51 protein-coding genes and 1 other annotated feature (1 of these 52 running past the window's edge) are annotated in these 57,671 nt (G+C 30.4%); of the genes, 11 read left to right on the forward strand and 40 right to left on the reverse strand.

The window, feature by feature from the left end:
• Positions 1-233: 233 nt before the first annotated feature.
• The 13 genes from I6U48_RS15185 to I6U48_RS15245 all read right to left on the reverse strand — a co-directional run bounded on the left by I6U48_RS15185 (position 234) and on the right by I6U48_RS15245 (position 17,581).
• A complete protein-coding gene (locus I6U48_RS15185; protein ID WP_218321319.1) occupies positions 234-404 on the reverse strand; it encodes a hypothetical protein in 171 nt (56 codons plus the stop codon).
• Positions 405-946: 542 nt separating this feature from the next.
• The gene (locus I6U48_RS15190; protein WP_218321320.1) at positions 947-1,234 is read right to left on the reverse strand and encodes a putative quinol monooxygenase; all 288 of its coding nucleotides are present in this window, start codon (positions 1,232-1,234) and stop codon (positions 947-949) included.
• 104 nt (positions 1,235-1,338) lie between these two features.
• Positions 1,339-1,773 (reverse strand): helix-turn-helix domain-containing protein, encoded by a 435-nt coding sequence (locus I6U48_RS15195; protein ID WP_218321321.1) that lies wholly within the window; start codon positions 1,771-1,773, stop codon positions 1,339-1,341.
• Between the two features lie 81 nt (positions 1,774-1,854).
• Positions 1,855-2,748 (reverse strand): DUF2156 domain-containing protein, encoded by an 894-nt coding sequence (locus I6U48_RS15200; RefSeq protein WP_218321322.1) that lies wholly within the window; start codon positions 2,746-2,748, stop codon positions 1,855-1,857.
• 197 nt (positions 2,749-2,945) lie between these two features.
• A complete protein-coding gene (bcaP, locus tag I6U48_RS15205) occupies positions 2,946-4,346 on the reverse strand; it encodes a branched-chain amino acid transporter BcaP (protein ID WP_218321323.1) in 1,401 nt (466 codons plus the stop codon).
• A 509-nt stretch (positions 4,347-4,855) separates the two neighbouring features.
• Positions 4,856-8,014, reverse strand: a complete 3,159-nt coding sequence (locus I6U48_RS15210) for an insulinase family protein (RefSeq protein ID WP_246615374.1) — start codon at positions 8,012-8,014, stop codon at positions 4,856-4,858.
• A gap of 300 nt (positions 8,015-8,314) precedes the next feature.
• A complete protein-coding gene (clpP, locus tag I6U48_RS15215) occupies positions 8,315-8,899 on the reverse strand; it encodes an ATP-dependent Clp endopeptidase proteolytic subunit ClpP (RefSeq protein WP_218321324.1) in 585 nt (194 codons plus the stop codon).
• A 26-nt stretch (positions 8,900-8,925) separates the two neighbouring features.
• A complete protein-coding gene (locus I6U48_RS15220; protein ID WP_218321325.1) occupies positions 8,926-9,309 on the reverse strand; it encodes a helix-turn-helix transcriptional regulator in 384 nt (127 codons plus the stop codon).
• Between the two features lie 144 nt (positions 9,310-9,453).
• Positions 9,454-10,638: a M20 family metallopeptidase gene (locus I6U48_RS15225; protein ID WP_246615375.1), complete on the reverse strand. Its 1,185-nt coding sequence runs from the start codon at positions 10,636-10,638 to the stop codon at positions 9,454-9,456.
• 181 nt (positions 10,639-10,819) lie between these two features.
• The gene (locus tag I6U48_RS15230; RefSeq protein ID WP_218321326.1) at positions 10,820-12,592 is read right to left on the reverse strand and encodes a methyl-accepting chemotaxis protein; all 1,773 of its coding nucleotides are present in this window, start codon (positions 12,590-12,592) and stop codon (positions 10,820-10,822) included.
• Positions 12,593-12,828: 236 nt separating this feature from the next.
• Entirely contained in the window at positions 12,829-14,559 is a 1,731-nt protein-coding gene (locus I6U48_RS15235; RefSeq protein WP_218321327.1) for a DUF4153 domain-containing protein, read from the reverse strand.
• A 320-nt stretch (positions 14,560-14,879) separates the two neighbouring features.
• Entirely contained in the window at positions 14,880-16,166 is a 1,287-nt protein-coding gene (serS, locus tag I6U48_RS15240) for a serine--tRNA ligase (RefSeq protein ID WP_218321328.1), read from the reverse strand.
• Positions 16,167-16,246: 80 nt separating this feature from the next.
• Positions 16,247-16,455 (reverse strand) — a binding site (T-box leader).
• Positions 16,456-16,810: 355 nt separating this feature from the next.
• Positions 16,811-17,581: a DUF2087 domain-containing protein gene (locus I6U48_RS15245; RefSeq protein WP_218321329.1), complete on the reverse strand. Its 771-nt coding sequence runs from the start codon at positions 17,579-17,581 to the stop codon at positions 16,811-16,813.
• Between the two features lie 248 nt (positions 17,582-17,829).
• Between I6U48_RS15245 and I6U48_RS15250 the strand changes: the two genes are divergently transcribed.
• The 4 genes from I6U48_RS15250 (at position 17,830) to I6U48_RS15265 (ending at position 19,576) form a co-directional block, all read left to right on the forward strand.
• Entirely contained in the window at positions 17,830-18,183 is a 354-nt protein-coding gene (locus I6U48_RS15250; protein WP_218321330.1) for a DUF2500 domain-containing protein, read from the forward strand.
• A 355-nt stretch (positions 18,184-18,538) separates the two neighbouring features.
• Positions 18,539-18,901 (forward strand): DUF2089 domain-containing protein, encoded by a 363-nt coding sequence (locus I6U48_RS15255; protein WP_218321331.1) that lies wholly within the window; start codon positions 18,539-18,541, stop codon positions 18,899-18,901.
• A gap of 21 nt (positions 18,902-18,922) precedes the next feature.
• A complete protein-coding gene (locus I6U48_RS15260; RefSeq protein WP_218321332.1) occupies positions 18,923-19,312 on the forward strand; it encodes an SHOCT-like domain-containing protein in 390 nt (129 codons plus the stop codon).
• 12 nt (positions 19,313-19,324) lie between these two features.
• Positions 19,325-19,576 carry a hypothetical protein gene (locus tag I6U48_RS15265; protein ID WP_218321333.1) on the forward strand — a complete coding sequence of 84 codons (252 nt, stop codon included), beginning with the start codon at positions 19,325-19,327 and terminating at the stop codon, positions 19,574-19,576.
• A gap of 397 nt (positions 19,577-19,973) precedes the next feature.
• Here the strand turns inward: I6U48_RS15265 and I6U48_RS15270 are convergent, their stop codons facing one another.
• From I6U48_RS15270 to I6U48_RS15285, 4 genes are all read right to left on the reverse strand, one after another.
• Complete coding sequence (locus I6U48_RS15270) at positions 19,974-20,645, reverse strand: DUF421 domain-containing protein (RefSeq protein WP_218321334.1); 672 nt, start codon at positions 20,643-20,645, stop codon at positions 19,974-19,976.
• A gap of 50 nt (positions 20,646-20,695) precedes the next feature.
• Positions 20,696-21,067 carry a DUF4363 family protein gene (locus I6U48_RS15275; protein ID WP_218321335.1) on the reverse strand — a complete coding sequence of 124 codons (372 nt, stop codon included), beginning with the start codon at positions 21,065-21,067 and terminating at the stop codon, positions 20,696-20,698.
• Positions 21,068-21,316: 249 nt separating this feature from the next.
• Positions 21,317-22,729, reverse strand: a complete 1,413-nt coding sequence (locus I6U48_RS15280; protein ID WP_218321336.1) for an HD domain-containing protein — start codon at positions 22,727-22,729, stop codon at positions 21,317-21,319.
• A gap of 13 nt (positions 22,730-22,742) precedes the next feature.
• Positions 22,743-25,970, reverse strand: coding sequence for a response regulator (locus I6U48_RS15285; RefSeq protein ID WP_246615376.1), 3,228 nt, complete (start codon positions 25,968-25,970; stop codon positions 22,743-22,745).
• Positions 25,971-26,333: 363 nt separating this feature from the next.
• Here I6U48_RS15285 and I6U48_RS15290 point away from each other — a divergent pair, with 363 nt between their 5' ends.
• Positions 26,334-27,401 (forward strand): uroporphyrinogen decarboxylase family protein, encoded by a 1,068-nt coding sequence (locus tag I6U48_RS15290; protein WP_218321337.1) that lies wholly within the window; start codon positions 26,334-26,336, stop codon positions 27,399-27,401.
• 84 nt (positions 27,402-27,485) lie between these two features.
• Here the strand turns inward: I6U48_RS15290 and I6U48_RS15295 are convergent, their stop codons facing one another.
• From I6U48_RS15295 to I6U48_RS15305, 3 genes are all read right to left on the reverse strand, one after another.
• Positions 27,486-27,701, reverse strand: a complete 216-nt coding sequence (locus I6U48_RS15295) for a heavy-metal-associated domain-containing protein (RefSeq protein ID WP_218321338.1) — start codon at positions 27,699-27,701, stop codon at positions 27,486-27,488.
• A 92-nt stretch (positions 27,702-27,793) separates the two neighbouring features.
• Positions 27,794-30,244 carry a heavy metal translocating P-type ATPase gene (locus I6U48_RS15300; protein WP_218321339.1) on the reverse strand — a complete coding sequence of 817 codons (2,451 nt, stop codon included), beginning with the start codon at positions 30,242-30,244 and terminating at the stop codon, positions 27,794-27,796.
• 340 nt (positions 30,245-30,584) lie between these two features.
• On the reverse strand, positions 30,585-31,073 hold the full coding sequence (locus I6U48_RS15305; RefSeq protein ID WP_218321340.1) for a prolyl-tRNA synthetase associated domain-containing protein: 489 nt from the start codon (positions 31,071-31,073) through the stop codon (positions 30,585-30,587).
• Positions 31,074-31,307: 234 nt separating this feature from the next.
• Between I6U48_RS15305 and I6U48_RS15310 the strand changes: the two genes are divergently transcribed.
• Complete coding sequence (locus I6U48_RS15310) at positions 31,308-32,006, forward strand: hypothetical protein (RefSeq protein ID WP_218321341.1); 699 nt, start codon at positions 31,308-31,310, stop codon at positions 32,004-32,006.
• 662 nt (positions 32,007-32,668) lie between these two features.
• Here the strand turns inward: I6U48_RS15310 and I6U48_RS15315 are convergent.
• From I6U48_RS15315 to I6U48_RS15375, 13 genes are all read right to left on the reverse strand, one after another.
• Entirely contained in the window at positions 32,669-33,109 is a 441-nt protein-coding gene (locus tag I6U48_RS15315; protein ID WP_218321342.1) for a DUF2889 domain-containing protein, read from the reverse strand.
• A gap of 61 nt (positions 33,110-33,170) precedes the next feature.
• The gene (locus tag I6U48_RS15320; RefSeq protein WP_218321343.1) at positions 33,171-33,701 is read right to left on the reverse strand and encodes a PadR family transcriptional regulator; all 531 of its coding nucleotides are present in this window, start codon (positions 33,699-33,701) and stop codon (positions 33,171-33,173) included.
• 304 nt (positions 33,702-34,005) lie between these two features.
• Positions 34,006-35,655, reverse strand: a complete 1,650-nt coding sequence (locus I6U48_RS15325) for a C1 family peptidase (protein ID WP_218321344.1) — start codon at positions 35,653-35,655, stop codon at positions 34,006-34,008.
• Positions 35,656-35,828: 173 nt separating this feature from the next.
• The gene (locus I6U48_RS15330; RefSeq protein ID WP_312891034.1) at positions 35,829-37,382 is read right to left on the reverse strand and encodes a methyl-accepting chemotaxis protein; all 1,554 of its coding nucleotides are present in this window, start codon (positions 37,380-37,382) and stop codon (positions 35,829-35,831) included.
• Positions 37,383-37,634: 252 nt separating this feature from the next.
• Positions 37,635-37,856: a YdbC family protein gene (locus tag I6U48_RS15335; protein WP_218321345.1), complete on the reverse strand. Its 222-nt coding sequence runs from the start codon at positions 37,854-37,856 to the stop codon at positions 37,635-37,637.
• Between the two features lie 75 nt (positions 37,857-37,931).
• Complete coding sequence (locus I6U48_RS15340) at positions 37,932-38,648, reverse strand: alanyl-tRNA editing protein (protein ID WP_218321346.1); 717 nt, start codon at positions 38,646-38,648, stop codon at positions 37,932-37,934.
• Between the two features lie 33 nt (positions 38,649-38,681).
• Positions 38,682-39,515 (reverse strand): TrmB family transcriptional regulator, encoded by an 834-nt coding sequence (locus I6U48_RS15345; protein ID WP_218321347.1) that lies wholly within the window; start codon positions 39,513-39,515, stop codon positions 38,682-38,684.
• A gap of 329 nt (positions 39,516-39,844) precedes the next feature.
• Positions 39,845-41,320: a protein adenylyltransferase SelO gene (locus tag I6U48_RS15350; protein WP_218321348.1), complete on the reverse strand. Its 1,476-nt coding sequence runs from the start codon at positions 41,318-41,320 to the stop codon at positions 39,845-39,847.
• A 348-nt stretch (positions 41,321-41,668) separates the two neighbouring features.
• Positions 41,669-42,502 carry a pentapeptide repeat-containing protein gene (locus I6U48_RS15355; protein ID WP_218321349.1) on the reverse strand — a complete coding sequence of 278 codons (834 nt, stop codon included), beginning with the start codon at positions 42,500-42,502 and terminating at the stop codon, positions 41,669-41,671.
• Positions 42,503-42,639: 137 nt separating this feature from the next.
• Positions 42,640-43,272, reverse strand: a complete 633-nt coding sequence (locus I6U48_RS15360; protein ID WP_218321350.1) for a DUF6198 family protein — start codon at positions 43,270-43,272, stop codon at positions 42,640-42,642.
• 187 nt (positions 43,273-43,459) lie between these two features.
• Positions 43,460-44,746: a L,D-transpeptidase family protein gene (locus I6U48_RS15365; protein WP_246615378.1), complete on the reverse strand. Its 1,287-nt coding sequence runs from the start codon at positions 44,744-44,746 to the stop codon at positions 43,460-43,462.
• Positions 44,747-45,007: 261 nt separating this feature from the next.
• Positions 45,008-45,940, reverse strand: a complete 933-nt coding sequence (locus I6U48_RS15370) for a hypothetical protein (RefSeq protein ID WP_218321351.1) — start codon at positions 45,938-45,940, stop codon at positions 45,008-45,010.
• A gap of 371 nt (positions 45,941-46,311) precedes the next feature.
• A complete protein-coding gene (locus tag I6U48_RS15375; protein WP_218321352.1) occupies positions 46,312-46,767 on the reverse strand; it encodes a CBS domain-containing protein in 456 nt (151 codons plus the stop codon).
• A 227-nt stretch (positions 46,768-46,994) separates the two neighbouring features.
• Here I6U48_RS15375 and I6U48_RS15380 point away from each other — a divergent pair, with 227 nt between their 5' ends.
• Positions 46,995-47,429 carry a MarR family winged helix-turn-helix transcriptional regulator gene (locus I6U48_RS15380; RefSeq protein WP_218321353.1) on the forward strand — a complete coding sequence of 145 codons (435 nt, stop codon included), beginning with the start codon at positions 46,995-46,997 and terminating at the stop codon, positions 47,427-47,429.
• A 133-nt stretch (positions 47,430-47,562) separates the two neighbouring features.
• Positions 47,563-47,889, forward strand: coding sequence for a hypothetical protein (locus tag I6U48_RS15385; RefSeq protein ID WP_246615379.1), 327 nt, complete (start codon positions 47,563-47,565; stop codon positions 47,887-47,889).
• A gap of 368 nt (positions 47,890-48,257) precedes the next feature.
• Here I6U48_RS15385 and I6U48_RS15390 read toward each other — a convergent pair whose 3' ends face one another.
• A complete protein-coding gene (locus tag I6U48_RS15390; protein ID WP_218321389.1) occupies positions 48,258-48,527 on the reverse strand; it encodes a GNAT family N-acetyltransferase in 270 nt (89 codons plus the stop codon).
• A gap of 196 nt (positions 48,528-48,723) precedes the next feature.
• Between I6U48_RS15390 and I6U48_RS15395 the strand changes: the two genes are divergently transcribed.
• Positions 48,724-48,999: a hypothetical protein gene (locus I6U48_RS15395; RefSeq protein WP_218321355.1), complete on the forward strand. Its 276-nt coding sequence runs from the start codon at positions 48,724-48,726 to the stop codon at positions 48,997-48,999.
• 269 nt (positions 49,000-49,268) lie between these two features.
• On the opposite strand, the gene I6U48_RS15400 is transcribed toward I6U48_RS15395, so the two are convergent.
• The 3 genes from I6U48_RS15400 to I6U48_RS15410 form a co-directional block, all read right to left on the reverse strand.
• The gene (locus I6U48_RS15400) at positions 49,269-49,673 is read right to left on the reverse strand and encodes a hypothetical protein (RefSeq protein ID WP_218321356.1); all 405 of its coding nucleotides are present in this window, start codon (positions 49,671-49,673) and stop codon (positions 49,269-49,271) included.
• A gap of 411 nt (positions 49,674-50,084) precedes the next feature.
• Positions 50,085-50,900, reverse strand: a complete 816-nt coding sequence (locus I6U48_RS15405; RefSeq protein ID WP_218321357.1) for a methyl-accepting chemotaxis protein — start codon at positions 50,898-50,900, stop codon at positions 50,085-50,087.
• 100 nt (positions 50,901-51,000) lie between these two features.
• The gene (locus I6U48_RS15410; protein WP_218321358.1) at positions 51,001-51,903 is read right to left on the reverse strand and encodes a DMT family transporter; all 903 of its coding nucleotides are present in this window, start codon (positions 51,901-51,903) and stop codon (positions 51,001-51,003) included.
• A 180-nt stretch (positions 51,904-52,083) separates the two neighbouring features.
• Between I6U48_RS15410 and I6U48_RS15415 the strand changes: the two genes are divergently transcribed.
• Both I6U48_RS15415 and I6U48_RS15420 read left to right on the forward strand, forming a co-directional pair.
• Entirely contained in the window at positions 52,084-52,914 is an 831-nt protein-coding gene (locus tag I6U48_RS15415) for an AraC family transcriptional regulator (RefSeq protein WP_218321359.1), read from the forward strand.
• A 77-nt stretch (positions 52,915-52,991) separates the two neighbouring features.
• Positions 52,992-54,215 (forward strand): multidrug efflux MFS transporter, encoded by a 1,224-nt coding sequence (locus I6U48_RS15420; RefSeq protein ID WP_218321360.1) that lies wholly within the window; start codon positions 52,992-52,994, stop codon positions 54,213-54,215.
• 322 nt (positions 54,216-54,537) lie between these two features.
• On the opposite strand, the gene I6U48_RS15425 is transcribed toward I6U48_RS15420, so the two are convergent.
• From I6U48_RS15425 to adhE, 3 genes are all read right to left on the reverse strand, one after another.
• Positions 54,538-55,458 (reverse strand): SufB/SufD family protein, encoded by a 921-nt coding sequence (locus tag I6U48_RS15425; RefSeq protein ID WP_218321361.1) that lies wholly within the window; start codon positions 55,456-55,458, stop codon positions 54,538-54,540.
• Positions 55,459-56,190 carry an ABC transporter ATP-binding protein gene (locus I6U48_RS15430; RefSeq protein ID WP_218321362.1) on the reverse strand — a complete coding sequence of 244 codons (732 nt, stop codon included), beginning with the start codon at positions 56,188-56,190 and terminating at the stop codon, positions 55,459-55,461.
• A gap of 279 nt (positions 56,191-56,469) precedes the next feature.
• Positions 56,470-57,671, reverse strand: the final stretch of a protein-coding gene (gene adhE, locus I6U48_RS15435) for a bifunctional acetaldehyde-CoA/alcohol dehydrogenase (protein WP_218321363.1). The gene runs 1,399 nt beyond the window's last position; 1,202 of the gene's 2,601 nt are visible here — the last part of the coding sequence; its start codon lies off the right edge, out of view; its stop codon occupies positions 56,470-56,472.

Below are 57,671 nucleotides of genomic sequence, written 5' to 3' on the forward strand. Positions count from 1 at the left end.
TAATAAATTAATAATATTTTAATAAAGTTTCAAAACAAAGTCAATTCTTAAAATTTTGATTTTTAACTATATAGAATGATGTATATGTTTAAATTCGGCATTTGAGCATTTAAACTAAGTAATACTTTTATATAATGCAGATTTAGTCTAGTTTTCTACCAAATTAACTATTTGAAAAAATTTCTATACATAATTTTATAGAGAAGCAAAAAAAGAAAAGAGCCCAAAGGGCTCTATTTAAATAGAAATAACAATATACCCATTATAACAACCGCAAATATAGTAAGTGCTACAGTTTCTGCCTTATTTTCTGGTAAATCGTTTTCATTCGTCTCTAATTTTTCAAGTATTTGATCTGTCTTTTTCTCTTCATTGAATTGTTCGTGAGATGTTACGTTAGTCATTTACTACACCTCCCATAGTTAACTTCATAATTATATTTTTTTAATAATGAATGTATATATAGAAGCGTATGTTAAAAGATAGCTATTAATTTTAACTAGAAAATATTATTAATAGAATTTGTTATCTTAATATTATTATATTACTTTTTTTAAATATTGCCAATATTAAATTTACTTAATTTTCTGACTATAATGTATGTTTTAAATAATGATTTCTCATTTATTGAAATTATTATTTAAAATGAAAGTATTAATCTCATAAGCCATGCTATCCTAATTATTAGATTTAATTAATATTTCTCCTGCTTTTACATTTCCAAAGTATCTCCTCCTAATGTATTTCATATTTATTCATCTAAACATGTATGCAAATACCCTATAGACACCCACGACCAACATTTAACTTATACTCCGGCATATGTTAAATATCTGATATGGGTATCTATAAAAAGTCTGAGAAATCTTAACTTTTTAGGATAGCTTAAGTTACCTTTTTTAATTTTTACAAACAACTGAGTTCTCTATTACCTATTTTTATATTACTAAATCAACTTATTGTATATATTCATATCACTTTTCTCCGAAGTTAGTTCACGTATCATAGGAACTATCCTAATAAAATGCTCCGAATTCATATGCTTATTTAAACATTCTTTATCTTCCCACTCCTCGATCACTGCTAAAATGTTAATATTCTTCTCGTCTTGATATAGCTCGTATTTTATACACCCTGTTTCTTTTCTTGTTTCCCGAACTAATTCTTCATATAATTTTATAACTTTTTCAACTTCACCTTCATTTACATTTTTTTTTGCTACAACTTTTATCATTTCCCAAACTTCCTTTCTTCTAATTTAAAACTTTATATATCATTTTTTAAGTTTCATTAATCAATTTCATTCGTTCGCTAATGAACTTTTAGTTCAAAATAATTTTAAAGTATTTTTTCTATATTTAATAAACTCTTATTAATATTATCTTCAAATACATTACGTTCACTATCATTAAAATTTATTAATAATATTTCTATAAATTCAATTTCAATTTGCTCTAACTTTTCTTTTATAAATACAGCTTCTGGAGTTAAACTAATATATACACTTCTCTTATCTTTATAGCAACAACATTTTTTTATCAAACCCTGACTTTCATATTTTGCAATAATATCCGATAAAGATGATTTAGAAATCTCCCAAATATTTGCCACCTCATTAAACAGCAAAGCTGTGCCGTCTTTAGGAAGTATATAAAATAGAGAAATATGATTTCTTAATATCGGTAAGTTTTCTTCCTTTATTCTTTTAGCCATGTATCTATCAGATATGGAACATATTTTATTTATTTTTCCAATAATACATTTACGTTTCATCTTTCAACTCCTATTCCTTAGTAAATACCTTTATATTATTACTCGCAAAATTATATGTCAATTTGAAAATACAGATAAACTTTAATACCCAAGAATAAATTTTTTCTCCAGCTTAAATGGATAATAGGAAAGTTTTGCTTTTCTAAGTCCTTCTATTCCTAGATCCTGTTCTCTATTTATTATTTTAACGTCGCTGAAGCACATATCCACAAAAGTTTTATTAATAAAACTATATACCCCTCTGTAATTCATATCTCCTTTTTCAACATGTATAACTGCCAATTTATCATTAAGCTTCTCTCCTAAAGAAAAAGCCGCTACTTGATCTTCAACATATACCGCTATTCCCTTTAAATTAAATAAATCCATATTTTGAACTAGATCTTTTATAGCGGCAGTTTCATAATAAAGCATTTTATCATTATTGTTATTCTCACAATACCACTTTTCTGCTGCTCTTATTACATCACTAATAACTTTCTCTCCTATAATTTCCTTTACTTCATAACTATATTCTTTAACAAAAGAATTGTAATGATTTTTTTTGCCATGAAGTTTCTTTCCTGAAAGCTTTATTAATTTTTCTGCTTCATATAAATAGTCAAAGTTATCTCTGTCCTCTTTAATGTACATATTTTTATCTTCTATCTGTAAGGCTTTTATTTTTTCTATAAAATCTTCTTCTAAATCCTTAAATATATATTTCATACCATTTTTTATTTTATACTGTGATAAATATTCTAATATCCCCTGCAAATCTTCTTTATAGCCTAGTGGCTGCATAAAATGATAGTTTCCCTCAAAATCCTTTTTCTTTATAATTAATGCATCTTTATATATTGCATACTGAACATCACAGGCATCTTTCCAAATATATAACGTGGTAAATGAATATTCACAGCTTAAAAATTTATAAGGATTTATATACTTTTGAAACAGTTCTTTATCCTTTAATGTAAGCTTTTTAAAATCCATTGTATCTTATTTACCTCCTTTTAAATTAACGCTTTTTAGTAATAAACACAATTTTTATTCGTCCGGGTACGATTAATAATATTATTTATATCTATCTTTGTCAAGGCACATTTTCCTACATATAAAGAATCATAACAGAATAAAGAGAAAAAGCACCCAGTATGGTGCCTTTTCTCATTATTTTTTGTGTTATTTTACTATGCTACAGTTTTACCTTCGTTAATAGCGCTGTGTTTATAACTATATGCATAATATATTACAAATCCTATTAATAACCAAACTACAAATCTAATTTGAGTAATTACTGGAAGTTTAAATATTAATAGTGCACAGAAAGCGATCGAAAGTGCTGGAACTAAAGGTACAAGCGGACATTTAAAGGCTCTAGTTCTATTTGGATCTTTCTTTCTTAGTACTATAACAGCTGCTGAAACTATTATGAATGCTGTTAGTGTTCCTATATTAGTAAGCTCTGCAACAATTCCTATTGGAGTAAATCCAGCGATTACCATACTTACAACACCTACAAGTACTGTACTCTTTATAGGTGTCTTGAATGTTGGATGTACTTCACTAAATACTTTTGGAAGCAATCCATCTCTTGACATTGCAAAGAATACACGAGTTTGGCCATACAGCATAACAATCAACACTGAAGTAAGACCACAAACTGCACCAACTGAAACTAAAGCTGATCCCCAAGTTATTCCAACCTGCTCAAGTGCAAATGCAACTGGAGCTGCTGTTTCTTTAAATTTAAGATATGGAACCATTCCTGTTAAAACTGCAGATACTACAATATATAAGATAGTACAAACAATTAATGAACCTATAATTCCTCTTGGTAAATCTTTTTGAGGATTTTTTACTTCCTCTGCTGCAGTTGAAACCGCATCAAATCCTATATAAGCAAAGAATATTACTGAAGCTCCTGATAAAACACCACTCCAACCATAAGGCATAAATGGCGTCCAATTCGCCACATTAACATGACCTACACCTAATACTATAAACAATAAAACTACTGCAACTTTTATTCCAACAATTATATTATTTAATCTTGCACTCTGCTGTACCCCAATTACAAGTATGCCAGTTATAAGTGCAAGTATAAGAACTGCTGGCAAATTCACAATACCACCTGCATCAGGAGCATTTGCTAAACTCTTTGGTATAACAATTCCTATAGAGGAAAGAAGCTTAACTATATATCCTGACCAACCGATTGCCACAGTTGCAATGGCAAATAAATATTCAAGTATCAAATCCCAACCAATGATCCAAGCCCATATTTCCCCAAGCGCAGTATATCCATAGGTATACGCACTACCCGCTACAGGTACCATTGAAGCGAATTCAGCATAACATAGACCCGCAAAGGCACAAGCTATACCAGATATAATGAAAGATATTACAAGTGCAGGACCAGAATAATTTGCAGCTGCAATTCCTGTAAGTACAAATATTCCAGTACCAATTATTGCCCCAATTCCAAGCATAGTAAGCTCGAAAGCTCCTAATACTTTTTTCAATCCATTCTCACCTTTGGTCTCATTTATGAGATCATCAATAGGCTTTGTTCTAAATATATTTTTCATAAATTGAATTTCCCCCTTTTTTATTTACATGTCAATCGATTGAAAGTAAATGATGCTTAAAAATTTTTAAAATGAATTCATCTATTATGTTACCACCATATATCAAACAATTCAATACCAATTTTATATTTTTTTTAATTTATTTTTGATAATTTTTGTATTTACACCTTGTTATAATATCATTTTATCAATTATATGATTGTAAACGTATTTATATATGCAATTTTGTATCTTACTATAAAATTCAATCAACATATCCTTTTTATACTTTCTACTTACTGATATCTGGCCATTTAAATTCATTATTATATTACTTGTTAATAATTTTTATCATTTTAAATAAAATTCCATCTTTATATAACACAATATTCTAATCATATTATTAATTCTTTCAATTAATTTAATCTTTATAACATAAAAATATAAGCCAGTAATCAGCATAGTCTTGATGATTACTGGCTTATATTTTTTAATTACAAATTTCATAATATTAGAAACAATTAATTTATCTAGCCTTCTATCTTTCTGAATATATTTAATATCTTTTTTAACATCCAAATTTCGTTACAAGGAACATTATATTCCACATCTATATCTATACTTTTCCCCTTTTCCTCTTGGGAAGTCAATACGTTTTTTATACTTATAAAATTTTCCTTGCTTTCCCTTATTTTAGTTTCTCCTCCTACCACACAAAGATAGTTCTGCTTTAAAACGGCATCTATAACTGGCGCAAAATTTCTTATATCCTCCGCAGTAGTTGATATAAGCTCCTTTCTATTCTTTTCTAAATCCGATTGCTTAATTCCTGAGAGATATAAGTCGTCTGCCACTATACCCTCAGCAGCTGGCCCATAGTATTGACTTAGCTGGCTGTATTTATTTTCTTCTTGCCCTACTGCACCTATTATATAATTAGTCATTTGTTTTTCATCAGCACTAAAAGCCTTTAGATATTCGGGAGTTTTATTAAAGGTATCTATAGTTTTCTCAAGATTTGGATCTCTGTAAGACGAAAATACTACCTTTCCATTTTTCACTCCAATATATGCTCCATAAGCTCCATCTCTTTCTCTAATAATTGGAGACAAATATTCTGTATTTAATATATTTTCAAGAACTCTATACTTGCCATTTTCAGTATAACCTGACTTTTTAAGATCTCCCCCCTTATATACATATTGAACTGTTGAAGGAACAATTAAACCTTCATTTATTTTCGAACTACTGAAACTGTATTTATGTTTTTGAAAGTTCTCATTTTTCAAGCTGCCCAAAAAAACTTTTAAGTTATTAGAGAAATTTTTATAATTTTCTTCATTACCAGTAATACTTACGATCATATCTTTTTTATTGAATATAAGCTCTCTAACTTGTTGTAAGTTTTTTATAATCTCATCACTTTTGTTATCAAAATTTTTATCTAAATCGCATAATAATGAATAGAACTCATCATCTTTATATGCATTATATCTTCCCGATTCAGACATATAAGATAACAACTTTTCACTGCCTATTGCACTCCCATTATAGGCTAATTGATGCTCTTTCCTCATTTTTAAGTTGCTTATTATCTCTTTTAAACGTGTCTTATCATTTAAATTACTATTGAATATCGTTTCATTTAAAATATTAAATCCATTATTTAAATTTTCATTTAAAAGCATCAAGGTAACTGTCATCTTAGGATAATATAAATTATTATCCTCATGATTTACTGCACAATCAGGATAAAATGTAATTGATCCAGCATCAATTAAAGTTTTTTCTCTTAATTCATCCTTTGAGTAATTTTTTGTATTTACATTGCCAAATACAGCACTCAAAAGATAGATATAACCTAATTTATCTTGTGGAACAATGCTGCTATCAAAATATAAAGTTGTAAAATCTATGCCATTTGTATATATAGGATGTTCTAGTACTTTGACTCCATCTTCTATTTTTTCTATAGTTTTATATTCTTTAATCTTTGTGCTTATATCCTGTCTAGTAAGGGTTGGTAATGTATTCAACTCTTCCTTTGTAGGTGGTGTATTTTGCCAACTTTTTAAATCCTGAGTATTTTTAACTAACGCATCTAGTTGCTCTTTTGAAAGAGATGCTTTATATGCCTCTAGTTTAGATTTTAACTCTGTTTCTTTCTTCTTTCCGAGTCCTACTGATGGTTTTAATACTACTAAGGATGAATTTTTATTGTCAACTAAATATGTTTTTACCATCTTCTTAAAATATTCAGGCTTAACCTTTTCTCTAATACTTCCAATATCAGAGTCTAAACTTAAATATGCAATAGGATCTCCTCCATGCATCCAACTTCTCATAATAAGCATGTTATAGCTAAGAGCATAATCACCTTTTACCATACGTTTATTTAATTCATAAACTTTATAAATTGAATTTAATAATTTATCTTCAAAACCATTTTGTGCTGCATTGTTTAATGCTTCCTTTACAACTTGTTTAAACTTATCTTTTTGATTTTCGTCAACATTTTGAGCGACTATACTAAAAGTTGGTTGAATGCCAGAAAAATCAAATGTAACATTGACATTTTCCCCAAATCCATTATCCTTTAATGCTTTTTTTATAGGTGACGATGGTGTTCCACCAAGTAAGGTCTGAAGAAAAGTAAAAGCTTCTACTAGATCTTTATTCGCATTTTTATCAATTACATAATTCAAGCTTAAATATGCCTTATTCTTAGTAGATACTCCTTCAGGCAATGAATATTCTACTGTTTTCTCTACACTTTGTGTAAAAGGTTTTTGAGCCAATAACTCAGTGTTCACCTCTTTTTTATCAAAGTTATTTAGGTACTTTTCTCCTATGAACTTCAGTATTTTTTCTATATCCATTTTTCCATATAAATAAAAATAACTATTAGCAGGTTTATAATTTTCCTTATAAGTTTTTACAAGCTCCTCATAAGTTAAACCTGGAATTTCATCAGGAATACCACCAGATTCATACTTATATGAAGTATCTGGAAAAAGCGATTGATTTACAGCCCTATTTAGCACCCAGTCAGGTGAAGAATAGTTTCCTTTCATCTCATTATACACTACACCATTATATGTTAATTCATCCTTAGATGAATTCAATTCATATCTTATACCCTCTTGTTCAAAAATCCTTTTATCCTTTAGGACATTAGGATAAAAAACCGCATCTAAATATACACTCATTAAATTTTGAAAATCTTTATCATTTTTGCTAGCCACAGGATACATTGTCATGTCACTTGTGGTAATAGCATTTAAATATGTACTTAAGGATTGTTTAGACATTTCGTTTAAAACATCCTTGACAGGATAATTTTTCGATCCATAAAGTACGCAATGTTCTATTATATGGTTGACTCCTTTGTTATCCTTTGTAGGAGTTCTAAAATTGACGCACATCATTTTATTATCGTTGTTATTCTGTAAGTAAACAAGATGTGCTCCACTTTTTTCATGTTCATAAATACATGCATCTGATTTTAAATCTTCTACCCAATTTTTAGATACTAATCGAAATCCTCCTAAAGTACTATTAATACTACTCATTACCTTCATATTTAAACTATCCGCTCTCACACTGCTTGTTAAATCTATCATAAGCATCTGAGAAGAAATTACTGTTACTACTGACAATGCTATTATAGACTTTAATCTTTTATTCATGACAAATCAATCCCCCCTTGTAAAAAACCGGAATAATCATACTCATATGTTGTATTTATTTCTTGAATTTTAAAATACAATGTTGCTAAACTATACATTTTTTTTGAACTCAATCTTCTTGTTGAAGACTTAAATAAGACGAGAAGTATTTATGAATATATAGATAGTTTTACCGTAAAAGAAAATTCATATTCGATCCATTAAATTAGAATACCAAAAAAGAACAGAAACCAAATTGCCTATGATATTAAATCACACAACCTGGCTTCTACTCTTTTACAAAAATATATTTTTAAAGCTCTATTTCAAAAGAATTTTATCTATTATCCCATAAGACACAGCTTCTTCAGCAGACATGAAATAGTCTCTTTCCATATCTCTTTCTATTTTTTCAATAGGATTGCCTGTTTTTTCACTATATATTTTATTCAGCTTTTCCTTGGTTCTAAGGAGCCAATCCGCATGAATTTTTATATCTGTCGCTTGACCCTTAAAACCACCATATACTGATGGTTGATGTATGAGAATCTCACTGTTTGGAAGAGCAAATCTTTTTCCTTTAGCACCTGCTGCCAGTAAGAATGATCCCATACTTGCAGCCATACCAACACATATGGTAGATACGTCTGGCTTTACATGCTGCATTGTATCGTATATTGCCATCCCAGAAGTAATTGAACCACCAGGGCTATTTATATAAAAATTAATATCTAATTCTGGGTTTTCAGCTTCAAGAAACAATAATTGTGCTATAATTACACTTGCTGTAGCATCAGTTACTTGATCATTTAACATAATTATTCTATCTTTAAGCAATCTAGAATAAATGTCATAAGAACGTTCTCCTGAATTTGTTTGTTCAACAACTATAGGTACATAACTCATAAAATCACTCCTTTTAAATACAAACCTTAAGCAGCCATTGAAAGTTGGCTTGCAGATTTATTTATTGAATTCATTACACTTTCATTGAGTCTAGTTCTTCTAAACTCCTTTGGAGGTATTCCATAAAGTTTTTTAAAAGCCTTCGTAAAAGCTTCCTGAGAGCTAAACTGATATTTCAAAGCTATATCTATAATCTTATCTTCTGAACAAATTAACTGATTTGCAGCTTCTATGAGCCTTCTCTTTCTTATATATTCAGCTACAGGCTCACCAACAACAGCGTGAAAAACTCTGTGGAAATGATACTTTGACAAAAAAACCTTATCTGCAAGTTCCTTAAGCTCTATTTTTTTACTTAGATTATTTTCAATATATTCAATGGACTTCTTAATACAATAATCATAATTCATATCAGAATACCTACCTTATTTAACTTTTTTCTTTATTATATCTTAACTTTCCATGTAAATCCTGTCTTTTCTTGCTAATCTACAATTAAACAATTTAAAATAGCACAGCCAAACTATAATTTCAACTATAGTTTGGCTGTTATATTATTGTACCCTTATAAACTCTTCCTTTATTTGCTTTAAAAGCTTATTATCAATAATTACATCATATCCAGTTAAAGCCATGGCTGCTGCTCCTTGTATTAGTGCTTCACGCCCATTTTCCGTAACGGTATTATATGCAAATTCTTTAGTATGTCCTGCAACATTAGGACATCCAATGCCAATGTAAGGATGTATAGCTGGTACTACTTTGCTTACATTTCCCATATCTGCCGATCCATACTCAGCCTTTGCAGGTAATATGTCCTTTACTCCTATATATCTTAGATTTTCAGCAAATGCTTCTGATAAGATACCATTAGTATTCATATTATCATAAGAAATTTCATAGTTACTTATTTCAAGAGAAGCACCAGTCATAAGCTCTGCTCCTTTTGCGATGTTCTTAATCTTCTCTACTATTAGGTCCAGTTTTTTTCTAGTACTTGATCTAACATAGAATTGAGCTATTGCTTTGTCCGGAACAATATTCGCAGCTACTCCACCTTCTTTTATTATTCCATGTATTCTTGTATCTGATGGTACATGTTGTCTCAATGCATTTATACCATTGAAAGTAAGTATTACCGCATCTAATGCATTAATCCCTTCCTCTGGAGATGAAGCTGCATGACTAGCTTTTCCGGTAAAATCGAACTGTATTGCATCCATAGCAAGAGATGATCCACTTTCATAAGTGCTCCCTTCTGGGTGTACCATCATAGCTACATCAATACCATCAAACTCTCCTTTATCTACTAAGTCTACCTTTGCTCCGTCTGTTTCTTCTGCTGGTGTACCCAATACAGTAATTTGTCCGCCTAGACAGTTAAGCACTTTACTTAAAGCTACAGCCGCTCCAACTCCCATAGTTCCGATCATATTGTGTCCACAGCCATGTCCTATCTGAGGCAATGCATCATATTCACAAATAAAAGCTATATTAGGACCCTCTTTGCCGCTTTTATAACTTGCCTTAAAAGCTGTAGGCTTATTTACAATTCCAATTTCAACTTTAAAACTATTGTTTCTTAAAAAATCAGTCAATTTTTCTACAGCTTTAAACTCCCGGTTTCCAAGTTCTGGGTTTTTATAGATATACTCACTTATATTCCAAAGTTCTTCTTTCATCTTTTCTAACTCTTTTAAGATTGTTTCCTTCATCTTTACTTTTAGTAAGTAAGGCATTATTGTTACCTACTAAAATACTCACTTCCTTTCTATGTAATGTATGTATAGCACCTAAATGATTTATAATGTTAATGTTAATATTATTACTTTCTTTTGGCTGTAACTATATTCTACCATATGCAAGCAATTTTCTATACTCTAAAAATACCTGGCATACCTTAGGTAAACCAGGCTATTATTAGATTTTAAAAGTGTTGATATTTTTCATAGCATCCTTTGTAAGTTTAGCAAGAGTATTTGAAGATTCTGCTACTTCTAATGAAAAGGCATTCAACTCCTGAGAAGTTGCAGAAATTTCTTCTGCTGAAGAAGAAAATTCCTGTGATATTGACGTCGTATTTTCCACATGTGTTATAATTCCATTTTTTATTTCATTTATGCTAGATGATTGTGAGTAAACTGCATTTACCTTTGGCATTATTCCTCCTATAGAATCAATGATATTTTGAAAAGAACTTATAGAATTTTCTATAGAAGTAACCTGTTTATCAAGCTCTTTATTAACTTTACTTGAGGTATATGTCACATCACTCGTTTCTTTGGATATATCAAATATTAACTTATTTATGTTAATTGATGATACCTTAGATTGTTCTGATAAATTACGTATTTCTTCTGCAACTACTGAAAAACCTCTTCCAGCCTCACCAGCTCTAGCTGCTTCAATAGATGCATTTAAAGCTAGTAAATTTGTCTGTTCAGCTATGCTTTTTATCACATCAGTAATTTCGTCTATCTTTCCTACATTACTATTTAAAGATACTATTTTGCTGCTTACATCATTAAATGTATTTTTTATATTTTCTATTGAATCTACTAGTATTTTCAAAAACTCATTGCTGTTCTCAGCCATTTGATTTATAAATATTGTGTTTCCTTCTACATCTTTAATTGAAGCGGTTATGCTCTCAATTTGATTTCCAAAGTTACCTAGAGAAGAGGTTATATTCATTAAATCTTCTGATTGTTGCGCTGCACTCACAGAAACACTATTAACTGCTTCAGCTACTTCCTCTGAGGAATGTAACATTTTATTTGATACATTTGATAATGCATGGGATTGCTCATCAATTGTAGATGAATTGGATTGAATAACCGTAATAACTTCTCTAATTTCATTTACAGTCTTAGCTAAATGCTTTTTCATAACTCCAAATTCATTTTTTTGATCTACATCAATTTGTATGGTTAGGTCTTTATTTGCAACGCAATCTAAATTCTTACTCATGTCCTTAATTGACCTTCTTATTATAGTTATTACAAAAGAAGATATAATAACCATGAGTACTAAAAAACCTAAAAGCAGCAATATAAAAAATAATAAAATATTCTTATAAAGCTTCTCATTATTTTTATTTATATCAGAAGCAGACATTTTATCTTTATCTGCTAAGATGGTTAAGTTTGTATATAAGCTAGTACCATCTGCTTCAAAATCATTGAATGCATTTCTATCTACTTGTTCACCTTTCTTTAAAGCTTCTGATATATCTTTCCACTTTTTCATATAAGTTTCGTATTGTATGCTAATGCTATTGATTCTTGCCTTTTGATCATCAGTTAACTTTTGTGTTTTATAGGTTGAAAAAAGCATTTGTATATCTTCATCTGTTTTCTTTATTTCTGCATCATTTAGTGAGTTATTCTTTATAGTTGACAATGTAGCATAAAGCCTTATGGTCAACAGTCCTTCTTTGATAGAATTCAATTGGGTTATTGGCAGCAATTTATTTTCATATACATAAATAGAATCAAGATTTATTTTTTTCATTCCATAGCTTCCCAAAAAACCTATAGACATGATTGATATTAATGATAAACCTACAATAATTACTATACTATTTACTATCTTTACATCTCTAAACCAATTTCTTTTTCTACTTTCTTTTTCTTTAATTTTCTTTAACTTGGATATATTCTTTGTCCCCTTTAGTTTTTCGAATAAATTCATAACTCTTCCCCCCTCCGTTATTACATTTTGCAATTATTATTTTACATTATATCATTATATGCGAAAATAATATATGAATTCGTTAAAAAAATATATATTTTTTTAACGAATTCATATTGGGTGAAATTAACAAAAATTGCACTTGCAAAATATTATAACATTAAATAGCCGTATTAACTTTACTTAATTAATACAGCTAAACTAGATAGAGAGATTATTTATAATTTTAAACTTCTCTATTTTTTTATTTTAACAAGCATATAAAAGTCAAATCCTTTAGCATTAGTACCTTCACTTCTATTGCCAAAAATATTTGAAAATATAAATTTAACCTTAACTTTTTCATTCTCTTCAATTAAAGTCATTTCTTCAGAAGACAGTGAATTTCCTTTTGAAGATACACCATATTTATCTATAAGGTTTTGAACAAAAGAATTTAAATTTTTAGTGTAAATTTCATTTCCCTTGTAAATTATCTTTATAATAGATGTATCATAATTATATGAGGCAATTAAATAAGAACTTGACATATTCGAATCATTGCTAAGATTTTTCACATCAAAAAAATAATCATATCCTGTTATATCGATATATTTTTTTGAATCATTTCTTACAAAGTTAAATTGCTCCATTGGTGATCCATAATTTTCAAGCATAAAAGGAAATCCAAACACACTGCTCATGTCATCTAACTTAAATCCTTTAGGAATGTGCTTAACATCATTAAGACTATGATTTTTTTCAAAATAGTCAAGTATATTGCTAATTTCATACTTATCGTTTTGAGAAACATTAGGTTTACTTTGTATTTTATCATCTTTAATCATTTCATTTTTTATGAGAATTTTTTCAAATCTACTATTCTGACTCATTTTTGAAATTTCATAGCTGCTCTGTGGTCCAAATACAGAAATCAGAATAACTATAGAGAGTGTAGTAGGAATTATTATATTTTCAGGCCTTTTAGTAAATGATAAATAAATCATTATAAAAAATAACCATATACCTAATATAGCGACAAAATATCTTCTTTCTGTAACTCCATAAGCATTTATTCTTATTCCTATAGAAATAAACATCATTATTATAGGAGGAAGGATAATCTTTGGTGAAAGTTTCAAAAAAATACTTGACCATGAATTTTCACTCTTAATAGGAGTAATAAAAAACAATACTATTGTAACTATAATTGAATACCATAAAACCAGATGTGAAACTATACCAACTGGCCATTGGGCTGTTACTGCTATTTTCCCAAAATAAATATATAGTATTATTGTATACGTTGTCAAAAGGGGCATTATAATATATAAAATCAATATTCTTAAAAGTTTAGGATAAGATTTTGTAATTATCTTCTCATTGTTATCTGGTATTTGCGAAAGAAAATATAATAAGAAAAATATAAATATTACAAAAAGCCAGGTATAATAATATATTTTTCCTAGAATTCTTATTCCAAGTAACTTATCAATTGTAAATAAAATTGCAGATAACCCAGAGTATAATACAATAGAATAGATCATAGTCACAAAAAAGCTTGTAAATACAACTATTATATACATTTCAAATTGCTCTCTTTTTAAGAGGTAAGGTATAAAAAGAAATGCTAAGTATAATGAAGCACTTACAGCAATATATCTTGTAATGGGCAGCATATCCATGGTTTTCAAAAATAAAAAGTAATAAACAATCAAAAGCAAAATACCACTTAGATAATAAATTATGGTTTTATAAATATTTCTTTCATCTATTTTTTCAAGACAAAGCTTTATGCAAAGTGAAACCGGAATACCTAAGGCAAATATCATAGCTACTCTTTTTAATAGATTATCTTTAGATACTGTTTCAGATATTAGTATAAGTACTAAAGCGGTAGAAGCTGAGAAAGCTATAGTCAAAGGAAATCTTTTAATACTTAAATAAAATCCACTTAAGATTTTTTTCATGTACAGTGCAATTTTCATAAAATCACCTCATAGATTTATTATTAAATGTAAATATTTCCATATATTTATTGTAGTATATCCTGTTTTTTATAAAAATAATAAGTTCCTCTTTCGCCTAAAAGTGCTCTCAAATTCCAAATAATTGATTTTTTAAAAATTTATAATAACTTAACAGAAATGAATGCAAAATATCTCGAAAAACATTTTTATAACGAAAAAACTTCTAAAAATAAAAAAATAGATAAACTTGTGTTTATACAAAATTTATCTACTTTTTATTAAACTCCCATCAGATTCATACAGAATTCTGAAAATCTAATATAGCTTTTCAAAAGAATCTATTTATTTGTTTTAATTACTGTCATACCGCCCATATATGGTTGTAATACAGTTGGAATATTTATAGAACCATCTGCATTTAAGTTGTTCTCTAAGAAAGCGATTAACATTCTTGGAGGGGCAACAACTGTATTATTTAATGTATGTGCAAAATATTTACCATCTTTACCATCAACACGAATTTTTAATCTACGTGCTTGAGCATCACCTAAATTTGAACAACTTCCTACTTCAAAGTATTTTTTCTGTCTAGGAGACCAAGCTTCTACGTCTACTGATTTTACTTTTAAATCTGCTAAGTCACCTGAACAGCACTCCAAAGTTCTTACTGGTATATCTAAAGAACGGAATAAATCTACTGTATTTTGCCATAGCTTTTCATACCACATCATACTGTCTTCTGGCTCACATACAACAATCATTTCTTGTTTTTCAAATTGGTGAATTCTGTATACTCCTCTTTCCTCTATACCATGAGCTCCTTTTTCTTTTCTAAAACAAGGAGAGTAACTAGTAAGTGTGTGTGGTAAAGATTCTTTTGGTAGTATTGTATCAATAAACTTACCAATCATAGAATGTTCACTAGTTCCGATTAAGTATAAATCTTCACCTTCTATTTTATACATCATAGCATCCATTTCAGCAAAGCTCATAACACCAGTTACAACTTCGCTACGAATCATAAAAGGTGGAATACAATATGTAAAACCGCGGTTTATCATAAAATCTCTAGCGTAAGAAATTACTGCTGAATGAAGTCTAGCAATATCTCCCATTAGGTAGTAGAAACCGTTTCCAGCAACCTTTCTAGCACTATCTAAATCAATACCATTAAATCTTTCCATAATATCAGTATGATATGGAACTTCAAAATCAGGTACAACTGGTTCTCCAAAACGTTCAACTTCCACATTTTCACTATCATCTTTACCAATTGGAACACTTGGATCAATTATATTTGGAATAGTCATCATAATCTTTTTTATTCTTTTTTCAAGTTCATCTTCTTTTGCTTCCAATTGAGCTAAACGTTCTGAATCTGCAGTAACTTGTTTCTTCATTTCTTCTGCTTCTTCTTTTTTACCTTGACCCATTAATGCGCCAATTTGTTTTGAAACCTTGTTTCTTCCAGCTCTTAAAGCATCTGCTTCCTGTTTTGCATTTCTAAGGTCAGCATCTAAAGCGATTACCTCATCTACTAAACCAAGTTTATCATCCTGAAACTTCTTCTTAATATTCTCCTTAACTATTTCTGGATTCTCTCTTACAAATTTTAAATCTAACATATTTTTTCCTCCTAACAAGTTGTAAATAATATTTGTGTCTTTAAAGCTATTAAGATTAAAAAAACTCCCATCCCATATATAAATGGGACGGAAGTAATCCGCGTTGCCACCCAAATTGCCGTTCCCTAATAAGAACCAGCCACTCAACAGTAGTAATATAAAGGATACTAACCTTTCGATTTATCACCGATAGCTCCAAAAGTGGAAAGATTTAACCTTTCACCGATTCACACCACCCATCGGCTCTCTGAAGAAATTCATAAATCGTAGCTTTTATCAACACTAATTTTTTATATTCTATATTATATGTCAATTATACATAATTTTATACCAATTTACAAGTAAATATTTAGCTTATATTTTTTTGCCAACTATAAAATCTTAAAATTGTCAAATGCCCATATTTTAGTTCCATTGCTTGCAAATCATTACATAACAGTTTCAAGGAATATGTTTGCTTCCAATCTCCTTTAATTCACTAAAAACTTCTTTTAAGATTTATATCTAACTCCAACATAAAATTCCCCTACCTTCCTTACACTATACTGAATGGTAACTCAAGCCATTCATTTTCCCAATAACAAAATAATAACACTTAAAGTGCACTTTAAGTCAAAGGTCTCCATCTATCCAATTTCTACTTTTTACTCCTTTACCCAATATCTATTACAATCATTCGTTCTTTCAATAAACCCATATTCTATCAAAGCTCTTCTTATACTTGCATAATCCTGATATATTCTTTTTAAAATTCTGTTAATTTCTTTTTCTGAATAAGTCTTTCCTTTAGAAAAATTATTGCATATCTCTTCTAATACAATAATTTTTTTCTTTTCTTTAGAAGGATAAATTTTTAATGCACCAGTATCATCCATATATGTTTTTATAGTATCTTCTTTTTCCTTATCTGTAATATTATATCTATCATCTAAATTAGTTGCTGTTTTATGAGGGTCACATATAACCTCTTCTTCTAGCTTATTAATCTTTTTCTTTGTACTATTTGTTAACAAATCCATTATAACTAAAAATAATTTAGACTGTTTCTCCTTTTCTCTTAGCTTATATCGATGATTTCTTATAGTTGATTGAGCAACTCCAAGCTTTTGTGCAACTTCTTTATCTGATAATCCTTGTGATATCAGAGCTATCAGTTCTCTTTGCACATCTGATACTCCTATAAAAGCTGAGTTCATCCCCAATAAGTACTCAAGCATAGATCCGTGGCTTTCTCCTATGTGAATCTCTGCTGCTTTTTTAGCATCGTATAATTCTGATTGTATTTCATATATACGCCCTTTTTCAAATACTTCTTCACAAATTATACACTTATACTCCTCTTCCCTTTCTGTAAATCCCTTTTTTACTTCATCCATCGTTGCATTCCAGAATGATTCATTTGATTTTGTATCCATAAAATCAACTTCCTTTCAATTGTTAATATAATTACCCTACTATTATATCATAATATACATAAAATTAATTTTTGTCTATATATAAATAAACATTTTTGTTTTATGTTTATAAATTTGACATTTTACAATCTATCTACTTATATTTTATCTTGCATTTTCAAACTTACTTTAAGTTTTTCATATTTATTGAAACTAAATAAGCTATAAGATATAATAAATATATAATTTACCAAGTGCGGAGGTAAAAGATGCTCTTTGATATAATATTTTACATCGTACCGATCTTTATCTTTATTATTTCTATAACCATTATTATTAAAGGAATTAGTCAGTGGAAATATAATAACAGTCAACCAACTTTAATGGTCTCAGCAAAATTAATCTCTAAACGCGCCAATGTTTCAACAACAATGCACAATCACCCCGATGGAGTTGGAACACATTTTGATTCTTCAACAAGCTATTATTTAACCTTTGAAGTTGAAGGCGGCAGCCGATTGGAATTTCATGTAGGCGGCCATGAATTCGGGTTGTTAGTTGAAGGAGATACTGGAAAACTAAAATTTCAGGGTACAAGATATCTTGGTTTTGACCGTCAATAGAAACTCAATAAAAAAATGCGTCTCAAGTTATATATTTGATGACGCATTTTTTAGTTCATAAACATAGGATGGCTGTCACAGAGTGCGCGGGAATAAAAAACGGGTAGTCATCGGATAAAATGTTGTAGTTTGCTATGATTATATACAAAATGATAGCATCATCTTACAAAAGGACTTACTTTATTGTAATTGTCCTTTTTATTTTTAAATTTTTACTCAATACATATTTAAATAAATTAATATAATAATAAATTATTTTTAATTTATTATATTTAATTTTTAATTTTTTTAATTTTAATATTGAATTATTGAATTATTAGTAGTATATTATAAATATACAAAGGAGAGTGATAGTTTGGCATACAAAGTTGTTAGTAAATGCCCAGTTTGTTCCTCCAAACTTTTCATTTCAAAATTAAAATGTTCTAAATGTAGTACTGTAATTGAAAATGATTTTGAAATGTCAAAGTTTGAGTATCTCTCAGGGGATCAATTAAGATTTGTAGAAGTCTTTTTAAAAAACAGAGGAAACATAAAAGATGTTGAAAAAGAACTTGGCATATCGTACCCTACAGTTCGTGCAAAATTAGATGAGGTTATAGGTGCTCTTGGATATAAAATATCAAAGGAACCGTCAATAGACAAAAAGAAAATAGTTGATATGTTAGATAATGGAGAAATAACCCCAGACCAAGCCATTAAGATGTTAAATGAATAATTTATTAAAGGAGAGTTTAAAATGAATGAAGAAATATCAAAAATATTAAAAATGGTACAGGAGGGTAAAATAACTTCTGAAAAAGCTGAGGAACTTATTGAAGCACTTAATAATAAAACTACTGTTGTTACAACTTTGGGTAACACCTCAAATGACGATGACATTCTAAATAAAATGCTAAAAATAAAAGTTATTTCTCACGACGGTGACAATGTGAATGTAAATCTTCCAGTTAAATTTATAAAGACCGTACTCAAAACTCTTGGAAAGATCCCAATGACTGATAACATAAAGGGAATGGAACACCTTGATTTAAATCTTATTTCTGATGCAATAGACAATGGTCTTTCAGGAAAGATCGTAGATGTAAAAAGCGGCAATGGTGATCTAGTAGAAGTTAGTATAGAGTAAAGAGGCCTCCCTATGAGAGTATATGTTAAAACAAATAAAATGGCATTTATAATACCCTTACCTAATGCACTTTTAAAGCTTGGAGTTTCACTTATAAGAACTCCATTCATACAAAAATATATACCTGAAAAAGATAAAAAATATATAAACATTATTAATTTTAAAGAGCTTTCAAATTGTATTGATATTTTAAAGGAATACAAAGGCCTAAAAATTGTAGATGTTCACTCAAAAGATGGAAATCATGTAACTATAACTTTATAGGTGAAACGTCAATTTTTATCTGTAAGGATAAAAAAACAAAATTTTAAAAAACTTATTATTTTATATGTATGAATAGTGTTTTCTCTTCCTCTTTATATAAGTTTTCCCAGAACTTATATAAAGAGGAAACACTTAATTAAAGTTAGGTCCTAAAGAGGCGTAAATAATGCTATTTCTATGATTATAGTCCTGTATCTCAGAGGTATAATCTATGGACTACTGGAATAAAAACAGTATTTTATGTAGATACTATCAGCAGTATTTTCACTTCTTATAAACTATAAAAACTCAAATGTTTTCATTTTAAAAACAGTCTCAAATTTGAATAATCATCTTATTATTTCTCTGAAACTAAACAATATTTGAAGTAACATTATTATCTTTTCAAGTATTTTGTCTATTTCCTTAATATAACTACATTCCAACATGAATCCAATTCTGCTAAAGCCACTTCATTCTTATATTCTTTAACACCTTGTTTTTTGAGTTCTCCTAAAAGCCAAGATTCGCTTTTTTCTATGTGTTTTAAATTTACATAATCTATGCTACCATCAATAATTAGCGGTAAAGTAATGGGGTTATTTGCTGCTTGTATATTTAGATCTTTTAATGTAACAGGCTTATTTTCAGCCTTCGGAAAAACGGATAAGTTTCCTTGTGGCTCAAAAAATGCAGTTTCCACATCTGAGACCTTGTCATACCCTTGTTGCCTTAGGAGCCCCTCCAGCTGATTCAAACTAAAATTTAATCTTTTGAGAACTTCCATATTAATTTGCCCATTCTCTATGACTTTAGTTGCTGTATGCTCAAAAAATGCAGTGAATTTATTCACAATGGCTAATCGAGCTGCAACAGCTATTAGAATCACTAAAAATCCAATACCATAAACTGATTTTATAACCACTTTATCTACTAATGGCTCAGATGCCACATTAGCCAGTATCATTAATCCTGCAATTTCATAAGCGGTCATTTCCGCCATCGCCTTTTTTGTCATTATTCTTGTTGCCAAATAAGTAAAAAAATATACTAAAAACACTCTTATGGAATAACTTACAATTATAAACATTAAAGCCTCCAAAAAAATTTTAACATTTTACCCAATGCTCAAGTTCCTATTTATGGTCCAGAGAAAGGTTTTATAACCAGATTTATTGTTTCTCTTAATGCACCTATATACTCTAAAGCACTGTCTTGTTTATATTTTACGGTTATTTCTAACTGTCCAATTGTATGTTCAAAAACCGTTAACGCCTCTGTAGCATTGTTCATCTGAATAAACATTCTATTTTTCATAAAATTATCTTTTAACTTCGCAGTATACTCGCTTGCTTGAGTCCAATTATTCATTTCAATACTTTCTTCAATTGTATTCAACTGATTCTTCATTGAATTTAGTGGTAAAATGCGTTGAAAGACCATCCACATCACAACAAATGCAAGAATCCAAGTAAGTGCTATCTTGTACCTTACTTCATATCTGTCAAACATTTTTTACACCTCTGATAAATTTAATTTTGCCTAGCATAGTTTACTAAATCACTACTTTTCCTTATTGTTTATTATCACAAATTTAAAGCCAATTATGCTTTTAAAAAACAAAGTTATTGATTTTCTTTTAGTATTTATGATTACTTTTATCTTTAATTTACATAATATTATATTTGTTAACAGTAATTCAAAAATATAAGAGGTCATTGCAACCCCTTAAAAAAATAAGTAAAACACTTTTATATTAATTTAACTACGATTCAAAATCTTTAAAAAAGCACTAACAATCTTTGGGTCAAAATAAATACCTGAATGATTTCTGATAAAATCTATAACTTCATTTTTCGAAACAATTTCGTATTTGTTAATCATTGAATCATAGGTGTCTAAAACTGAAATAATACGTGAGTTCAAAGATATGTTTTCTTCCTTAAGTCCTTGAGGATATCCACTGCCATCCCACATTTCATGATGACTTAAAATATCTATTGCAATAGGTGCTATATCTGGTAAGGCATTAGCTATTCTATAGCCTATTTCACAATGACTTTTAAATATATTTTCCTCTTCTAGTGTAAGATCTGGATTTTTTTCGATTATATAATCGGGGATAGCTGTAATCCCTATATCATGAAGCAATGCTAAAAGCTTTAAGTTATCAATCTGTTTAATAGTAAGTCTAAGTTCTTTCCCCATTTCACTGCATAACTCTTTAAGTCTGTTACTATGAGCCTCAGTTCCAAGCGAGCGTTCATGTAAAATCTTAACCAAGGTAGATATTATTGAATTTCTAATACTTTTGCTCTCTGTTAATTTATTATTATACATTCTATCTTCGGCAATTTTGTAGATATTCATAATATCTTGACCCATATGCTCCTTTACAGAATAACCAAATGATATGCTAGGCTTTATAGGATATTTTTTAGCATTAGAGCATTTATCTTTAATTCTATCTATAATATTTTCAGCTTCTGAAATATTTGTTTTAGGCAGTAAAATGAGAAACTCATCTCCACCAATTCTTGCTGCTATTTCATCTTCCCTACATTCATCTTTTATTATATCAGCTATTTTTTTCAGTAATACATCTCCTGCTTCATGTCCAAAGGCATCATTTGTAAGCTTTAAGCCATTTACATCCCCCATAATGAGCGCAATAGGAAGATTTCTCTCTGCATCTATTCTTCTCATGTTCTCTTCGGAATATCTCCTATTATATAATCCTGTTAGCTTATCATGATAGCTAAGATAAATTATTTCCTCTTTTCTTATCATAAGATCAATCGCATTTTTAACTTTTAAGGGTAATGATATTTTCATTGCTTCTTCACTAAGAGGTTTTGAAAAATAATCATAAGCACCAAGACTCAAAGCCTTCTCAATGGCCTGCTTATCTGATGTACCAGTACACACAATTACAGGTATATCCATCAAATTAACATCTTCCTTCATTTCGTTCAAAATTTCAAATCCATTCTTTTCTGGCATGATTATATCAAGAATGCATACATGTATATTGTTTGACAAAAGCTTGTCCGAAATATCCAGTCCATTATCAGCTTCAAATATATTTGCACTTTGGAGTCTTTTTCTAATAATTTCACCAATCATTTTTCTTTCAATAGGAGAATCATCAATAATCATTATATTTCCTATCATAAACTAGCCCTCCTTATTTCTCTAGATAGTTATATAACAGCTTCTCCATTTTATCTATTATAGAAATTAACAAATGAATATCACCATTTTTCACTGCTTCTTCAGCTAACAATGCATTCTTAGCTATATCATTAGCCCTTACATTCCCTGCTGAACCTTTTAATTGATGCAAAAAATTACCAATTTCAATCAAATCATTATTTCCTATATCTTCTTTAATCTTAGCTAAAAGTTTTTTTGCCTGTCTACAGAAATCTTCCAATAATTCCTCACAGAATTCTTTTTCCAATCCAGATTGCTCCATTAAGTCAACTGCAACTTCGGAAAAACAGGAACTTTTAGTTTTTTCTTTATTTTCATCCTCAAGCACCTTACTATACTTTTGGATCATATTTAAAACCTGATCTAAATTAAATGGTTTGCTCAAATAATCGTCCATACCAGCTTCTAAGCACTTATTATCGTCACCTTTCATAGAGTATGCAGTCATAGCTACAACAGGAGTATGTTTTTTATCTCCCTCCGCAGCACGTATCTTTCTTGTTGCCTCATAACCATCCATAACTGGCATTTGACAATCCATAAATATAATATCGTATGCTTTAGATTCACAAGCTTTTAAGGCCTCTGATCCGTTAATAGCAATATCGCAAGTAAATCCTTTCATTTTTATAAGTGTAACAAAAAATTTTATATTTATATCATTATCTTCAACTAATAGTATCTTTAATTTATTATTATGTTTAGCTTCTTCTGCAATATGCTTAGTAATAAACGCATGCCCCTGTTCTTCTTTTAAATTTTTATCTGCAATAACCATCGCCACACAATCAAGCAGATCACTCCGTTTATAAGGCTTTGAAATATATCCTGAAAACTCTTTTTCTTTTGCCTGTTTTGCTTCTGAATTAGTAGTTACTGACGTTAAAAGTATAAGTGGAATATCCTTTAAAGAATTCATTTTCTTTATTGCTGCCGCTAACTCAAACCCAGACATTCCTATCATTTTATAATCAACTAAAATCGCATTGTATGAATTTTGGTAATTTTCAAACTTATTCAAAACCTCCGCTGGACTTTCTGCTTCATCTACTACTCCTCCAACTTCTTCAAGGTATACTTTTGCTATATAACGATTCATTTTATAATCATCTATAACTAGTATTTTTTTACCATTGATGATAGAATAATCAGGAATATTTGGAATTACTGAATCTCTTGACTTATCCAATGTTAAATTAAAGGTAAAAGTTGTTCCTATGTCTTTTTCGCTTATAAGACTTATTGATCCACCCATCATTTCAACCAAGCGCTTGCATATTACGAGTCCCAGTCCAGTTCCACCATACTTTCGTGTAGAAGAAGAATCAGCCTGGTTAAAGGGTTTGAAAAGTTTGTTAATTTCCGCCTTTGTCATACCTATTCCAGTATCCTTTATTTCAAAAGAAATTTCAACATCTTTATCGGTTTCTTTTACCATTGAAGCTTCTATAAACACCTCACCTTTATCAGTAAACTTTACTGCATTACTGACTAAATTGCTTATAACTTGCCTTAATTTTGTAGGATCGCCTATAACAAAGTTTGGTATAGCTGAGCTGATAAGCATATTTAGTTCAAGTCCTTTTTCCCTTGCCTTAGCATCATATAGGAATATAGTCGTCTCAACTGCCGAACGTATATCAAAAGGAATATATTCGTTTTCCATCCTTCCAGCTTCAATTTTTGAAATATCAAGTATATCATTAATAACCGAAAGTAATGTATCTGTGGAAATTTTTATTGTCTGAACATAATCTTTTTGATAGCTATCTAATTCCGTGTTTTCAAGAAGATGTAAAAAGCCAACAATTCCATTCATAGGCGTTCTTATTTCATGACTCATATTGGCCAAAAATTGGCTCTTCGCCATATTTGCCTCTTCTGCTGCTTCTTTTGCAAGAATTAGTTCATTAGTTCTATCTTTGACCTTTTCTTCAAGATTATTTATTAGTGAATTTAATTCTTCAGCCATCTGGTTAAATCCCTTAGATAATTTACCAATCTCATCTTTCCTAAAAATCTTGGCTCTTTGAGACAGATTCCCCTTTGAAAACTCTTCTATAACTCCTATTAAATGATTAATTGGTTTAAGAATAAATCCTGTACTTTTTATATGAATTATGATGGCTAAAATAAGAGTAATAATTGCCAGTAATATAGAAGTATTCTTATTACTTTTTATTTCCTTAGTAAATACACTCTCTGGTACAGAAGTTATAATCACCCAGTCTAATCCATATTTTTTATATTCTAATGTTGTTATACGAAACTTCTCGTTGCCCTGTTTTGAAATAAAGTTATTTTTTGAAGTATCTTTGTAGTTTACATAAGCTTCTCTAATTGGATTATTTTCAATTTCTCCAATTGAAAATCTTCTAATATTTCCATCTGGAAGGTCTTGAAAATTAGGCTTATCCAATGAATTTGCAATAAGATATCCTGAATTCTTTTCAATAATATACATAGTAGCTGAGTTATCTTTTGCATTCCTTTTTAAAGCTTCGTTTAACCGTGAAAGAGTTATATGTGTACCTAATACCCCTTGAAGCTTTCCCATCTCATTATAAATAGGATATGCTGCAGATAACACTAAATCATCTTTTGCAAAATGCTTATAGATACTTGAGAAAACAGGAGTTCTTTTCTCCTTTGCCATAATATACCAATCTCTCTTTCGAGGATCAAATTCGCCATAATCTTTTATAAAACTTCCTTCAGTTAAATCATTATTTGTCGTATAATATAAAGAATGCCCATTAGTCTCAGCGCCACTTCTATATAGCTCTATTTTATTTTCTTGATTTTTTCGAGCTCCATAATATTCTCCACTCTCGGTACCGAAACTAAAACTGTATATTTCCTCATTACTTGATTTTATCACTCCAACAAAATAAGCATCACGTTGTCTTTTGTTCTGTATATCTACTATTTTGTTTTGAATTAAATAATGATTAATTTCATTATTACTTAAAGGAACAGTTAGTAGAGTTTCTATTTCGTTGAAAGTATTTTGATTTATATCATACTCCATTTTTATAATAGTATTATCCATAGACGTTTTCCAGCTTGACAGTATAATGCTTGTTATAATAACTATCATGATGGTCATAAGTGCAATAAATGAAATGCTAATTAATAACCTCAGTGAACCTCCACGCTTGATCATATCAATAATTTTTAATTTTACTTTACCAAACATGAATATCACATCCTTCTCAAGTTCATTAATTCAAATATCTTATATTAAATTTCATCCCCTTTTAGTATATTTACAATTCCTATTGAATAATAAGAATTATCTTCTCTATATTATAAATTATAACTGCTTAGAAAATAATAATGCAATAGTTATCGAATTATTTTTTAACTTTTCTGAAATTTCTCTCTAATTCACTATTTTCTATTAATATATTGTTTTAAGACTCATACTACTATAAACTATATTTCATTATATCAAAATCTTATAGAAGAGATTTAAGCTATTAATATTTAATATGGTTATAGAAAGTTTAACATTGTAATGATAGAATTCAGATATGAATATAGAAAGGTGATGATTTAATTGTTTAAAGAAGAAATGACTCCAAAAGAGAGAGTAGAAGCTTTTTCTAGAGGAGAAGAAATTGATAGATTAATATGCGTTCCTGATATGGGAGTTACCATGGTACCTTTTATTGGAGTTACAGCTAAAGAATATTATCATTCAGCAGAGCTTATGGCAAACTTGGAAATAGCTTTATTTAAAAGACTTCGCCATGATGGTGTAAGTATATCTACTAGTCTTAGGGGAGTCGCTGAAGCTATGGGGTCTAAAGTAGGTTATCCCGATTATGGTATATCTTATTTAATAGAACCAGCTATAAAATCTGTAAATGAAATAGAATCTCTTAAAATTATAGATCCTCTAAAAGATGGTAATCTTCCAGTTTTAATCGAAGCTATAAAGCTTACTAGAGATGCCCTTATAGATGAAGTAGATGTTGGTGCTGCTATGTCAGGGCCTTTTAGTGTTGCAGCTTCCGTTGTAGGAACAGAAAATCTATTAAAATGGATGATTAAGTATCCTAAAAAAGTTCATACTTTAATGGATATTGTAGCAGAATGTAATAATAGATATATAGAGGAAGTGTCTAAGCTAGGTGTATCTATTGGATTTGCAGATCCAGTTTCATCTACCAGCCTTATAAGTCCAAAACAATTTAAAGAATTCTCTCTACCTGCCCTTCAAAAAAATATTAATAAAATAAAAGAAAAGACTGGAGGCTCTCCTGCAATACATATTTGTGGCAAAAGCAAAGGCATATGGGAAGACGTTGTAAATGCAGGCGTTTCTAATTTTAGTATCGACAATGCAGAGGATTTAGAAGAAGCTAAAGAACTAATTGGAGATAGAGTTGTTATCACTGGAAATGTTCCACCAGTAGATACTATATATGCGGGAACAAAAGATGATATTTTTAACTCAGTTAAAGAATGTATTAGAAAAGGTTATGATTCTAAAAAAGGTTATATTTTAAGTACAGGCTGTCAAATTCCAATGCATACGCCAATAGAAAAGGTTGAAATGTTTATGGAGGCAGGAAGAACCTATGGTAAATGTCCAATAGATTTGAAACTATTAAACGAGTAACAACGAAAGCTTCTTTACTCCTGCAAAAACACCTCCAATCTGTCATTTTATACAGTTTAGAGGTGTTTTCACATTTACTTTTAATTAAGCTTCTTCAATGCCTACTACTTCATATCCAGCATCTTCAATTGCAAATTTTATATCTCCATCGCTAACTTCGCCACTAGCTTCAATTACTGCAGTTTTTAATTCTAAATCAACATTTACATTAGTTACTCCCTTAAGATCCTCTAAAGCATTTTTCACATGGTTAACGCAATGTCCACAACTCATTCCTTCAACTAATATCTTCTTTTTCATTTTAATTTCTCCCTTCATTTATGTAATTTATATGAATAACAAAATCAGAAAGTTGACCTATTTAGAATAAGCCAGCTTTCGGTTTTGTTTATTTATACCGTTGGCTTAAAACCTCTTAATCTTAATGCATTTGTCAATACTGATACTGAGCTTAAACTCATAGCAAGGGCAGCAATCATTGGATTTAGTAATGGCCCTCCTAACATATATAAAACTCCCATGGCTACTGGTATTCCTAATGTATTATATCCAAATGCCCAAAATAAATTTTGCTTGATGTTTGTTATAGTTTTTTTGCTTAAATCTATCGCTGTTACTACATCCTTTAGATCGCTTTTCATAAGAACTATATCCGCAGATTCCATAGCTACATCAGTACCTGAACCTATTGCAATACCAACATCTGCTTGTGCTAATGCTGGTGCATCATTTATTCCATCTCCTACCATAGCTACTTTCTTATTTTCAGCTTGAAGTTTTTTAACCTCTTTTGCTTTATCTTGAGGTAAAACCTCTGCTAATACTCTGTCTATACCTACCTGTTTTGCTATTGCATCTGCTGTTTTTCTGTTATCCCCTGTAATCATTGCTACTTCTATTCCCATAGAATGAAGTTTTTCTATAGCTCTTCTGCTATTTTCCTTTACAGTATCTGCTACTGCAACTATTCCTATTAATTTATTTTCAAGCGCTACATACATAGGTGTCTTGCCTTCAGCTGCAAGTCTATTGGATTTATCCTCTAAATTCTCTAAGGAAATGTTGCTTTCAACAATAAGTTTTCTATTTCCTAAAAGAATTTTTTTGTTATCTATCATAACTTCAATACCATGACCTGGAATCGCTTTGAATAATTCTAACTTTTTAAGTTCCAAGCCTCTATCTTCTGCTCCTTTTACTATTGCCTCTCCAAGCGGGTGTTCTGACCCCTTCTCCGCAGAAGCCGCTAGCTGAAGTAAGTATTCTTCTTTTATATCTCCTGTAGTCACAATATCTGTAACCTTTGGTTTTCCTTCTGTTATTGTTCCTGTTTTATCAAACACTATAGTCTGTATTCTGTGTGCTGTTTCAAGTGCAGTACCACTTTTTATAAGTACACCATATTCAGCACCTTTTCCAGTTCCAACCATTATAGCCGTCGGAGTAGCAAGTCCTAGTGAACATGGACAAGCTATTACAAGTACGGATATAAATATAGTAAGAGAGAATACTCCTGATTTTCCATACATAAACCAACCTAGTGAGGAAATCAATGCAAGTGCAATTACTATTGGAACAAAATATCCAGATATTACATCCGCAAGTTTTGCTATTGGTGCTTTAGAGCCTTGAGCTTCTTCTACCAATCTTACAATTTGAGCTAATGCTGTATCTTTACCAACTCTTGTAGCCTTATATCTTATAGAACCATTCTTATTTATACTTGCTCCAATAACCTTATCACCTACATTCTTCTCTACCGGTATACTTTCACCTGTAAGCATAGACTCATCCACAGAAGTAACCCCTTCGACAACTTCCCCATCAACAGGAAACTTTTCGCCTGGTTTTACTACCACTACATCATCAACTTCTACTTCATCAATAGGAAGTTCTTCTTCTTTATTATTTCTAATTACTACTGCTGTTTTTGGTGCAAGTCCCATAAGCTTCTTAATAGCTTCAGAAGTTTTTCCCTTAGCCACTGATTCTAAATATTTACCTAAGGTTATTAATGTAAGTATTACTCCTGCCGATTCAAAATACAAGTGATAACCATAATTTCCCGAAAGTATCTGTACTACTGAAAAAATACTATATAATACTGCTGCTGAAGAACCTATTGCTATAAGTGAATCCATATTGGGACTTCCTTTAAACAGAGTCTTAAAACCTACAGTAAAATACTTCTTGCCAGCAACTATAATAGGTGTTACTAGTATAAGTTGTATAATTGCATATCCTTTTTGATGCATCATAGGATCAATAACCGGTGGAAGCATATAGTTAAACCATTCTAAAATCATTGGTCCCATGGCAATTATAAGAAGAGGAACTCCAAACACTGCTGATATTATAAATCTATTCCATAAATTTTTTATTTCCTGTTCTTTCTTATTTTTATCCTCATCTATTTTAACTTCTTCTTCTAACGCTTTATATCCTGCTTTTTCTATTGCCTTTTTAATGTCAGATACTCTAATCTTAGCTGACTCATAGTTTACAGTTAACTTCTCTGTGGCAAAATTCACATTAGCTTCAGTAACGCCATCCAGCTTTTTTGAGGCCTTTTCCACTGCTTTAGCACAAGCTGCACAAGTCATTCCCTCTATTTTTAGCGTTTTAGTAACAGTTTCAACTATAGCTTTATATCCTGCCCTTTCTATAGCTGCTTGTATATCCGTAAAAGCTATCTTAGCTTCATCATAATTTACATTTAATTTCTCTGTAGCAAAATTCACGCTAGCTTCAGTAACGCCATCCAACTTTTTTGAAGCCCTCTCCACTGCTTTAGCACAAGCTGCACAGGTCATTCCTTCTATTTTTAATGTTTTACTTAACATTAGCTTTCCTCCTTTGCTCGATATTTTCACTTTATCTCCCCTCCCCTAGGGGGGGCTATACAATAATAATACTCTTTTTTATAAACTATTGCAACACTATTTTAGATTTTATTTTCTCATAAATTTCTATTTCTTATACATCTTCTTTATAATAATACTTTATTCTTGTAAAGAACTTATGAAGACAATATCCTAACCTAAATAAATCTCCTAAAATACAATAAAAGATGTACTTTAATATTTTAACTAAACTTCATTATATTATGAAGAAAACCTCCTTATGTTTATTTTATAAAATCCATTAAAACACAAAGAGGTTACCAGTTAATTAGGTTTTCAATTAGATAGTTACATATGTAATTTTGTTTCCATTCTGCTCTACGACTTTTATCAGGTCCTCAAAAGAAATCCAAACTGTTGCAGTATTATCATTAGGATGCACTCCGAGCTTGGTCCTTCCTAGTAAATCATTATCAAAAGCCACCTCCACAGAAGCATTTATATCATTTATTACTCCAAGTGGTGTTACCTCTCCTTTTTGAAGCTTTAAATATTTATCCAGTCTTTCTGCAGATGCGAAACTAAGTCTTGTAGAACCTAACTGTTTTTGAATATTTTTAAGATCAGCTTTTTTATCTTTGTCTAAAACTACAAGGAAATGCCTTTTTCCCTTTTCATCTCTAAGAAACAAGTTCTTACATACATCACCCTGAAATGTTATACCCAAATTATCCATTTCTTCTATCGTAAAAACGGCAGGATGATTAACAACCTCATATTTAATATTTAATTCATTTAATTTTTCAAATACCTTTTCTTGCGCATTCACTAATTTTTCCTCCCTCAATTTGATAAATGTAAATTATAGAAATTATATCACTATTTCTACAATTTTACATCATCTAAATTTTTATATGCCTTTATAATATGTACTAAAGCAAATATATATATAATCATATGAGAACGTGTATAATTTATTTTAAAATACTATTTAGTGATATTAATAATTAAACGATAAAATAAATAGTGGTTATGAAGTAAAAAAGGGGGGTAACTTATTAATATGGATATCGCGGGAATTAAAAGCACTAATATATCAATTTATGATACTAAAGATGATACAAAAAAAATAAATAGTAAAACTGATACTGAAAAAGCTCAAGAAAAAACACAAACCTTAGGGACTGATACCTTTGTTAAATCTACAGAAAATGATGCAGAGCCTTCGACTTATAAACCTGTAAAAAAGAAACTTTCTACAGAAGAAGTTGCAGAATTAAAAGAGGATCAAGCTAACGCTAAAGCAGATTTGATAAAAAGATTTATAGCTGACACATTAAACAATCAAAATAAATTGCTTGGAAGGTCAAAGGAAAATGAAGTTCCTGGAATGTCAAAAGAAACTACAGACTTACTTACTAAGGCCTTTGGTTCTATAGAAAAAGCATATCCTCCACTGGCAACGACTCCAGAAGGTGCACAGCAGGCAATATCAGAAGGCGGAGCATATTCCGTAAATGCAGTGGCAGATCGTATTATGACTCTGGCAAAATATATAGCCGGAGATGATCCTAATAAGTTACAACAAATGAGAGATGCAGTAGAAAAGGGCTTTTCAGAAGCAGGATTGGTTTTTAAAAATGCAACAAGCAGTGGATTACCTCAAATTTGTGAAGATACGCATACGGAAATCATGAGAAGATTTGATGAATTACAGGGTAAAACCAGTACTAATAATGAACAAACTGAATCTACTAAATAGGTAAACATATTTGTAAAGACTGCTTCAAATGAATACATTGTTTCACTTTTTGAATTAGTTTCAAGATCAGCAAGATAATCATCTTCAATAATATAAACATCATATTTTTGAGCTAAACTCAATATCTGACTTTTTTGATCGTTATTTAATGAAAACCCAGTAGGATTTTGGAATCTAGGCTGTAGATAAAAAAACTTTATATCTTCATTTTTAAAAATTTCCTCAAGCTCGTTGATATCAAATCCATTAATCTCTCTGCTAATACCTATAGTCATAACATTTATCATACCAGTATGCTCAATAAATAGTTATAACTAAAAATCATGATGTACTGGAGGAGAAATTATGAATTATAGCTTTGAAAAGATGACCAATGGATTTCCTGCTTATGTTATAAAAAATGAAGTCAAATGTGACTTAAGGGAAAAACATTTCTAATTTCCCTTAAGCCACATTTAAGAAGATCTTACCTACTTACAACGACATCATTTAAACCGCTTTGAATAATAAATACAGTAATAACTATATCAAATATAGTTAACTATACTTGATTGTTGTGCAAAGTTAAATTACGGAATCTTTTCTGTTCTTAACAAATAAGCTAGATATGCATTGGACGGATTTACAAAATAAGATACTATGTCCCATTGCTATTTGACAATTTAAAGCATTGAATGAGCAAGACATGCATCTTTAAGATCTGTTCTTATCATGTTATCCCATTGCTCATATTTCATTTCTCCAGTCTTTAATTTATAAGGATAGTAATAATATATTATTCCTGGTACTGAAATATTAAGCAGTGTCATTACATTAGGGCACCCTTTTGCTCCCATAAATATTTTCATTGAATTTTTGATAAATTCATTATCAACCTTCATTCCTTTTAACTTTTCAGCTTTTTCTTCAATCAAAGCACAATGCTCTAAAGGAAATTTGTTAAATTTAATTGTTGCATCTTTTATAATCATTTCAATCATATCCATTTCTATTTCCATACCTATTTCATGATGTTCATCTGCTAATTGTGTTTTTACTACCCATATGTTTTTTTCCTTTTCAAAATAGTCAACGTTAAAATTACGACTTGATACTTTTTTCAATTTTTCTTCCTCCTTTTTATATTACTCAGGACTGAGTAATAGTGTAAATATAAAGAGATTATTAGTATAATCCCTCTATGGTCTTTTCTATCCATTTAAGTTCTGCTTCAAAATGATAAATATGATGCTCAAATATAGTTGTTGCACTAAATCTAGCACATTCTGGTAGAATATTTAAAGTGTTTAATTTATGTCTTTTTAATGCATCCAGCTTCAGTAAAATTTCCTGTTTTTTATTATTAAGTGTCTTTTTAAGTTCATCGTTATTAATTTTTTCTCTAAAATAAAAAACTCCATCCAGTGAGAATTCTGGTGAATAACTTTCCTCTAACTGCTCAATAAATAACTTATCAAAATATTTTTTTCCACTTAAAGTGATGCTGTATACTAATTTTTCTGGTCTGTTGCCATCTTTATCTAAAACCTCAGTGACATAACCTTTTTCCTTAAGCTTATCGAGATGATAGTAAATCGTTGGAAGCTTAATCTTTGCAAAATCTGATATTCTCTCCTCCATTATCTGTTTTAGCTTATAACCATGCTGAGACCCATACTGCTGTAGCAATCCCAGTATATAAAACGGGATTTTCATTTTTTCACCACCATTGCTCAGTACTGACTATTTTAGTATAAACCTATTTTTTCCCATTGTCAACTTTTAGCAAAGATTTTTTGTTTATTTATTCTGACTCGCCAACTTAACAAAAATAGACACTTAATTTATACAAGAAAAATATTGATGTCATAGAACGCATGCTTAAATACTTTAAAGTCAACTAAAATATTTATCTTGCCAAGATAATATCAATACACTCTAAAATATAAATCAAGTGTCTGTTATGGTTATTTATATTTAGATTTTAATCTTAAATTAATCAGTTTATCTCTATAAGGAACTACTCTATAGTGAACTCATATCTTAATGATTTTTTCAATGAGACATTCTCTTTAGAAGCAACCTTTTTATCAATATACAAGCAATAGGTTTCTCCACTCTTGTAGTAACTTAATGGAGTAACTCTCAATATTTTGTCGGAACCATAACTTATCTTTACATCAATTCTATTACCCGATGAATCAAGTACATATATATTTTCAGATGTTAATGTATCCTGATTTGCTTCTTTTGTAAATTTGATATTCCATTCCTTATTCGCAGCCACCTTGTATGGAATAACAGTTGTCGTTCCATCAAAATAAATATCTGGATCTGAATTATTTGAAACAGTTATATTTAAACTCACACTTATTAAAGAGCCTTCCGATATAGAATTAAAAGGTTGAACATATCTCACTATATTACCAGAAGATGAAGCCGTTTCTGTATAGCTATTACTCTCTACGGTACTTAATAACTTTTCATTTTCATCATATATCTTATAGCCACTTGCATTTACTGCCGCATCCCAGGTCAACTTAAATTTACCTCCTGAAAGTATTTCACTATTTACTTGTTGTATGTCATCTACAATTTTTCCATTAGTCATATCAGTATATACAATACCTTCAATAATATCATTTACATAAGCTTTGTAAGATATATAGCTAAATCCCTTGTCTCCCCAACTTGTTCCCCAAGAATTCGCAAGCTTAAAAGCACCTGTGCCATCTGAAGTAACAATAGAATCATCGTATCCAACTACAGCAATAGCATGTCCACCAATGTCTGATCTGTCTATAGTTATAATACTTGTACCATCTGATTTTATAGTTGGATCCTCAAATCTATATCCTATTTCCATTCCTGCTACCATGATATCTCCTGTATTTAAATATTGCTTGGTTTTCTGAATTATGTAATCTGAAGAATCTTCATATGTATATAATACTTCCCAATCTTTTATCTTGTTAACAGCAGCTTTTTGCTTTATAGCATTAGTAGGCTGTGTAGTATAATCTGGTGGATTATACGGAAAGTCCTTTAATGTAGCAGCTCCTACATTTTCAAGCAAGTCTCCTGCATCCTCAAGAGTACCTCCATCATCAGTGCCACCATTAATCTGATTGTATATAAATGACGGACTAAAAACATGATTAGATATTGCTGTATCTCCTGATTTAACATTCCATCCTATGTCCTTAGCTTGCTGAAATGTTCTTACATAATATCCAGTACTCCAAGCAACACAATCATTTTCTTGCTGATCTCCTATAGGCGGCAAATAAGAAGAACTCGAATAGTCAACCTTAGTAGGTAATTGCGACAAATTATAACCTGCAGATTTAAGTTTATTTTCTATAGATTTCCCTAAAGCAGAATTTTTAGTTGAATTCTTCGTAGTTTTCAAACCAGTCTTTCGCGATTCAATCTTTTCCTCCTTCACGATGGTCCATACGTTATCTTTATTTCTTAATAACTTTTTATAATTTTTCCCATCTTTTAATGTATAAATTTCCATCGTGTCTGTACTTAATTCATTTGTGTCCAATATTTTTTCCCCGTCTGAAATCGGGAAATTATCTGCCTTTACATTAGATCCTAATCTAAAAAGTACAGAAACAAAAAATAATACCACTATTATGGATGTCCTTTTCCATTTTTTCATTTTTATTTTACACCTCTTTTCGATTAATGTTTTTCCAATGAGTAAAAATTAACTTTTCATTGTAGTCCATTTAATTATAACCCATTTGTGTTACAATCTTGTCACAATGTATAGAAAAACTGCATTCACATAAGAATACAGCTCTCAGCAAAAATTTAATTTTTTATTTTACCTTAAATATCAACTTCAACTTTTAAATCTGCGCCAATAACTCCAACTAATTTATGCTCTGAAGTAAATATTGGCAAGGAAACTGTAACACAAGGACTAGAGGTTATTGCCGATATATATATTTGTGAAACAAAGTTCTTTCCCTTAGAACTCTCTTTAAACCACTGTCTAACATTTGCGTTAGCTATACCAGCGTTAGGGTTTGAATATATGAACTTACCTTTTATATCATTCGTCCAAATAGCTTCAATATAAGAATAATTTGATAAGCATTCATCAAGTATTTTTTTATGGGTTATTTCACTTAATTCTGCCAATTTGTAATTAGAAAGAAGTTCATTTTCTATGAGCTTAATTGTTTCATTACACTGAGTATTGATATTCTCCTTATTGGAATCTATAATGTCGCCATCTACTTTTTCTGATACTGCAGTCATAATTTTAGATGCATTTGTGAGAAGATCCTTCATCTTATCTAAGTCTTTTATACTGCTCGTCTGTTCTGTTACAGCGGCATAAACTTTATTTACACTATTGTTCATTTCATCAAAATTTTTTTCAAGAACGAAAAATTCATTATTTATATGATCTATTGCTTTATATTCCTTATCCACTATGTTTGTCATTCCTTCTGTCATAGAAAATACATTATTAAAGGATTTCTTAATTTTATTTAAAATTTCTTCTATATTTTGAGATAATTGAACACTTTTTTCAACATTTTTTTTATTTGGTCCCATATCATTCACTACAATTTCCATTTGATTTTCTATCTTGTCAATAAGCTTTGATATTTCAGAGACTGAATTTTGACTACTTTCTGCAAGAGTTCTAATCTCATTAGCAACTACACTAAAACCTCTTCCATGTTCTCCTGCACGAGCCGCCTCAATTGAAGCATTAAGAGAAAGTAAATTTGTTTGTGTTGCAATATCATTTACAGTATCTAATATTATGCTAATTTGCTTTGAAATCTGTTTTAATTCTTCAATACTACTTACAGTTTTATCTGTTGAAGACTTTATTTCTTTAATAGCTGCTACAATTTCTAATATCTCCTTAAGTCCTTTTGAAATTATATGTTTTGATTCATCAGACGTAGAGGAAATTTTGCTTGAGGCATTTTTTATATTTTCAAATAAACTTAAAACTTCTTTCATTTCATCTGCTGTACTTTTTACTTTTTCATAGCTAGTACTATTTAATTGAGATAGGTCATTTGTTTCATTTGTAAGTTGATTAGCACAGCAAGAAGTTTCTTCCATAGTAAAAGAAAGCTGTTGAGTTACTGAAGTAATTTGACTTGAAACTACTTGATTTTCAAAAATATCTTTTATTAATCCTTTTCTTAGAGAACTTAATAAGTCAGTTGTTTTTTTGATGATACCAGTACGTTCTATTCCTTCAAGATTAGAGGAATAATTGCCTTCCATAAATTCAGCTATAACACTATTTATTATCTTTATTCTTCTATTCATAAAATAGTTTGTAATCACAACACCTAGTATCAAACCTAATAGTAAATAAAAAACACCAATAAATACACTCCCCACCACCAGGCACCTTCCTTCGATTTGTCAACAAAATAGTTAAAAACTTTATATTTTCTTAAAAATTGTACTTAATTATATCATAATTAATATTTATCTACAAGCATGGTTTAGATAATTCTAATAATAATTGCACCGTAAAAGATTCTGTTAATTCTGCAAAACAACAACTATATACTTATCAAGACCAGAGTATAAAAATAAAAAAATCCTATATTCATTAAAATATCATAGGATTTTTTTATTTTTGTGCATTTATTATAATTCCATCTTATTCAAAATATCTCTTAGTTCTTTTAACTCTTCATTTGTTAAAGTTACTCCTTTTCCCATCTTTTTATGCTCAGGGTCCCAATCTCTAATATCAAATTTAGGAATTTTATCATTCCAGCTTATTAAAGTTAATTCTTTCTTCCAACCTTTTGTTGATTCTGAAAGGACTCCTATATTTTCTTTTATTTCATATTTTATATCTGCCATATGTGTATCTCCTTAACTTGCTTTTATATTTGTATAAGTCTATCTTATGCATAGCTTGAATTAATTTTTTATAAACTATTCTTCCAATTCAACATATATTCTTTTATTGATTTTCCCCTTACTCTTATAGTCCACTATTTTTATTTTTCCAACTTCAGCAGTATTTTTCACATGAGTTCCTCCATCCGCCTGAAGGTCTAACCCATCAATCTCAACTGTTCTTATCTCTTTAATTCCTTCTGGCAAAAGATTTATTTTTGTTCTTATTAGGTCAGGAATTTGAAAAGCTTCTTCTCTCCCTAAAATATTTACCTTAATATTTCTTTTACATCCTACTTCTTTGTTAACCTTTTCCTCAATTTCCTGTACTAATTCCTTATCAAAGTTTTCAAACTCGAAATCCATTCTCCCTTTAAGACAATCCATATCTCCACCAGTCACTTGTGCTTTATAATCTCTCCACACAACACCACATAAAATATGCATGGCTGTATGAGTCCTCATTAATTTATATCTATGCTCCCAATCTATTTTTCCAACACAAGTCTCATTAACTGTAGGAAGTTTTCCATCAATATAATGATATACATCGTTTTCTTTTTTCTTAACTTTTTTAACAACATATGAATCTGTATTTGTTTCCAATACTCCTACATCACAGGGTTGACCACCTCCCCCTATATAAAATGCTGTTTTATCTAAAATAACAGCATTTTCAGTCTCATCTACGGCGGCAACTTTGCATTCAAATTCTTTTACGTAACTATCCTTTTGAAATATTAATTCAGTCATTTCTTATTCCTCCTTAAAATCTATGATAAAAATTTATTTAAAGCTATTAAACTCTTCATCTGTATACCCAAAGTATTCTTTCCTTGCATTATCCATAAAATTTTCATATTCTTGTCTTTCATTTTCTTCTAACTTATTAGAATACAGATTTACCATTAAATCATGTGAAATATAGTCCTCACTCATATCCACAAAGCCTGCATCTTTTATCCATGTTACTTTACTTTCCTCATTTCTTGATATAACACCATATAGCACGTGAATTCCATCAATCGTTACAGTCATATACCGTTCTTTTTTCTCTGAAAGATATCTTTCTATCCTTCTATGACTAACCAACTCCTCAAAAGAATTAATCCTGCCAAAATATATGCCTTTAACTACAACACCTCTGTCGATTGCATCTTTTAGAGCTCTCCTTATATCGTTTATTTCTTCCTCCCATATTGAAAGTGAAATTCTCTTTTTCGCATCTGAGATCAATAAATTCAAAAAATCAATGATACTTTCTCTTCCTTTAATTACAATGAGCTTACTGTCACTTTTTTCTTCTGAATAAATATTTTTAGTATATTCTTCAATGTTGCTTAGTTTATTATCAAAGCTTTTTTTTAATCTGTTTATAAGCAACTCAGGTTCAAGGGGATAATATAAAGTATTTTTTCCATCATTTTGTTCAAATACCAGTTGCTTATTTTTTAAGCTGTCTAATACTTCATATATTCTTGATCTTGGGATTCCCGATTCTTTACTTAAAATATATCCATTTACCGGATATTGCCCTAAAAGCTTTAAATATGCCTTTACTTCGTATTCACTTAATCCCAGTGATTTCATATCTTCAATAATTGATGCATTGCTATTCATCTATTTTCCTCCATAAAACTGCAATTTTATAAAAACAAACATTATATTTTATCTTAATACACGGATTCTTACTGCGTCACTTTTCCAATAATAATTATCCAAACTTCCAATACTCTTAATTTTTACTACGTAACTACTATAATAACTACTATAATAGTTCATATTAGTAGTTATTATAGTAGTTACTTCTAATTTTGTCAATACAATTAAATATTTTAGCAAAAACTTAAAATTTCAATATAAAAAGGGCTATAACTTAAGCCCTTTTTATATAACCGCTATTTCTAATTTTTATTCTGTATCAGTTAACCAGTCTAATACTTCTATAATTAAGTGCCACAAAAAGTCCTATAAGGACAAGCTGATGGCTCAGGCAGTGTGGCGTATTCCATCTGCTCTTGAGAATATGCATATGGATTGGAAATAACCTCAAGAAGTCTTTCCATGACACTGTAATCTCCACGTTTCACCGCAGCTTCCAGTGCTTCTTCTACTCGATGATTGCGAGGTATTACTGCCGGGTTACTGCTTTTCATTAACTTATGAGAAGAATCTTTTGATTCTTGCTGCCTACCAAGTCTTGCCTTCCACAACTTATACCACTGAATAAATTCCTCAGTATCAAACATTTCTATATCTGATACTTTATCAACGGTTAATGCCTGAAAGGTGTTAGTATAGTCCGCTCCATGCTTCTGCATAATATTTAAGAGATTTTCAATAAGTGATTCATCCTGAGATTCTTCATTAAAAATTCCTAATTTTGCTCTCATTCCCGCCAGCCAATTGTTATTATACAAATCGGCAAAATCTGAAATAGCATCCTCTGCCATTCTAACCGCTTGATCTTCATTATCATGTAGCAGCGGTAGCAAGGTTTCAGCGAATCTTGCCAGATTCCATGCAGCAATATTCGGTTGGTTTCCATAAGCATAGCGCCCATGAATGTCAATAGAACTGAACACTGTTGCAGGATCATAGGTATCCATAAAGGCGCAAGGACCATAATCAATTGTCTCTCCACTGACAGTCATATTGTCAGTATTCATAACGCCATGAATAAATCCAACCAGCTGCCATTTAGCAATTAGTTCAGCCTGACGCTTAATCACTTCCTTAAGTAATAGAAGGTACCGATCTTCATCAACTCCAATCCCTATATAATGTCTTTGCAATACATAGTCAGCAAGAGCCTGAAGTTCCTTCACTGTTCCCCACTGTGCGGCATATTCAAATGTGCCCACACGTATGTGACTGGCAGCTACACGAGTAAGAATTGCACCAGGCTGTTCCGTTTCACGAACTACCGTCTCACCAGTTTCTACCACAGCTAAGCTTTCAGTAGTAGGTATACCAAGCCCCTTCATGGCTTCACTGATGATATATTCGCGAAGCATCGGACCAAGTGACGCTCTGCCATCACCTCCACGAGAGTATGGCGTCCTACCTGAACCCTTAAGCTGAATATCAACTCGTTTACCCTTTGGAGTGATCTGTTCACCAAGCAGCAGAGCCCGGCCATCTCCAAGCATGGTAAAATGACCAAATTGGTGTCCTGCATAGGCTTGAGCAAGAGGCAAAGCACCATCTGGAAGCTGATTACCCGCAAAAACCGACACACCATCATTACTTTGCAGCGCCTGTACGTTCAATCCCAAGGATACTGCTAACTTATTATTTAAAATTACTAACCTCGGTTCTCGTATAGGATCTAAACTCTGTCTAGTAAAAAATTTTTTAGGTAAACGGGCATAACTGTTATCCAAATTCCATCCTGTATCTATTTTTACCTTTGTCTCTGTCATATTATCTCCTTTCCTACTTGTATTTTTTATTAGCCTTTTCAACAAAATAAGAATCGCAGTTACTTTATAATATTTTTAGTTATATAATTTATACATAATCGTAAATCAACCCTTTTTAGTGTCTGTTTCTCATAATTTATTATACCTTTTTCTATCATTAATTTTTTGTCCTAAATATAGTGCAAATAGAGCTAGCTTCAATATTGACTACAAAAGCCTGTGGTTGTAATATACTATTATAAATATTTAACTATTTGTGAAATTCAAAATATCTATAGAACATTACAAGTAGGAACTATAAATGTTAACTATTCAATAAAAGTCAGTCAAATATGCTAAAATAAAAAATTACTTTGTCCAATAAGTAGGTCTAACCAAAATTACAGGTAGTTTTGTATCTGAATCACCTTTAGCTGCGTTGATCTGAGCTTGAGTGAGAAATATGCTATTTGTGAGATTAGCTCCACTAAAATCAGCATCTCTCAAATCAGCTCCAATAAGGTCAGCTCCACTTAAATCGACTCCTCTTAAATTTGCTGCAATAAGACACGCTCCTCTCAAATCTGCACCTCTAAGGTTTATTTTCCTCAAGTCCGCACCAAAATAATCTAATCGCCTAGCTTTAGGGTTTCTATTTTTTCCACTACAGGCTTTAGAACGAACCATCTCACTGGTATCTTTAAGCAGTATATTAACTTTAGTTCGATGTGCTTCCACATCCACCGCTAATAAAGAATCAATATCAAGAAGAGTGAGACGTTCAGTATCATCTAATAATGAATTTACCTTATCCTTGATATCTTTATCTTTTTGCAGAGAGACTGCCTGAATAAGGTACCATATAATTTCATGAAGCTGCCTCATAATTAAGAACGCCTCAAACATTTGTTTAGTAGATTCAGGTGCTTTTCTCCAGTCATGTCCACCAAAAGTAACTTGAGCGACCTTTTGACCAGCACCAAAACAGTCATAAGCCGTACAACCTTTAAGCCCCTTATTCCTAAGATTTGTGTGAACAGAACAGGTGAAATCTGATTTTAAGTTTATACAAGGCTTACCAGCATCTTTATTCGTTGGAAAGCCTTCTGAAGCCGAAAAATACAATGCTACACAGCATAAACCAAAGCATTTTTTACAGTCAACTATCAATTCTCTATTAAGCTTATCTTTATTATATATCATATTCATTTACCTCATATTATAAAAATACAAATGATTTTTACTTTTAAACTATATCATGTCTAAATAATTTAGATAATTAGATTTACACATTTTATTGTACATAAATGATGGATTAAATAATTTTAGAGTTATTCTTACTAACTTGTAAGTGCAAGCATTTTCTGTTTAAATAATAGATTGAATGCAGCAATTGATCGACCCACACCAAGCATAGCTGCTAGAGTTCCTAGTCCGATTCCTATCACCTTTCCAGAAAACAACAAACCCATGGCTACAGTAATAAGAACGCAAGAAATATCTACAATATTTTTAGCAAAGCCAAAACCTTTGCTCATTCGCTCTCCTATCACCTGGGTAAAACCATCTGCAGCATTCGGAAGAAGATTCATTTCAACTGAAATAGCTGCTCCGATTCCTGTAAGTATTATTGCCGCTATAAGCAAAAGCAGCTTCACCATTAAGACATTACAGTTTATTGTTATCATATCATTAAAAATATTAATCACCCTGCTGAATATAATACTCATAGGAATCTGCAGCAAATCAAAAGTACGAAACTTTTTTCCGCGAAGCACCATTTGCCCGATTACACACAGTATATAAATGCATAAAGTTGCATTTCCTAGATTTATTTTAAAAATATTAGAAATACAATAAGGAATGGAAATTATTGGAGATACTCCTAGCCCAGTCTTTGTATTCAATATAATTCCTAATGCAAGTATCAGAAGTCCAATACAATACATTCCCCCCCGATAAAATTCTTTCATAGTATCTTCCTCGATTCTTGAATTTATATTATTTTTACAACTTTCATATCATATCTAAGTATATTTTTAATCTTAACACCACATTATTTCTTTGTCAAAAATGTTGTTTCTAAACACAATTCCCCAAAATCATATATCTTTTGCAATAGAATCTAATAAAGATATATCAATCTCATTTACCAAATATTTAATAATAACAAACAACTGGATTGCCCGCCTCAATATTGTCGAATATTAACTTTGCTAAATAGTATGGTGAATTTATACAGCCATGAGAACCATTTGTCTTATATATTTTCCCTCCAAACTCATCCCTCCAGCTAGCATCGTGGATTCCTATTCCTCTGTTAAATGGCATCCAGAAAGCAACAGCTGTGCTGTAATCTTGCCCTTTTAAAGTAGCATTTTTCTCTTTATATTTTAATTTATAAATACCTCCTGGCGTCAAATCATTACTACTTGCATTTCCTGTAACAATATCTCCGTGCACTATTAGTAATCCATTTTTATAAAGCCATAGATGTTGTTTTGTCATATCTATTTCTACATAAGTATTCCCAATATCATTCTTATCATGAGAAAAAGCAGTTTGAATATATGCAGGTTCTTTGGTTATAATTTTTCCTTCTCTAATTGCTTCATTTAAATTTTGTATTTCTCCAGTAGTATTAATCAACCATCCATAATCACCGCCACTAACATTTATTGCTTTTCCTGAAGTTGTAACAAAATTTCTTGTATCTCCGATTGTATTATAAGTATTAAATAGTAGGTTTAAATAATTTCTTTCTTTTTCTTTATCAATTATGACCTCAAAATCTTCGTTAACTTTAAGCCACTTATTTATTATAGAACCATCTATAAGTTCTTTACGATTTCCAAAAGTATAGGTAATCTTTGAAGATATATATTTATTAAGAATGTTTTTAATCTCAATAGTTCTTGGAGATTTTGAAGTATATTGTGGATTCACATAACAATTGACTGCCTCCAAATCTATTACAGCTTCCTTCTTAAGTACTGCCTTTGCTACATTATCATATAAAACATCTTTATTAATCTTGTTTCCACTTACTTCATCTATAATTACATAGCCTTTATCTGTATATTTAAAGCTGGGATTTTTAGGTTCAACTATATTTCTACTATCAAGACAAGAAAGCTTTTCCATACTTTCTTTCAGCATTTTCTCATTATAAATTAGCGCATCTGTCATTTTTAAATTTTCTGTATTGAAAAATGCTAAGATCCATTTTAAAGGCCTCTGTTTATCTTTAAAATTCTTATATTCCCCTCCTGAACTATGCTTTAAGGCAATATCAACCGCTGTAATTTGTTCGCTCTTACCACCACGCTCTTTTAGGTTCAACTTATATTCAAGAATCTCAGTTGACATTTTTTCTTTTACTTCATCTACGGTTTTACCTGAAATGTTAATATGATTAATTTCAGATCCAAAATAGAAATGATTCATAAAATATATTGATATTCCAAGATATATAATAAGTAATATACAAAGAGAACTTATAATACCTATAACAATTTTATTGTATTTAATTTTTTCTTTTTCCGTGATATCATCTCCTTGTACTCTCGTAATGTTTTAGATTATAATACTTCACAGTTATTTTTCGCAATTAAAGATGTTTAATACAAAAAAACTATCAGTTTTATTTTACAAAACTGATAGTTTTATCTTATTTATTTAAAAAATTATCTTTAATTTTGTGAAGTTCTATTTAGCGGCAGATGTTAAACTATTTATCATAGAATTCTCTTGATCCTGATTAATAGTTCCTGCAGTTACAAGTGTATCAAGTTTAGTTTTTATGAAGCTTGCAAAATTTTCTTTTCCAGCTTTAGCAGTTTTATCTTTATTAATAGTAAATAGATTTTGTATAGCGGTTTTTTGATCTTGAGTAATAGTTCCTGCAGTCACTAAGGAATCTAAGACATCAGTTTTTTTAGTAGTTTTTTCACTTTCGAAATAAGCCTTACGTTCAGCTTCAGTCATGTTTTTAACCTTATCCATTTCGGCTTTCATGTTAGTTTGTTCTTGTTTAATACCATCTAATACAGCAGTTTCTTGAGCTTGAGTAATAGTTCCTGCAGTTACTAGCGCATCGAGTTTAGTTTTTAATGAATTTTTAGCACCTTTGTTTTCTGTTTTAGTTCCTTCTTTTTTATGAGTAAATAAATTTTGTATAGCAGTTTCTTGATCTTGAGTAATAGTTCCCGCAGTTACAAGTGTATCAAGTTTAGTTTTTAATGAATCTTTAGCATCTTTGTTTTCTGTTTTAGTTGATGAAGTAAGAAGATTTATTAAAGCAGTCTCCTGATCCTGAGTAATAGTTCCTGCAGTCACAAGTGTATCAATCTTATTCTTTAATAAATTTTGAACATTTGTCTTCTTATCAGTTGAGGAAGGCATTAGAAGCTTTAATGCAGCAGTTTCTTGATCTTGAGTGATGGTTCCTGCAGTCACTAAAGCATCAAACTTAGTTTTTAAGAAATCATTGCCAGTTCCTTTTTTGAAATTCTTATTTGCATGGTATGCTGCCTTTGTTGTACCCTTAGAGAGTGGAGCTGCTTGTGCTGTAACAGTTCCTATACCTATTGATGCCACCATGGCTAAAGCTGCAATTACTTTAATATTTCTCTTTATCATTTTCTATAACCTCCAAAATTTAATTTAAATTTGATTTCATGTATATCCTACCAAGTTTATATGGCAATTTGGTGACAACTTTGTGTAAGTATTGTTAATACCATGTAAATATCCAATATGTTTACACAACACTATGATTAATCCAAAAATAAAACAAATGTCCAAAAGCTTTTTAAAATCGCTTACTTGTGATTATACCACTTATTCCAAATTGACTCATTAACCAGTAAAATTGGAATTCTGTCTTATTGTACTTTAATTTGTCGAATAAAAAAATTAAGCCCATACATTTTTCTGAATGTATGGGCCTGTAATAAATATAAATTATTGAATTTTCCAAGTAGCAATACTCTTAGTCTAATGAAATGCTATTAAAGTATTGATTCAAAAGAATGTCTTATAACATCTCCACGGCTAATGATTCCAACTAATATTCCATTATGCTCAACAGGTAATTTTTTTATATGCTTTTTTGCTAGAATAGAAGCGATATCTTCAATTTTAGCATCTTGTGAAACTTTAATAACTTTCTTTTGCGCGATATTAAGAACGCTTAGATCTAAAATTTTTTGCACTCTCTCCTCAAACTCTTCAGCGTCACCTTTTATAAAGGCAGTGTAGTAGAAAAAATCAACTACTAAATTCTCATGCTTTCCTATATATCGCATGATATCACCATCACTTATATAAGCGATAATTTTATTATTATCATTAACTACAGGCATACCACTGATACGATGTTCAATAAACTTTTTAATGACAACTCGTACAGTATCGCTTTCCCTCACTGTATATACTTGATTAATCATAATTTCATGAGCTTTCATAACCATCCTCCTATCATATATAGATTTTATAAAATAATAGTAAATAGGAAATTTGTTTTATAAATTATTCTTTAACAAGTTGTATAATACAACCATATAATTTCATTATACAACCTGTTGAGTTGTTGTCAATGATATTCTTAAGTAAAGCTCTTCTTGTAAATTCAAAAATAATTTATATTGTGTTAAAATATGCTTAGAAACAAGAATAAAGTGAGGTAAAAGATATGGATCAACGCTCTTTAGAAAATATAGAAATTGAATTATCAATTTTACTTAAAAATTTAACATTAATCTCAACCTATAAAAAATTTGGCAATCTTGATAGATCTGCCTATCTTTTATTATACAGCATAATCTCTTGTGAATCTACTGGAGTAAAATCTTTGGCAGAAGAATTACATTTAGATATCTCTACGATAAGTAGGCAAGTAAGAGTTTTAGAGGAAAAAGGCTACTTATACAGAATTCCTGATAAGTTAGACAGAAGATCGTACTTTCTCCAAGCAACGGATTTAGGATTAATTGAATTTAATGAGTGTAAACAGTTAAAGTTAACAAAATTAGAGGAGCTTCTAAAAAATTGGTCTACCGAAGAGTATCAAGTCTTCGGGGCACTTTTAAAAAAATATAATAGCTCCCTTGCTGATATTCTTAAATAACTTCAAATTATCAAAAACCTCTGAAATATCAGCCTAATTTCCAAAATATATATTGGCAGAGAAACAAGTACCCAGTATAATATAATCTATGAGTTACAAAATTTTAAACCTATACGAAGAGGAGATGTTAAAAATGGATGTTTTGAATTATTTCACTAACAGAGAAGATTGTGAAAATTTTTTAAATAATTTTAATTTTGAATATTTTATACCTTATTTCCATGATTGGGCTGATTATAATAGATATACTGTTAAGCTTAATGAAGAATGTACAAAGATAACATATTGCTCTTTAGATTCTGTTAAAGATGGATTAGTTAAAGATTCTTTTCCTTTTTTTGATGTTGAAAGACTCAAGATTAAAAATAAAGAAGGAATATTAGTAAATGCTTTTCAACTTGCTCAAGCAGGTGAGTCTCTAAGAAGATATGTAAAAGGAAAAAAATATTTATCAGAATAATATTAGTAAACTTACGTCTAACTAAAAATTCCAATTAGTGCAAAGTACCCATCAAAAGCGGAGGGTACTTTTTTAAATTTTCACTTCATAATTCTTATCATACTGTGTTTTTATATGAAACGTAATTATGTAATAAAAAAATAAGTACCAGCTGTTTTAGCAGTACTTATCCTTTTTAATATGTCTATAATCTATAATATAATAAGGGGGACTTATTATATTTCTTTATTTTATCTAAGGCTTAATGCCTTAGTACACTTATTATATATCCGAATTGTTACAGTAATGTGACAATTTTATTACTCTATTGTGTATTTTATCAACTTTTTGTAAAAATTATTCAAAATAATTATTTTTGGATTATCAACTTAAAGCTGTACCCAATATCTCTGAACTATTTCTCCATCTTCTATAACCTCATTTTCTAAAACTCCACCATTCTTTATAATTGTTTTAACAGAATCTAGATTTCTTTTATCGCAGGTAATTAAAACTTTATTAATTTCCAATTTTTTAGCTATAGGTAAAGCCATAGCTAACATTATTGATGCATATCCTTTCTTTCGTTCTGATGGCCGGATACCATATTCAATATGTCCACCAAAATTTAATAAGTAATCATTTAAGTAATGATTAATTCAAGTTTCAAATTCATCCCTCCATTATTTTTCACACAATTCTTCCTTATAAAAAATTCCTATAACCAAAAAAATGAACAGTAACTGTTATTTGTTCCTTACTTACTGTAACAGAATAATATGTTACCACCTATTAACTTAAATTCTACTATAGTGCTATAATAATATTATTAATTTAAAATAAGGAGCTGTTATCATGAACAATATAATTACCGAATTGGAATTACTCTATTCTGATGCAAAAAAAGACCCTTTGTTAAAAAAGAAGTTACTTGCAACCCGTTCCGCAGATGATCCTATGGATGCCTTTTGCAAAGTAGCTTGCGATGCTGGACATTCTATAACTGTTGGTGAGCTTTTCTCAGCTGGACAAGAATATAGTGACAACCAATGCAAAAGCACAAATGGTGGAAATCCTTACCCATACGACTCCTTTGAAGACACATACGAGACATTTCTAGCTTCTCTATGAACTGCATATGCATGTTAGAAAATAAACCTTTATTTCAATAATTTTTAAGGGCTGTTACATTTAGAAAAACACGACCGAAAGTAGAATTATGCTCAGAGAGAAGTCGCCAAGCTTCCAAAACCTCTCTGCGTATAATTTTATTTCCTAGCATAATTCTTTTTAAATGCACCAACCCCTTAGAAAATTCCTCATACTAATTTGGTAATACAGCGTTTGTTATTCCAAATTATACCACTATAAATAATAGTAGAATCCCATTATAAATAGCTTTATTTTATAGTTGTATCTTTATCTGAAAATAAGTAATAAATTTCAGAATACTCTTCTCTTGGATAATATTCATGTACTAAATTTAAAAAACCGTCAATGTCACCGACATGCATGTAATGTAATATTTGTTGTATTATTATAATCAATGTTAAATCATCAGAAGTTTTATTTGTATCTCTAATCCATTTCATTTCTTCACATCGCATAATCATAGATAATAACTCAGGTGGCTTTCCATCTACTATAGCTTGTACGCCTATTTTTAGATAGTCATAGATGACATCATTTGAACTATATTCTTCAAATTTATTTTTCACGCCAATAAAGCCACTTTGTGTGCATACAAGTAACAAATTTGCACAATTAAAAAATAACTTTTTTAACCTTTCTTCAAAATTAAACATAATATATCCCTCTTCACTTCATAATATCATCTGTATTGAAAATATCCCTATGCAATGTACATTCGCATTTATCTACTATTTCAATTTAATTAAAGGAAATTATATCATACTTATGTTCATATTTCCATTGCAATTATTTTTTCTAAATTGATAATGCCAGTGTTTTTTATAATAAATCCTCAAATATCCAATAAAGTATTTCTTAAATAATTATAATAAACAAGCCTGCCTTTTTGGTAAGCTTGTTTTAAAATTCTTAATATAAGCTCATAATAAACTATATTGTAACTTAATTTTCGACTATAATGTTATTTTTAGCACCTCCATTAATAGTGCCAACTCCGATGACAACAGGCATTTTAGACTTATAGCGATGCACATAGCTCTTACCTTCCTTTTTCTTGATTATTGCTAAATAATTTTAGATATCTCCTCCAAATTCATAGCTGAAGAAGTAAGTCCTTGAATTGCTGACGCTATTTCCTTAGTTGAAATAGATTGTTGTTCTCCAAGGATTGAAGTTTCATTAATTACTCTTAATATAGCTGATGACTTTTCCTGAATTCTATTCAAAATATCTTTAATGTCCTTAATTGAGTTTGAACTGTTATCCGCCATTTTACGAATCTCATTTGCTACAACAGTAAATCCCCTTCCGTGTTCTCCAGCTCGTGCTGCTTCTATAGCAGCATTAAGTCCTAATAAATTAGTATTTGATGATATTGAATTAATAAAATTCAATATTTCGTCTGTTCCTTTTATTTCATTTACTACATCTTGAACCTTATCTTTTAAGTTTACTAGATTCTCAGATAATGATATTGCTGAAGATGCTACTTCTTCGGAGGTTGCTGTTATTTCTTCAGATGTTGCTGCAATATTTTGAGAAACGTTTTGTAAGGTTTCCTGTGCTTTTAAAGTAGTACAAGTTGCTACGGCACCAACTAATTTATTATTTTCAAAAATAGGCATTGCAATTACTTTTATTGAAATTCCATAAAGTTCTTCTGGTAAATTTGTAGTCACCTTCTTACCTGTTCTAAGGCACTTAACAAGGGCCCCTGATTCCGAAACTTTAGAATTTATAGCAGTATTTAAATCAAACTTTTCTCCCTTGATATATTGTAAAATAATTCCATCAATATTAACTATCATTACCGCACAATCTAATGGGTTCAGTTTTTTTAATAATTCAGCTTGTGATTTTAGTATAGTTATTGTATCCATAAAATATTTCCCCTTCTGAGCATTTTTTAAAATTAAATGACTAATTTAATTATACTATCCTTTGTTTATATAAACAAAGTAAAAACTATAAAATTCAATTTCAAATCTTCTTTAGTTTTTCCAATATAATCGCCTCGTTTTGCAATACAAACACCGCTCCAATAATAAATGCTACACCTATAATTTGCGTGAGTACCATAGTCTCCCTAAGAACAAAAAAGGCTAAAATTAATGTTATTGGAAGTTCTGATGTCGCTATTATTGTTGATTTTTCAGAACCCACCAATGCAATACCCTTGTACAAAAAAATTACTGGCAAAATTCCCGAAACAACTGCAAGCTCAAAAACGTAAAACATTATCTGTGGACTTAATGTTATATTAGATCTAAAAAAGCCCGGATTAAGAATAAAAGATACTACAAACATGATAACTGAGGTATACATTGCCAAAACTTCTGATTTTACATCTTTCAACTTTAAATCAGCAAATACATTAAAAAAAGCATAACAAATACTGCATATAACTCCATACATAAGACCTATAGAAGATATTTGAGTAACATTTAAATTTAAGAAATTTATTACCATACTACTACCTACTACTGCAAGTATCAGTGCTAAATTATTTACCATTGTGATTTTACGTATACCTGTTATGACAAAAAATAATGTAACAAAAACTGGATGTGTAAAAATAAGCATTGATGCAATACCTGCGTTTATCTTTTCAAGAGCCAAGTAGAAAAATAATGTAGTTGCTGTACTGCCAAAAACTCCTTGGAGAATTACCCTTTTAAGTTGATTTCTACTGATTATAATTGATTTTTTATCCTTAATCCATAAATATATGAACATTATTATTGCACTTACCGCATTCTGCATAATCATAAGATCATAAACCTTCATCCCCGTATTAAAAGCACTTTTTCCTATTATGGCTATCAAAGCAAAGAAAAAAGCAGATGCTCCTACATATATGTAACCTAAACTCCTTTTTTTCAATTTCACCACTCCTTAGTAAGCCTATACATCTACAGCATATTCTACCAACATTTTATTCTAATCTATTTTAGCATGGGTACGTCTTTTTATGCAAATAGCTCAAAGTAATCTTGACATTATCAAATTATGTAAAATATACTATGCTTAATAATAAATTATAGTTATAAGATAGGAGAAAGTATGAATAAAAATAATCTCTATTTTCATATTCATTATTGTAATCATAGAGAAAGTTATGAAGACTGGAAATATAAGAAAAAAATTACTAGAAAAATAGAACATTATGAGCTCCTACTTGTAATAGGAGGCAAAGGTTATATATTCAATGAAAACAAGGATTACTTTGTAAAGCAAGGTATGCTTTTTTACTTTAGGCCTAATGTTTTGCACTGCATAGAACCAGATCTAAATGATCCACTTAAGTTTTTATCTGTTCATTTTAGTTTTGTACATGTAGATTTTTGTGATAACATGTGGAATTTAACTACTGAAGATAACTCATTTGAATTTCAACCAATGTATGAATTTAAAAATTATTATCCTATTCTTCACATTTTTAAAAAATTAGTTGAAACCTGGAGTTCAAAGCTGCCTGCCTACGAATTCCTTTGTAAAACAATATTGCAAGAGCTCTTATTTGAAATCTTTGATAACTTAAAAAGGCAAAACACAAATTACTCAACAACTCTTAAAGTAGAAAAGGTCATAAAATATTTAGGAGAAAATATAAATAAAACTATTACTTTAACTGAATTATCAGAGCTTATTTCTCTTTCACCTAGCTATCTTTCAAGAACGTTTAAAGATACTACTGGTTATTCAGTAATTGAATTCTTTAACAAGATGAAAATAGATAAGGCTGAGGAGCTTATTATTTTAGGGGATAAAAAAATAAAAGATATCTCCGAATCTCTAGGCTTTAAAGATGAATTTTACTTCAGTAGATTATTTAAAAAAGTTAAAGGAATGAGCCCAAAAGAATTTTACAGCAAAAATATCCATGGATATTAAAATACTACATGTAATCAAGCCCTCTTTAGCTTTATAATTAGGATATAATTGTTAAGTGCGAAAGAAGGTTGACAATATTGGAAATTTGGAAAAGAAATTTAATTGTTTGTTGGTTTGGCTCATTTATGACCCTTATAGGTATGAGTCAAATAGCACCAATAATGCCTCTTTATATAAGGCAACTTGGTGTTCATAACATCTTCCTTGTTGAAGAGATATCCGGAATTGCTTTTGGTATCACCTTTATAGTTTCAGGAATATTCTCACCAATTTGGGGATATGCAGCAGATAAGGTTGGACGAAAACCTATGCTTTTACGTGCAAGTATTGGAATGGCTATTGTAATTTCATGTATGGGTCTTGCACATAATGTATATCAGCTTATTGCTTTAAGAATACTTCAAGGAGTTATCACAGGCTACAGCACAGCTTGTACAACACTCATAGCAACCCAAACCGAAAAGAAAAACTCTGGTTGGGCATTAGGTATGTTATCTACAGCAACTATTGCTGGTTCATTACTGGGGCCCCTAATTGGCGGATACCTTGATGAACTCTTAGGCTTACAGTTCACATTTTTCCTAACTGGAGGACTTATGCTGCTTGTATTTTTTACAACCCTACTTTTCATAAAAGAAGATTTTGTTGCTTCCGATGAAAAAGTATTAAGTACAAAGGATATATGGAATCTATTACCTTATCCTAAGCTAACTCTTATTTTATTTGTTACTTCTTTTATGCTGCAGCTAGCTTATTATTCTATAGAGCCTATAATAACTGTGTATATAAGTCAGTTATCCCGTAGTTCCGCTCATATTGCTTTAATCTCCGGAATGGCCTTTTCTGCCTCTGGACTTGCCAGCATTATTGCAGCTCCAAACTTAGGGAAACTCTCTGACAAAATTGGGCCTCAAAAAGTTATGCTTGTGGCTCTTATTTCAGCGGGATTAATATTTATACTGCAAGTTTTTGTAAGGACTGCACAGCAGCTTATAGTATTACGTTTTCTATTAGGCTTTGCAACCGCAGGACTAGCTCCATCAATAAATACTTTAGTAAAAAAAATAACCCCAGAATCTATTACTGGAAGAATATTTGGCTTTAACATCGGCGCCTTTTATTTTGGAACCTTTTGTGGATCTTTGCTTGGTGGACAAATAGCTTCTCATTTAGGCATAAAGTATGTATTCTTTACTACAAGTGCATTGCTCCTTTTAAATGCTTTATTGGTTTATGAGAAAATAGTGAAAAAGTTAGATTCGAATAATAAATTTAGTTCATTAAAAGGAAGTACAGTTTAGATAATAGCTTTAAAAGGGGCTGGTCACACTTGCTAACCACATCAGCATTTAACTTATACGCAGGGAGATGTTGCCCAAACGTAAGACACATATAAAAATTTTTTTATTATTCTTAGCGAAGTATTTTAGAAAATCTTAGAGGCTTTTATATGTTTGAGGTACGAGTTTATAAGAGCTTCTTAGATTTTCAAAATACTGAGCTCTAGAATAATTAAAAATTTTTGTAGTGCTGAAGTTTGGCAACATCTCCCGGAGGATAAGTTAAGTGTCGGTTATGGTTATCTATATCTGGTGCAACAGCCTCTTTTAAATTCACTTCTCCTTATTTAAGAAATCCTTTTAATATAGTATCTTCTGCTTCTTTTTCTGAAAGTCCTAAAGACATAAGCTTTATAAGCTGTTCATTGGCAATTTTCCCTATAGCTGCTTCATGTATAAGCTGTGAATCAGAGTGAAAAGCTGATATTTTCGGTATAGCTTCTACCCTAGCCTTATCCATTATTATGGAGTCACATTGTATATGACCTCTACATTTTTCATGCCCAGACATATTTAAATAAAAGATTTGTTTTGACTCATCTCGAGCCACAGAACGAGAAATTATTTGTGCTGAAGAATCTACTCCTACCATCTCTACATTTATTCTTGACTCTGCGTCTTGGTTTTTATATGTAAGCATTCTTTCTACTACTACCACTCTAGCATTTTTATGAAGTTTTATTTCTGTATCTCTTTTAGTACTATCTACTCCTTTTATTTGCACAAGTTCTAGTTCTGCATATCCTCCTTCTTCAACCTCTATGATTGTTTTAGGGTTCAACACTTTTTCACCATTACCATTACCTTCTCCAAAGTGTTTTTCTACATATTTTATGCGAGCACCCTTTCTAACTAGGAATTCATGGACTCCATCATGTTGAGATTTTTTGTCACCAGGATTATGTATACCGCAACCTGCTACTATAAGCACATCTGACCCTTCTCCAATATCGAAGCTATTGTATACCAAATCATTTAAGCCTTCTGTTGTTAAGATTACCGGTATATGCACACTCTCTCCTATTGTTCCAGGCTTAACTATTATGTCCATTCCAGGCTTATCTTGCTTCGTTACTATGTCTATATTGGCTGTAGTATTTCTTGCAACCTTTTCCCCATTTTTTCTTATATTATAGGCACCCACTGGCAATTTATGAAGTCCCGCCAACTCATCTAACATATCTTTATCTAATGAATCCAACATCTAAAAAGTACCTCCCTTTCCACAAGTTTCACCGCAGTTACAGCCGTCATTCTTTATTATTTGAGCAAGAATATTTTCTTTAGAGGTTATTTCCTTAACTTTCCCATCTGATAACACAATAACCTCATCAGCTAAATTTAGAATTCTCTCCTGATGGGATATTATAATTATAGTTGTTTCCTTGTTTCTATTCATATTTTCAAAAGTCTCAACTAATTTTTTAAAGCTCCATAGATCTATCCCTGCTTCTGGTTCATCAAATAAAGCAACTTTGAGATTTTTTGCAAGTATAGTTGCTATTTCTATTCTCTTGAGTTCTCCACCAGATAAACTTGAATCTACATCTCTATCTATGTAATCTTGAGCACAAAGACCTACATCCAGAAGCAAATTGCATATATTCACTCCTTCGTCTTCTGCAGCTAGACTTAAGAGCTCATTTACTTTTATTCCTTTAAACCTTGCTGGTTGCTGAAATGCAAAACCTATACCCTGCCTGGCTCTTTCAGTTATATCTAAATTTGTGATATCTTCTCCATCTAATAAAATAGTTCCTGAAGTAGCTTTATATATTCCCATTATTGTTTTTGCTAGAGATGACTTACCACCACCATTTGGACCAGTAATTGCATATAATTTATTTTTTTCAAGTTTTAAGTTTATATTTTGTAGAATGTTAATTTTTTTATTATCACTTTCTACTTCTAGTGATAGATTTTTTAGTTCTAACATAAGCAAATCCTCCTTATTTTAAAGCCTAGATACTTTTACATACATATCCAACAAATACATTATATTGATACATAGTAATTATTATATCATAAAAACAAATGCATCAACAAATTCCACAAATAATGATAAGTAGATTTTTAACTTTTCTTCCCTATATATTAAATTTTTCTACAATTTTTACGAAGGAATATATATTATAAAAAGCCCAACAGAATTTTTCTCATCTGATGGGCCATAATTAAAAATACAAATTTATATAAAAGTTTATTCTAACAAAACTTATTTGCTATTTATATTTCCCTCAAAAGCATTTATATACATTTGTTTTATCTCACCAATTAGAGGGTATCTTGGATTTGCGCCAGTACATTGATCATCAAAAGCCTGCTCACTCATAACATCTAAAGTTTCATAAAAATGCTGACTTGTTACCCCTGCTTCTTCTATAGTTTTTGGTATATTGATTTTAGTCTTCAATTCGTCTATTGCGCTTATCAAAAGTTGTATTTTTTCATCTTCAGTATTTCCGCCTAAATTCAAGTAATCAGCAATTCTTGAGTATCTCCACCTTACATTAGGATACTTATACTGAGGAAATGCTGTTTGTTTTCTTGGATTATCAACTGCATTAAATTTAATGGTTTCATTGATAAGCAGCGCATTCGCTATGCCATGAGGTATATGATGCATAGCACCTAGCTTATGAGCCATTGAATGACATACTCCAAGGAAAGCGTTAGCAAAGGCCATCCCTGCCATAGTGGCTGCATGTGCCATTTTTTCTCTTGCTTTTACATTATTTTCACCTTCTTCATAAGATAAAGGCAAATATTTAAATATAAGCCGAATAGCTTCTAAAGCCAAACCATTTGTATACTCTGAAGCCAATACAGATACCATAGCCTCAATAGCATGAGTAAGTGCATCTATACCTGATGCAGCAGTAAGTCCTTTTGGCATATTCATCATAAGTTCTGTGTCAATTATAGCCATACCTGGAGTTAGCTCATAGTCTGCTAAAGGATATTTCACACCAGTCTTTTCATCTGTAATTACTGCAAAAGGGGTTACCTCAGATCCTGTTCCGGCAGAAGTTGGAATAGCAACCATCATAGCTTTTCTACCTAAATCCGGAAATCTGTATACTCTTTTTCTTATATCCATAAATCTCATAGCAAGATCCTCAAATCTTACATCGGGATGCTCATAAAGTACCCACATGATTTTAGCTGCATCCATTGGTGAACCTCCGCCTAATGCTATTATGACATCAGGGTTAAAGCTGTTCATTTCATCAGTGCCTTTCCATGCAGTTGCTAAGGTTGGATCTGGTTCTACATCTGAAAATACTCTGCAATCTATACCTGTATGTTCAAGAATGTTTATTACATGATTTACGATCCCCAGATCATATAAAACTTTATCTGTAACTATAAAGGCTCTCTTCTTATTCATATCTCTTAATTCTTCAAGCGCAACTC

The organism is Clostridium thailandense (assembly GCF_019207025.1).
Lineage (GTDB): Bacteria > Bacillota > Clostridia > Clostridiales > Clostridiaceae > Clostridium_AM > Clostridium_AM thailandense.

What these genes read in the sequence shown, in the direction of transcription:
- I6U48_RS15325 (WP_218321344.1), bottom strand. Translation starts at nt 35,655, where the DNA reads ATGAAAAAATGGAAAAGGACATCCATAATAGTGGTATTATTTTTTGTT.
- I6U48_RS15355 (WP_218321349.1), bottom strand. Translation starts at nt 42,502, where the DNA reads ATGATATATAATAAAGATAAGCTTAATAGAGAATTGATAGTTGACTGT.
- I6U48_RS15280 (WP_218321336.1), bottom strand. Translation starts at nt 22,729, where the DNA reads ATGATAGGAAATATAATGATTATTGATGATTCTCCTATTGAAAGAAAA.
- I6U48_RS15235 (WP_218321327.1), bottom strand. Translation starts at nt 14,559, where the DNA reads ATGAAAATTGCACTGTACATGAAAAAAATCTTAAGTGGATTTTATTTA.
- I6U48_RS15415 (WP_218321359.1), top strand. Translation starts at nt 52,084, where the DNA reads ATGAATAAAAATAATCTCTATTTTCATATTCATTATTGTAATCATAGA.
- I6U48_RS15300 (WP_218321339.1), bottom strand. Translation starts at nt 30,244, where the DNA reads ATGTTAAGTAAAACATTAAAAATAGAAGGAATGACCTGTGCAGCTTGT.
- I6U48_RS15230 (WP_218321326.1), bottom strand. Translation starts at nt 12,592, where the DNA reads ATGAATTTATTCGAAAAACTAAAGGGGACAAAGAATATATCCAAGTTA.
- I6U48_RS15295 (WP_218321338.1), bottom strand. Translation starts at nt 27,701, where the DNA reads ATGAAAAAGAAGATATTAGTTGAAGGAATGAGTTGTGGACATTGCGTT.
- I6U48_RS15335 (WP_218321345.1), bottom strand. Translation starts at nt 37,856, where the DNA reads ATGGCAGATATAAAATATGAAATAAAAGAAAATATAGGAGTCCTTTCA.
- I6U48_RS15370 (WP_218321351.1), bottom strand. Translation starts at nt 45,940, where the DNA reads ATGATAAAGAGAAATATTAAAGTAATTGCAGCTTTAGCCATGGTGGCA.
- I6U48_RS15425 (WP_218321361.1), bottom strand. Translation starts at nt 55,458, where the DNA reads ATGTTGGATTCATTAGATAAAGATATGTTAGATGAGTTGGCGGGACTT.
- I6U48_RS15365 (WP_246615378.1), bottom strand. Translation starts at nt 44,746, where the DNA reads ATGAATCATTTCTATTTTGGATCTGAAATTAATCATATTAACATTTCA.
- I6U48_RS15260 (WP_218321332.1), top strand. Translation starts at nt 18,923, where the DNA reads ATGAATGAAGAAATATCAAAAATATTAAAAATGGTACAGGAGGGTAAA.
- I6U48_RS15210 (WP_246615374.1), bottom strand. Translation starts at nt 8,014, where the DNA reads ATGAATAAAAGATTAAAGTCTATAATAGCATTGTCAGTAGTAACAGTA.
- clpP (WP_218321324.1), bottom strand. Translation starts at nt 8,899, where the DNA reads ATGAGTTATGTACCTATAGTTGTTGAACAAACAAATTCAGGAGAACGT.
- I6U48_RS15320 (WP_218321343.1), bottom strand. Translation starts at nt 33,701, where the DNA reads ATGAAAATCCCGTTTTATATACTGGGATTGCTACAGCAGTATGGGTCT.
- I6U48_RS15380 (WP_218321353.1), top strand. Translation starts at nt 46,995, where the DNA reads ATGGATCAACGCTCTTTAGAAAATATAGAAATTGAATTATCAATTTTA.
- I6U48_RS15430 (WP_218321362.1), bottom strand. Translation starts at nt 56,190, where the DNA reads ATGTTAGAACTAAAAAATCTATCACTAGAAGTAGAAAGTGATAATAAA.
- I6U48_RS15350 (WP_218321348.1), bottom strand. Translation starts at nt 41,320, where the DNA reads ATGACAGAGACAAAGGTAAAAATAGATACAGGATGGAATTTGGATAAC.
- I6U48_RS15340 (WP_218321346.1), bottom strand. Translation starts at nt 38,648, where the DNA reads ATGACTGAATTAATATTTCAAAAGGATAGTTACGTAAAAGAATTTGAA.
- I6U48_RS15405 (WP_218321357.1), bottom strand. Translation starts at nt 50,900, where the DNA reads ATGGATACAATAACTATACTAAAATCACAAGCTGAATTATTAAAAAAA.
- I6U48_RS15400 (WP_218321356.1), bottom strand. Translation starts at nt 49,673, where the DNA reads ATGTTTAATTTTGAAGAAAGGTTAAAAAAGTTATTTTTTAATTGTGCA.
- I6U48_RS15270 (WP_218321334.1), bottom strand. Translation starts at nt 20,645, where the DNA reads ATGTTTATAATTGTAAGTTATTCCATAAGAGTGTTTTTAGTATATTTT.
- bcaP (WP_218321323.1), bottom strand. Translation starts at nt 4,346, where the DNA reads ATGAAAAATATATTTAGAACAAAGCCTATTGATGATCTCATAAATGAG.
- I6U48_RS15360 (WP_218321350.1), bottom strand. Translation starts at nt 43,272, where the DNA reads ATGAAAGAATTTTATCGGGGGGGAATGTATTGTATTGGACTTCTGATA.
- I6U48_RS15310 (WP_218321341.1), top strand. Translation starts at nt 31,308, where the DNA reads ATGGATATCGCGGGAATTAAAAGCACTAATATATCAATTTATGATACT.
- I6U48_RS15245 (WP_218321329.1), bottom strand. Translation starts at nt 17,581, where the DNA reads ATGGATACAAAATCAAATGAATCATTCTGGAATGCAACGATGGATGAA.
- I6U48_RS15220 (WP_218321325.1), bottom strand. Translation starts at nt 9,309, where the DNA reads ATGAATTATGATTATTGTATTAAGAAGTCCATTGAATATATTGAAAAT.
- I6U48_RS15250 (WP_218321330.1), top strand. Translation starts at nt 17,830, where the DNA reads ATGCTCTTTGATATAATATTTTACATCGTACCGATCTTTATCTTTATT.
- I6U48_RS15225 (WP_246615375.1), bottom strand. Translation starts at nt 10,638, where the DNA reads ATGCCTTACTTACTAAAAGTAAAGATGAAGGAAACAATCTTAAAAGAG.
- I6U48_RS15185 (WP_218321319.1), bottom strand. Translation starts at nt 404, where the DNA reads ATGACTAACGTAACATCTCACGAACAATTCAATGAAGAGAAAAAGACA.
- serS (WP_218321328.1), bottom strand. Translation starts at nt 16,166, where the DNA reads ATGTTAGATTTAAAATTTGTAAGAGAGAATCCAGAAATAGTTAAGGAG.
- I6U48_RS15275 (WP_218321335.1), bottom strand. Translation starts at nt 21,067, where the DNA reads ATGTTTGACAGATATGAAGTAAGGTACAAGATAGCACTTACTTGGATT.
- I6U48_RS15190 (WP_218321320.1), bottom strand. Translation starts at nt 1,234, where the DNA reads ATGATAAAAGTTGTAGCAAAAAAAAATGTAAATGAAGGTGAAGTTGAA.
- I6U48_RS15395 (WP_218321355.1), top strand. Translation starts at nt 48,724, where the DNA reads ATGAACAATATAATTACCGAATTGGAATTACTCTATTCTGATGCAAAA.
- I6U48_RS15195 (WP_218321321.1), bottom strand. Translation starts at nt 1,773, where the DNA reads ATGAAACGTAAATGTATTATTGGAAAAATAAATAAAATATGTTCCATA.
- I6U48_RS15265 (WP_218321333.1), top strand. Translation starts at nt 19,325, where the DNA reads ATGAGAGTATATGTTAAAACAAATAAAATGGCATTTATAATACCCTTA.
- I6U48_RS15200 (WP_218321322.1), bottom strand. Translation starts at nt 2,748, where the DNA reads ATGGATTTTAAAAAGCTTACATTAAAGGATAAAGAACTGTTTCAAAAG.
- I6U48_RS15285 (WP_246615376.1), bottom strand. Translation starts at nt 25,970, where the DNA reads ATGTTTGGTAAAGTAAAATTAAAAATTATTGATATGATCAAGCGTGGA.
- I6U48_RS15345 (WP_218321347.1), bottom strand. Translation starts at nt 39,515, where the DNA reads ATGAATAGCAATGCATCAATTATTGAAGATATGAAATCACTGGGATTA.
- I6U48_RS15385 (WP_246615379.1), top strand. Translation starts at nt 47,563, where the DNA reads ATGGATGTTTTGAATTATTTCACTAACAGAGAAGATTGTGAAAATTTT.
- I6U48_RS15375 (WP_218321352.1), bottom strand. Translation starts at nt 46,767, where the DNA reads ATGAAAGCTCATGAAATTATGATTAATCAAGTATATACAGTGAGGGAA.